Source organism: Burkholderia sp. RS01 (genome assembly GCF_039748055.1).
GTDB lineage: Bacteria > Actinomycetota > Actinomycetes > Actinomycetales > Micrococcaceae > Arthrobacter.
In genome coordinates this window covers 57,110-114,151 of sequence record NZ_JBDLAK010000013.1, presented here as the reverse complement: position 1 = coordinate 114,151, position 57,042 = coordinate 57,110, and the positions used below count along the sequence as shown (strand labels likewise).

Sequence of the window (57,042 nt, the reverse complement as noted above, 5' to 3'; positions counted from 1 at the left end):
AAAAGGCCGGATCATCCTCCGTGCCCAGCCCGTGGGCCTCGTCAGTGGTCCACGGGTTTTCGCTGACCCGGCGGACGGCCGCCACGAACTCCGGGCTGTGCACGGCCGTCAGTTCGTCGTCGCCTGCCACCTCAGGGGCTGCGAGCTTGACGTGCTCAAGGTCCAGCAGCCCCAGGCTCCTGGCCAGCCGGGCGGTGAGGTCCATCCGGTCCGGCGCCATCGGGTGGCCCGGGCCGAAGTTGTACGCCGTCATGGCAGCGTCCCACACTACCGTCGTTGGCAGTGCAGGGAGGGAGAGACCGGGCGGGAATGTCATCAAGGACAGGCTACCCGAGCCCGGTGACCGGGATTCCCCGTCATGCGCGGAATATAGTGGTTTACTACTGAAGGAAGCCGTTTCTACCGAGGAAAAGCCGCACATGACGCAAAGCCAGCCGAGGTCCAAGAGCCCGGCTAACTGGCACCCCGGCATGCCGGAGCGTGAGGGCCTCTGGATCTTCACCGGCATCCGCGACTTCATCGACAACATCGCCAACACCTCACCCGCGCGGCTGGCGCTGACCGCGTTCGGTGTTGTGATCCTCGTGTTCACCGCGGTCCTTTCACTGCCGGCGGCATCCGCCACGGGCGAGGTCACTCCCCTGTACCAGGCCCTCTTCACCGCGGTGTCCGCCGTCTGCGTCACCGGGCTGACTGTCGTGTCCACCGCGACGCACTGGTCCTTCTTTGGCCAGCTGGTCATCCTCATCGGTATTTTCGTGGGCGGCCTGGGCACGTTGACCCTGGCCTCGCTGCTGGCGCTCATGGTCAGCAAGAAGCTCGGCGTGCGCGGCAAGCTCATCGCCCAGGAAGCCATGAACAATGCCGGCCGCCTTGGCGAAGTGGGCACCCTGCTGCGGATCGTTATCACCACTTCCGTGGTGATTGAGGGTGCCCTGGCGCTTGCCCTGATCCCCCGGTTCCTGACGCTCGGCGAAAGCTTCGGCCAGTCGGTGTGGCACGGCGTCTTCTATGCGATCTCGGCGTTCAACAACGCCGGCTTCACCCCGCACTCGGACGGCATCGTCCCCTATGAGACAGACCTGTGGATCCTCGTTCCGCTCATGCTGGGCGTTTTCCTCGGCAGCCTGGGCTTCCCGGTGGTGATGGTGCTGCAGCAGAACGGCCTCAACTGGAAGAAATGGAACCTGCACACCAAGCTGACCATCCAAGTGTCGTTCATCCTCCTGGCGGCCGGCACCGTCTTGTGGGGGCTGATGGAGTGGGAAAACGTGCGGACCATTGGTTCCATGGGCGTCGGGGACAAAATCACGCACTCGCTTTTTGCCTCCGTCATGACCCGGTCCGGGGGCTTCAATCTGGTGGACCAGAACCATATGGATTCCACCACCATGCTCCTGACTGATGCCCTGATGTTCGCCGGCGGCGGTTCGGCGTCCACGGCCGGCGGCGTCAAGGTGACCACCATCGCCGTGATGTTCCTGGCAATCGTGGCCGAAGCCCGCGGCGACGCCGACGTCAAGGTCTACGGCCGCACCATCCCGCAGGGCACCATGCGGGTGGCCATCTCGGTGATCGTCGCCGGCGCGACCCTGGTGTCCGTCTCGGCGTTCCTGCTCCTGCACATCAGCGGCGCTTCCCTGGACCGGGTGCTGTTTGAGACCATTTCAGCCTTTGCCACGGTGGGGCTCAGCACCAACCTCAGTGCCGAGCTGCCGCCGTCGGGCGTGTACGTCCTGTCCGTCCTGATGTTTGCGGGCCGCGTCGGCACCGTAACCCTAGCCGCTGCCCTGGCCCTCCGCCAGCGCAGCCAGCTGTACCACTACCCGGAAGAGAGGCCCATCATTGGCTGATCCCTCAGGCGCCGTAAATCGCCCCGCCCACAATGCCCCCGTCCTGGTGATCGGGCTGGGCCGTTTTGGCTCCTCGACCGCCGAACAGCTGGTCAAGCAGGGGCGCGAAGTGCTGGCCATCGAGCGCGACCGCACCCTGGTGCAGAAGTGGGCGCCCGTCCTGACCCACGTGGTGGAAGCGGACGCCACGAACATCGATGCCCTCCGCCAGCTCGGGGCGCAGGAGTTCAGCTCCGCCGTCGTCGGAGTCGGCACGTCCATCGAATCCTCGGTGCTGATCACCGTGAACCTCGTGGACCTCGGGATCCAGCACCTCTGGGTCAAGGCCATCACCCCGTCGCACGGCAAGATCCTCACCCGGATTGGCGCCAACCACGTGATCTACCCCGAGGCCGACGCCGGCGTCCGTGCCGCGCACCTGGTGTCCGGACGGATGCTGGACTTCATCGAGTTCGACGACGACTACGCCATCGTGAAGATGTACCCGCCCCGGGAAACCGTCGGGTTTACCCTCGAAGAGTCCAAGGTCCGTTCCAAATACGGCGTGACCATTGTGGGTGTAAAGACCCCAGGCGAGGACTTCACCTACGCGCGGCCGGAAACCAAGGTGTCGGGCCGCGACATGCTGATCGTCTCGGGGCACGTGGACCTGCTGGAGCGCTTCGCCGCCCGGCCGTAATCAGCTGCCGCTCCGGCACCGAGAAACCTAAACATACAAAACCCGGGCACCGCGGTGCCCGGGTTTCGTGGTTCTGCAGCTCTGGCGCCTAGCCTAGCTGCTTTGTGATCTCGGCGGCGCGGTCGGCCGCCGCGCGTGCGCCCGCCGCGATGATTGCCGGCATGCCGCGCTCATCGAACGTCGCAATGGCGCGTTCGGTGGTGCCGTTCGGGCTGGTCACGGCCTTGCGCAGGGCGGACGGCTCGGCGCCCGGTTCCGCCAGCATGAGGCCCGCGCCGGCTACCGTTTCGCGTGCCAGCAGGAGCGAGAGTTCCTCGTCCAGGCCGAGTTCAACGCCGGCAGCCGCCATGGCCTCCGCAAGGTAGAACGCGTATGCGGGGCCGGAGCCGCTGATGGCGGACAAGGCGTCCACCTGCTCCTCCGGAATTTCGACGACGGTTCCCACGGCGGAGAGAATGTCTTTAGCCTGCTGGAGGTGCGCGGGCGTGCAGTTGGTGCCGGCCGACACTGACACGACGCCGCGGCCCAGCTTCGCCGGCGTGTTGGGCATGGTCCGGATCACGGGCTGGCCCGGCGGAAGGGCGGCCTCAAGCTGGGCAAGGGAAACCGCGGCGGCGACGCTGATGACGATCGCGTCCTTGGACAGCGAGGAACTGATTTCGCGCGCGAGGTCGGCGATGCCCACCGGCTTCACGCCGAGAATCACGACGCCCGATCCCTTCGCCGCCTGCTTGTTGTTGTCAGGTTCTTCCTCTCCGGCGATGGCGGTGATGCCATGGTGGCGCTGTGCCAGCTCGGCGGCCCGCTCGGCGCGGCGGACTGTTGCCACGACGTCCATGGGGTTTGTGCCCGCCTCCAGGAGGCCGCCCATGATGGCCTCGTTCATTGATCCACAGCCAAGGAATGCGATTCGGTTGCTCATGGCTCCATCATTGCAGTTCACCGTCCGCGATGCAGGCCGGGGCCATTCACAGGTAGCTCACATGGTGGCTGAAGCTTTCACACAAATTTGGGCCTTAGGTTTGTTATTACCTCATTGAGGGTGCGAGTGATGAGGCAAGCATGGGGATGTTTGCCTGGCACCGACGGACTGCAGCAGTTTTACCCATTTTCCTGCAGCAGGCCGTCGGTGCCTTCGCTTTTTAAGGGCGCAGGGAAGAACAGCCGGATTCCCAGCGGGCATTCAGGGAAAACCCGCCGAACACTCAAACTCGCCCGTTAGTGTCGTTAATGCCTCACAAGGTGCGAGTGATGGAGCCGGTCCCCCGGGACTGGCGCGGCGCCGGTCGGTTGCAGGAGTGTTCCCCCAGCTCCTTCTGCAAAACCGTCCGGCGCTTCCTCGTTTAAGGCGTCGGTCCCCTATGACGTCAATCGTCGCGCCGGCGGGCAAGGCTTGGCAGGCGCCGTTTGGACGGCGGCAGTGCTAGATGGCGGGCAGCGTCGCGGACTGCTGGGGCCCGACGTGCGGGGCCGGCTCCAGCGGGCCGTCAAAGACCAGCTGATCCAGCCGGCGCAGGATGAGGCCTTCGCGGAGAGCCCACGGGCAGATCCTGATCTTCTTGAATTCGAAAAGCTCGAGGGCTGCCTCAGCCACAAGCGCGCCCGCGAGGAGCTGATTGGCGCGGGCTTCAGAAACACCCGGGAGGTGCAGCCTGTCCTCCGTCTTCATGGCCGAAATCCGCTGCGCCCAGATCCCGAGGTCCGTGGCATTCAGTTCGCGCTTGACGTACGGGCCGGCCCCGCTGGGCGCCGCTCCTGCAATCCGCGCCAGCGAACGGAACGTCTTGGAGGTCCCGGCCACCAGGTTGGCGCGGCCGATCGGGTCGAAGGTTCGGACCGCAGGCTTGAGGGTTGCACGGATGTAGCGCCGAAGTTCCTTGACGCTCTTCGCCGAGGGAGGGTCCTCGTGCAGCCAGTCCCGTGTGAGGCGGCTGGCGCCCAACGGCACTGAGGTGGCCAGCTCCGGCAGCTCGTCCTGGCCGGAGGCCATTTCGAAGGATCCGCCGCCGATGTCCAGGTTCAGGATGGGCCCCGCGCCCCAGCCGTACCAGCGGCGGACAGCGAAGAACGTCATGGACGCTTCCTCGCTGCCGGTCAGTTCCTGCAGCGTGACTGTGGTTTCGTGTTTGACGCGTGCCAGCACTGCCGGGCCGTTGGTGGCCTCGCGGATGGCGGACGTACAAAAGGCCAGCAGGTCATCCGCCTTGTGCCTGGCGGCGAATTCCCAGGCTTCCAGGACGAATTCCGTCAGCTCATGCTGCCCTGCATCGGTGATGTTGCCGTCGCCGTCGAGATACTGCACCAGCGAAAGAGGCCGCTTATGTGATGCAAAAGGGACCGGGCGCGCGCCGGGATGGGCGTCCACGAGGAGGAGGTGGACAGTATTGGACCCGATATCGAGGACGCCTAGCCGCATCCTGCCATTATTCCCCCCGGAGGAGCAGCAGGTGCAACCGCGCCATCACATTTCGGGAGCCACACATATCAGGGGTTGCCGTTCCCCGAGCCGGGCTATTCGCCTTCGAGTCCGGCGGGGTTGGCCTCAGCTTCGTCGGCGCGCTTGAAGTCACGCTTGATGTTGGCGATGCCCTCCGGGTTGATCTCAAAGCCGTACGCGGCGCCCGGGTTGATGACCATGCCGAGTTCGTCCCCGATGTTCGCGATGATCGCCGCGCCCTGCGTGCCCAGGACGTTCGGGGCGGCTTCGAGGTACTGCGCGTCAACGCGGCTGGGGTGCGAGAACACGGCCAGGACGGGCTGGCCCTCCGCGTTACCGAGCACGAGCGGCTCGACCTGGGAGTCTTCGCCCTCGAGGGCGTCCGAGCTGACGATATAGACCTCGTTGTTGAGGAAGGAGAGGATGACGTCCACCGGGTTGGCATCCGGCTGGTCCCCCTGGGCCAGCTTCTCCTCGAGGTCGTTCAGCGGCGTGTTGTCTGCAGGTCCGGGCGTTTCAGTCATGTATCTACTCGACCACGTTGAGCACACGGGCGCAATTCCGGGCCGGATTCGCCCCCGCCGGTCGGCCGCCCCTGGGCGCGAACTACGCTGGTCGGGCTTGCCCAGACCCTTGGTTCCGGCAAGCTCAACCAGCAGGCACGCCCTACTTCTTCGCCGCGGCCTTCTTGGCGGGGGCCTTGCGCGTGGTGGTCGTGGTGCGCTTGGCCGGGCCCTTGGCCCGCTTTTCCGCCAGCAGCTCGACAGCCTGTTCCCGGGTCAGTTCCTCTAGTGAGGTGCTCCGGGGCACGGTGATGTTGGTGACGCCGTCGGTGATGTAGGGCCCGAAGCGGCCTTCCTTCACCACGATGTTCTTCTCCGAGACCGGGTCCGGGCCGAACTCCGCCAGCGGCGGCACGGCGGCGCGGGCACCGCGCTGCTTTGGCTGGGAGTAGATCTCGAGTGCCTGCTCCAGCGTGATGGTGAAGATTTCCTCTTCCGAGCCGATGGACCGCGAGTCCGTGCCCTTCTTCAGGTACGGTCCGAAGCGGCCGTTCTGGACCGTGATCACGTTGCCGTCGGCGTCGGCGCCCAATGCCCGCGGAAGGCTCATGAGCTGCAGGGCCTCATCCAGGGTGATCGAATCAACGGTCATCGACTTGAACAGCGAACCCGTGCGCGGCTTGGCCTTCACCGGTTTCTTCGGCGGCTTCGGCTTGCCGTTCTTGTAGTACTCAACGGGCTGGTTGGCCAGCTGCTCCTCCGTCATCTCCGGGATGACCTCGGTGACGTAGGCGCCGTAGCGGCCATTCTTGGCCACGACGGTGTGTCCGGTGTGCGGGTCGGCGCCCAGGACCCGTTCCTCGGGCGCGGCAGTTTCCATGAGCTCCACGGCCTTGGCGGCGGTGAGCTCATCCGGGGCGAGGTCCTCGGGAACGTTGGCGCGGGCAGACTCCACCACCTCGCCGGTCTTGGGATCGACCGTGGGGATGGAGCTTTCCAGGTACGGCCCGAACTTGCCGACGCGCAGGGTGATGCCCTCCGCGATGGGCACCGAGTTGATTTCCCGGGCATCGATCTCGCCCAGGTTGTTCACGATGCTCAGCAGGCCGGGATCGGCGTCTTCACCGTAGTAGAAGTGCTGGAGCCAGGCGGCGCCAACGGCCTGGCCGTTGGCGATCTTGTCGAGGTCGCCTTCCATGTCCGCCGTGAACTCGTAGTCCACGTAGTCCGTGAAGTGCTGTTCCAGCAGCCGGATCACGGAGAACGCGATCCAGCTGGGAACCAGGGCCGACCCCTGCTTCCGGACGTAGCCGCGGTCCTGGATGGTGGAGATCGTGGAGGCGTAGGTGGACGGGCGTCCGATGCCCTTCTTTTCCAGCTCCGCGGTCAGCGAGGCTTCGGTGAAGCGCGGCGGCGGCGAGGTCTCGTGGCCCACGGCCACGATGTCCGCTGCGGTGAGGGAGTCGCCCTTGGCCACGTTGGGCAGGCGGCGTGCTTCCTCGGACTCGTCGTCTCCGCGGCTTTCGTCCTTGCCTTCCTCATAGGCGGCGAGGAAGCCGGGGAACGTGATGACGGTGCCGGAGGCCGAGAACTCTGCGTCGCGGCCGTCGGAGGCCACTGCACCCACGCGGATGGTGGCCGTGGAGCCCTTGGCATCGCCCATCTGGGAGGCGACGGTGCGCTTCCAGATGAGTTCGTACAGGCGGAACTCGTCGCCGCTGAGCTGCTTGGCAACCTGCGCGGGGGTGCGGAAGGAGTCACCGGCGGGCCGGATGGCCTCGTGGGCTTCCTGCGCGTTCGCGGCTTTGCTGGTGTACACGCGGGGGGACTGCGGAATGTACTCGGGACCGTACAGTTCGGAGGCCTGGCGCCGTGCGGCCGTGACGGCCTCGTCGCTCAGCGCAGACGAATCGGTACGCATATAAGTGATGTAGCCGTTTTCATACAGCCGCTGGGCCACCTGCATGGTGCTCTTGGACGAGAAGCGCAGCTTGCGGCCCGCCTCCTGCTGCAGGGTGGAGGTGGTGAACGGCGCGGCCGGACGGCGCGTGTACGGCTTGGTATCGACTGAGCGGACGCGGAAGTCGGCGTCCTGCAGCGCGGCCGCCAGGGACGTGGCGAGTTCCTCGTTGAGGTGGGCCACATTGCGTGAGGTGAGTTCGCCGTCGTCGTTAAAGTCGCGGCCGGTGGCGACCTTGGCGCCGTCAACCGCTGCGAGCTTCGCTTTGAACGAGCCGGAGTCGGCTCCGAACTGTCCGGTCAGGTCCCAGTAGGACGCCGCCTTGAAGGCCATGCGCTCCCGCTCGCGGTCAACCACCATGCGGGTCACCACGGACTGCACGCGGCCGGCGGACAGGCCGCGCGCCACCTTGCGCCACAGCACCGGGGAAATCTCGTAACCGTAGAGGCGGTCGAGGATGCGCCGGGTCTCCTGGGCGTCAACGAGCGCCGCGTCGACATCGCGCAAGTTGTCCATGGCGCGGTGGATGGCTTCCTTGGTGATTTCACCGAAGGTCATCCTGTACACCGGGACCTTGGGCTTGAGGACCTCCAGCAGGTGCCACGCGATGGCCTCGCCCTCGCGGTCCCCATCGGTTGCGAGATAGAGGGCGTCGGCGTCCTTGAGCTGGGCCTTGAGCTCGGCGACCTTTTTCTTCTTGTCCGGGGACACCACGTAGTACGGCTTGAAGCCGTTTTCGACGTCGACGGCGAACTTGCCCACGGAGGTTTTCTTCAGTTCCGCGGGGAGTTCCGACGGCTGCGGCAGGTCGCGGATGTGACCAATGGAGGCCTCAACGATGAAGCCCTCGCCCAGGTACTTGGCGATGGTCTTGCTCTTGGCCGGAGACTCCACGATCACGAGTTTCTTGCCGGTTTTGGCCTTGCTTGGCACAGTGCTCCTACAGAAAAAGGTTGCTCGGGCAGATGAGCCCATATTGGCCTAGTTCACCATATTTTGGAGAATCATGCGCTGTCATGTGGAAAACAGGTGGCCACCGTCACTGCCAAACGGGCTGACTTAACTCCCGTCGGAAGCACCGTTCCGGGCCGCCTCTGCCACCGCGCGGTCGTCCGGAATCATGGACCACATCGTGGCGGTCCGCTCGGCTCCTTGGGGGATGACACTCGGGTCCTCAAGCTCATATTCGCGCAGCAATTCGAAGACCCGCCTGGTGAGTTCGCTGCGCTGCCCCGGCGTCAGGTAAAGGAGGTTGCTGGCCAGGACCACCACGGACGACGACTCGGAAGACTCGCCGCGCTGGCGCTGCTCGTTCCGGACCGCTGCGTAGGCGTGGGCGCGGCGGCGGAAGGCATCCAGCTCGAGGTCGATCACCGCGAACTCGGGGCTGGCCACACGCCCGCCCGAGTTGATGGCGAAGTCCGTGCCAGCCGCCTTCCATCGGCGTTCGCGGGCGTCGCCGGCGGTTTCCGCCGGGACCACGATCCCCCATTTCTGGAGGGCCCGCAGGTGGTAACTCATGGCACTCGGCGTCAGCCCGGTCTGCTGGGCAAGTTCGGTGGCCGTGTGGCTGGACTGGGTGGAGTACAGCTCGGAAATGACCTCGAGCCGCGCGGCATGGGCCAGCGCCCGGATTGCCTTGGGATCGGTGATCTCCACTTTCTTTTCCTCGCGTGGCCTGCGCTTCGGTCCCGGACCCGATCCGGGCGTCATCGTGTTTGCCGGCTCCGCGGAGGGCGTCTGAGTACTCACCTTTCCAGTCTAGCCAGCGGCAGCGAGTTATGAAATAAATGCTTGACATTCTCGCGGCGCCGGGAACCTCCGGGCCGGGTGAACGCTGGGCCGGCGGAGCCAGCCGGGCTAGGCACCGCCGGACGGGAGCAGGAAGCCGTCGCGGACCAGGTTAGCGACTTCGGTCAGCAGCCCGGCACGGAAAGCCTCGCCGTCGAACCCGTCCGCCCCGCCCAGCAGGGCCTCGAGGGCGCCGATGATCTGCCCCACGGAGAGGTCGCCGTCGCACGCTGACACGAAGCCGGCCAGCTCGGTGCTCAGGAGGTTGGTCCGGCGGAGTCCGGCTCCCTGCCGCAGCAGGATCACACCGGGATGCTCGGCGCCGGGGCGCTGGTGGCGTTCCTCGGTGACGTCGTCGGCGACCAGCAGGTGGGTTTCGGACAGGTCGTGGGCGGCCAGCCAGTCCGCGCGGTCGACGCCGGCGCCCAGGTGCGGCCCTACGGGCTGCTCGATCGGATAGGTGATCTCCTCGAACCGATAAACCCTCCGCTCTCCCCCGGCGGGCCGCCGCAGCCAGATCATGCCGAATCCGATCCCGCCCACATCCCGCGCGGCAAAGTCGTCCAGATAGGCGGCGTAGGCGTCCTGGTAGTGGCGCCGGTCCCGGTTTTCCGAGGCGTCCTGCAGCCAGGTCTCGGCATACTGCTCAGGCCCGAGCTGCTCGCGCTGGATGAACCAGACGTCCGTGTCCGGACTGGCCCAGCTTTGCGGCCGTTCCTCCCAGGAAGTGCCCGCCGTGATCTCCCAGTTGCCCAAAAGCTGGGCTGTTCCGCCAGGGGCAAGCACACCGGGCAGCGTCCGGACCAGCGACGCCACGATGTCGTCCCCGGGCAGGCCACCGTCGCGGTACGTGAATTGGTCAGCCGCTGCTTCGCCGGTGCTGCGGGGCGTGATGACGAACGGCGGGTTGGACACCACGAGGTCGAATTCCTCGCCGGCCACGGGTTCCAGGAGGGATCCGAGGCGCAGGCTTACCCGGCCGTCCGGCTGTGACCGGTCTATGTGGAGGGCCTCGGCGTTGAGCAGGAGGTTGAACCGCGTGAACGCAAGGGCGCGCGCCGAAATATCAGTCGCCGTGACGTGCTCGCTGTGATGCAGGAGGTGGAAGGTCTGGATGCCGCACCCGGTGCCGAGGTCCAAAGCACGGGCAGCGTGCCGCCTGATGGTGGTCTGCACCAACGTGGTGGAGGCCTGCCCGATGCCGAGGACGTGGTCGTGCCGCAGCACACCCGGGCGCTGGTGCGCGGCGAGGTCGCTCGCCACCCACAGCTCAGCGCCGCCGCTGCCGTCCTCGTTGGAGTCCCAGCCATAGGGCCGCAGGTCGGCCGCGGCCGCGATCTGGCCTTCCAGCGCTTCGGCCAGACCGAGCGCCACCAGCCCTTCTGTTCGGACGCGCGGCAGGGCGGTGTCCAGAACCCCGGCGTCCTGTGGAACGGCCAGGAGCCAGAAACGCACGACGGCGGCGAGCGCGGCCGTGCGCGGCTCACCGTGGGTGGCTTGCTCGGTGACGATCAGCGCAGGAATCAGCTGGTCCCGGCCCAGTGCCGCGTACGCCGACGTACCGAGCAGGTCAGCGACACCGTCCAGCGTGTAGCCGATGTCCCGCAGGTCGGCGGCCAGGGCGTCCAGGAGTTCGGGGAGGTCGCTGCGGGGGGCGTCAGGCGTGTTTCCGGCCGTAAAGCGCGTTGATTCAGTCACCGGGCAAGTCTATTTCCCATGCCCGGGGCTCGGTCCCCCGGGTCCTGCCTGTTGACCGGGCCGGGTGGGCCTGGGCGAGTTAGCCGGGTCTATTTTGTCGGGGCGGGAGGCTAAAGTGGGGCCATGCTCGGAACCCAGGGAGCGGCCGCTGATCCCGGATGGCTGGAGTACGTGGCCGCATTCGCACCGCTCAGCACTCTTGTGGCGGCCATCATCGCCGGCTGGATTGCGTGGCGGACCCTCGCCCAGCGGCGTGAAGCGGACCGCCGGGACCAGTGGTGGCAACGGACGCAGTGGGCCATCGACCTCGCCATGGACCCTGATTTTAGCCGGGCGGTCGTGGGTCTGATCACGCTCAAGCACCTGGCCGCCAGCGATCTCTGCACCGAAGAGGACTACCAGATGCTGGACAAGATCGGCGGCGCCAAGATCGATGCCCTGACACTTTCGGAGGCAAGCGCCGATCGCGAACCGGGCGCGGCGCCCGGTCATACCCCCTGGCCGTCAACGCACCCACCGCAGCCCGGGCCCGAAGCCCGCGCCGACGTCATCCCGGTTCAGCTCGAGTCCCGCGGCGAGCGGGTCTTCGCCATGTCCGCGGGAATGGCGAAGGTCCTCACGGAGGCAGACAGACTTGTCTCTTTCGTGGGATCGCGGCATGCGGGACGCTGACCCGACCCTCCCGCGCCTGCTGGCCAGCGAGAGGCAGGAGCGATCCCGTCCGCAGCAGAAGGTAAGTTGGATGCATGGCTGAATGTTCTCCTGCGATGCCCCGTGTCCTGTCCGGGTCCGCGGCAGCTGCCCTCCTTTTGCTGGCGGCGACCGCATGCTCCTCCGTGGTCTCGATCGAAAACGCCGACGTGCCCGCCTGGAAGGCCACTGCACTGCCGCCCGTCAGCGGCGCGGTGCTCGAGGATTCCGGCAAGATTCTCAACCGGGACCGGATCATCCGTGAGGCAGCCAACGTGCCGGCCGGCCGCTACACGCTGACCGTGACGTGCGACGGCGGCGGCAAGGCGTTCTTCGCCGTGACCCTCGCAGGAAAAGATGTCGCGGACGCCGGCGCAGCGTGCAACGGCAGCCGGGAAACCGCGAAGATCACGGTGACGGACCCCGGGACGGTGGAGATCAGCACGTCGAGCGTGGACGCCCCGCTTATTTACGCGTACCACCTGGCCCCCAGTCGGTAGCTTGCAGTCGAGTGCCGACGGGGCTGATTCCGCCTCTGGCCCCGCGCGGCGGGCAGGCTTAAAGTCGGAGTATGCCCACGGTGCGGATGTTCTCCGTGCATTGTCTCGTCGGGCGGGATTCGCCGGCCTCGCGACAGCGGACCCCGGCAGCCGCCGTCGTGGTTTCCACTGTGCTGGCCGCCGCAGCGGCCTTGGCTGGCTGCGAATACAGCTACGACGACGGCCGCGGTGAGCTTTCCCCGGCCCCTGTGGTTACCGATGCGGCGATACCGCGGGATCCCTTCGAGAACCTGCCCGTTTCGGGCGCCGCGCTCGACGCGTGGGCCAAGGAAGTACTGCCCGATGCCGAGGGCCAGGTTTTCCACGTCAACTACGGGACAGTGGCCGCGGGCCACGTGAAGAGCGGGTCTACGGGACAGCTGCCCAGCGGAACATACTCCCTGACACTCGCCTGCCGCAGCGAAAGAAGGGTCTCATTTACAGTGCGCGACGCCGAATTCGCACTGGTGGACCTTAGCCTGCGATGCGGCACGTCGCGGGTGAACGTTGTGCACCTTTCGAGGGACTCCGTGCTCCGGATGACGGTGGAGGCGAGGTCGGACGCAAACTTCGCCTACCGCATCAGCAGGATCTGATGGGGCTGAGGGTTTTTCGTCGACGTGACTGGCTGTGAAGCCGGGGTCAGGCGGCGCAACCGGCCGGGCAGCGCAGGGTTTCCGGGCTGGAGGCGCACCCGGCGCAGTACAGCGTGAGCGTGCGGCAACTGGGGTTGGAACAGTTCTCGAATTTGCTCGTGGGCGCTGCGCAGCGGACGCACTCGCCAATGGTCTTGGCGTCCTCGCTGAATTCGAGGTGCATGCGCTTGTCGAAGACGTAGAGGGAGCCCTCCCAGAGGCCCTGGTCCTTGAACGTCTCGCCGTAACGGACAATCCCGCCGTCGAGCTGGTAGACCTCTTTGAAACCGCGGTTCACCATGAGGCTCGAGAGCACCTCGCAGCGGATGCCGCCGGTGCAGTAGGTGACCACCGGCTTGTCTTTCAGGGAGTCGTACTTGCCGGAATCGAGTTCCTTGATGAAGTCATGGGTGGTGGCGACGTCCGGGACAATCGCGTCTTTGAACTTGCCGATCTGCGCCTCGAAGGCGTTGCGTCCATCGAAGAAGACAACCTCTGCGCCGCTCTGCTTCTTTGCGTCCACCAGCTCGTGGAGCTCTTCCGGTTTAAGGTGCGTCCCGCCGCCCACGACGCCGTCCTGGCTCACTTTCAGCTCCCCGGGGGCGCCAAAGGAAACGATCTCGTCGCGGACCTTGACGCTCAGGCGGGGGAAGTCCTGCGCCCCGCCGTCGGACCACTTCACGTCGATGCCGTGGAAACCCTTGTATTCACGGGTGGTCTTCACGTACTGCTTGACGGCGTTGAGCTCGCCGCCCACGGTCGCGTTGATGCCGTCCTTGGAGATGAGGATTCGCCCGGTGAGGCCCAGCTTCTCGCAGAGGGCTCGCTGCCAGAGCCGGACGGCGTCCGGGTCAGCAATAGGGGTAAAGCCGTAAAAGAGCACGATTCGGTTCAAAGCCACGTATTTAAGGGTACTTGGTGTCGGGAAACCCCAGGAATGACGGGCGCGTGCAGGGCGGAGGCACGCGGACCGTGCGCCATTGTTCGGCGTCCACACGCCGCCCCGCACTGTGCCGCGACGTGGCCGGCGCGCGCCCATCACAATTGCATAAGCAAGTGCCAAAGCCCTGTTGCTTGTGTCAGCGCTGGAATAGTCTCATCACATGACGCCAGAAGCCATGGTAGGAGACATCACTCATCTGCTTGAAGTCTGGGTAGCCGGCTGGGCAGGCTGCCGCGGCTACGAGACCGGCACGGAAGGTCGCTTCCCCGCCGCCCTGCGTGCCGACACCACCGGCGACTGGGAGTATTTTGCCTCAGACCCGTCGGACGCTGAGTTTGCCGCGTTGGCCGCCAAGACGGCCGAGGCTCCTGCCCGGGTGCTGACCATCCTGACGAATGACGTTCTTCGCTACAAAACCCTGGCAGAGCAGCACGGGCTCAATGTCACGTCGGCGTCCCAGAGCATGATGGTGGTGGACATGGAAACCCAGGACGCCGAGGACCCATGGCTATCCGACGATGAACTGTCGCTGGAAACGTCCGAATCCAACGGGGTGCACCATGCCGTGGTGCGCGCCGGCGACACACTTGCGGCGAGCGGGCAGGTCTTCGTGGTCAAGGGAACCGCGGTGTTCGACAAGATCGTGACCGAGCCGGCGTTCCAACGCCGCGGGCTGGGCAGCTTCATCATGAAGGCGCTCGCGGCCCAGGCCTATGCGCACGATGTGGAGGACGGCCTGCTGCTGGCGTCCCTCGACGGGCAGAAGCTGTACTCGCACCTTGGCTGGACCTCGGTGTGCCACGTCCTGATGCTGTCCGCCTCCGATGAGGGCGCCGACCTTTCCGTCAGCTGACATCGTTCCTGCCGGGCTTTTCGGCGGGCTCCGGCTGTTCCGGTTTTGACTCCGGCACAGGCTCAGACGCGGACTCGGGCTTGGGCACGGGCGGCGATTTTTGCCCGGATGAAAGAATGTTGGGGTGAACCCCCATGACTCGCTGATTCCCTTGCTGGGCCGCGGCCCGGACCCGGAGCAGCTCCGGCATGTGCGGACCATCCCGGCCCGCGAGGCGGTGCACGAACCGTGGCCTGAGTGGGCCCATCCCGATCTTGTGAGTGCCTACGGCAACCTGGGCATCCAGCAGCCCTACCGGCATCAGGTCCGGGCGGCCAACATCGCTCATGCCGGCGAGCACGTCGTGATCGCCACCGGCACGGCGTCCGGGAAGTCACTGGCGTACCAACTGCCGGCGCTGGACGCGATCCACCGTTCCGAGCTCCGTGTCCTGTCGGAGCCCGGAAAAATCCACGACGACGGCGCCGTGACCCTCTATCTCTCCCCCACCAAGGCGCTTGCCGCAGACCAGCTCGCGGCGATCCGGTCGTTGAAGCTCCCGACTGTCCGGGCAGAAACCTACGACGGCGACACGGACCCGGCGTCGCGGCGCTGGATACGGGACCACGCGAACTTCATCCTGGCCAACCCTGACATGCTGCACTTCGGTATCCTCCCCAACCATGCGTGGTGGGCCGGGTTTTTCCGGCGGCTTCGCTACGTGATCGTTGACGAGGCGCACAGCTACCGGGGGGTGTTCGGATCCCACGTGGCCAACCTGATGCGTCGGCTGCGGCGCATCTGCGCTTATTACGGGGCAGGCACGTCCTTCCCTGGCCCGGTCTTTATCGCGGCATCCGCTACGGCGTCGGAACCCGAGACGTCCTTTGGCCGGCTGATCGGCGCGCCTGTCCGCGGCGTCGCCGAGGATTCCTCACCGCACGGCTCCACCACGGTGGCTTTTTGGGAGCCCGCCCTGACCGAAATCCGGGGCGAGAACGGCGCCAAGGAACGCCGGACCGCGGTTGCCGAGACGGCCGACTTGCTTGCGAACCTCGTCTCGGCCAGGATCCGGACCATTGCCTTCATCAAGTCCCGGCGGGGCGCAGAAACCATCTCGTCGATCACCAAACGGCTACTCGACGAAGTTGATCCGAGCCTGCCGCAACGGGTGGCGGCGTACCGGTCCGGCTATCTCCCGGAGGAACGCCGCGCCTTGGAAAAGGCTCTGCGGGCTGGGCAGCTGCTGGGTATTTCGAGCACATCGGCCCTCGAATTGGGCATCGACATCTCGGGGCTTGACGCAGTGCTCGTCGCCGGCTGGCCCGGGACCAGGGCGTCCCTCTTCCAGCAGATCGGCAGGGCGGGACGCGCCGGGCAGGACGCGATCGCCGCCTTCGTGGCCAGCGACGACCCGCTGGACACCTACCTGGTGAACCATCCCGAGGCCATCTTTGACGTGTCGGTCGAGGCGACCGTGTTTGACCCGTCGAATCCCTATGTGCTCGGACCCCACCTGTGCGCAGCCGCCGCCGAGCTTCCGCTGGGCGTGGCGGAGCTGCCTCTTTTCGGTGCCACGGCGGAGAAACTCCTCGGACAGCTGGTGACGCAGGGCTACCTGCGGCGGCGCCCGGCCGGATGGTTCTGGACACATCCCCAGAGCGCGGCCGGCATGGTGAACCTGAGGGCCGACGGCGGAGGGCCGGTGAGCATCGTGGATGCGGACACGGGTTCACTGCTGGGAACCATGGATTCGCCGCAAACCCACTACCAGGCGCATACCGGCGCAATCTATGTCCATCAGGGCGACAGCTATGTGGTGGAGGACCTGAATGAGGCCGATCACTGCGTAGTGGTGCGCCGCGCCAACCCCGACTACTACACCACCGCCCGGGACATCACCCAGATTGAGGTGCTCGAAACCCAGCGGTCGGTCCAGTGGGGGGATGTAGCCGTGCATTTCGGCGATGTGAAGGTAACGACGCAGGTGGTCTCCTTTCAACGGAAGGCCCTGATTTCGAACGAGGTCCTGGGCGAGGAGCCCCTGGAGCTCGGGGCACGGGAGCTGTTTACGAAAGCCGTGTGGTTCGTCATGGACAACCGGTCGCTCACCGGTGCCGGCCTGATCGAGGCACAGTTCCCCGGCGCCCTCCACGCCGCGGAGCACGCCGCCATCGGGCTGCTGCCGCTGGTTGCGTCCAGCGACCGCTGGGACATCGGCGGCGTCTCAACCGCGATCCACGCGGACACCGGGGTGCCCACCATTTTCGTGTACGACGGACACCCCGGCGGCGCGGGCTTTGCGGAACGGGGCTTCGAGAAAGCCAAGGTGTGGCTGACCGCGACGAGGGACGCCATCGAGGCCTGTGAGTGCGAGTCCGGATGTCCCTCTTGTGTGCAGTCTCCGAAATGCGGGAACAAGAACAACCCGTTGGATAAGGACGCCGCCGTAACGTTGATCGACGTCCTGCTGCGGGATGCCACAGAGACCGCGGCCCCGTCCCCGTCTCCGACGCAGGAACATGCGGCGCAGGAGCATGCGGCGCACCACCGCGCGTCAACCGGCCTATAGCGTTGCCACCTGCACTTACGGTGGCGGACCGGCCCGGCGTGCCCGCAGCCGAGCCTACGGTGGCGGCCCCGCCCGGGCGTGCCCCGCAGCCGAGCCGAGAATTGCGCCGGCCGTCAGTTCGGTACGAACTTCGACAGACTGATCACCTCCCTCGACACAACTGGCCAGCCTCGCGTCGTGACGGGCTGCTACGGCGGCCGCTACAGGGCACGGTTCCCCGGCCGAAACACCACGGAGTGCGTCCGCCGCTGCCAGGGCGGCGAGGTCGGCCGCTGCTGCCGCCCGGGAGGCCATCACGGCTGCCTGCGCCAGCATGAGAAGCAGGACCATGGCCACGAGGACCACCAGGCCGAGCCCGGCAGCCAGCACAGTGCCCGAGCCCCGCTCTGAATCCTGCGCCCCGCCCGGCTGTTTATTCCGGTTCATATGTGCCCCTTGGCGGCGAGCTCCGCCCCAGAGCGGGATAGGGCCGGAATCATGGTGGGCGGGAACGAGAGGGATTCCGCCGTTTCGCCCCGCGCCTCAGCCCTGGCTGTCAGTGTCCACGGAACCACGCTGCCAAACGGTCCGGTCACGCGGTCCGACACCGTAACGCTCAGCCATTCGCCGTCCGCCACCACAGCCGCCGATGCCGTGGCCCCTGCCAGCTTCCTGACCATTCCCTCGACGGCCGGCGGCTCCTCTCCCCGGGCCAGCGCCCGCGCGCCGGCCCGTGCCGCCTCCTCTAACCGGAGCTGGGTAATTCCTGCCGCAGACCCCGCCAACAGCATGGCCAGGAGCAGCATTACGGCAGGAAGCGCAACGGCGAATTCTGCGGTCACGGCACCTCCGGTGTTTCTTTCGCGGACGCTCCCGCGGCCGCGGGGATTCCCCGCCCCGCGGCCGCGGGGATTCCCCGCCCCACAGCCCGGTCGCCGCCGCGGCTTCCTGCTCCGAATGCCTCCGGTCCGCGCCGGCGGTGCCGCCGCCACCGCGGCCGCCACCAGCGGGGCCTGCGGATGCGGGCTCACGGCAAGGCCAGCGCCGTACGGATCAGGTTGAGCAGGAAACCCCGGACTTCGTCGCTGCGCAATATGAACACCAGCAGGCCGGCGAATCCGACTGCGGCCAACGTGGCGATGGCATATTCCGCCGTCGCCATCCCGGCTTCCGAGGCCATGAGACGCCTCCGGGTGCGCGCTTTGATGCGAGGCGCCGAACTGGCTCCCGGATAGATCTCCCGGACAGCTCCGTCTCCGCTGTCCTGGTACAGGGGCCGGGCCTCGCTGATGCTGTTTTGGTTCAGGGACATGGTTTTTCCTTTCTGGATACCGGCGGGATTGCCGGTTTATCCGACTGTTCCGTCTGCCGCGCAGGCGGGTAAGTGATGAATTCGCCCAAGTGGAAAAGCACTCGGCGTGCCGCTTTGTGGAGGAGCAGTGCCCGGTGGGCAGCGGCACGGCGGTCAGGCTCCGGAGGGCACCAGCGCCAGGAGCACGGGGACGACACCCAGGCAGATGAACGCCGGGAGGGAGCAGAGGCCCAAGGGAATCACGAGCTTGACGCTGAGCGATGCGGCGCGCTTTTCGGCGGCACGGAACCGTTCACGCCTCATTCTGGCGGCCTGGGCATAGAGAATGGCCGAGGACGGCGCACCCGTCAGCGCGGCGAATCCCAAGGCGTCGCGAAGGGCAAGTATCTCGGGCGAGCGTGACTCAGAACTCCGCCATGCGGTATCCCAGTCAGCTCCGATGGCCATGGCCCCCACGACGGGCCTTAGGGAGCGGCTGTACTCGGGCGAAGCCGCGGCTGCCACCAATTCCAGAGACCGTCCGATCCCTGATCCGGCGTCGAGCATGGCCGCGACCAGCTCCAGCATCATCGCGGTGTCACGCAGGCCGGTCCCTTGCCCGGTGGGAGCGGGCCTTCCGGACGCCCCGCCATGTGTCCCAGTATTCAGAATCAGTCCGTTTCCGCTGAGAAGGCGCCTACGCGTGCGTGAATGACCCGTAAAGGCGAGCGCCGCAGCAGCAGCCAACACCATGGCGGTGATCGCAGCTGAAAGAATCGCCCCGGTCATGTGACGGGACCCGTCGTGCCAGGATGTCGTGACGCTATTGCCGCGTCAAATGGGGGCGGCGCCGGGGCCGGAATATGTCTCCGGCCGGGTCTTCGCGCCAGCCACGGGACTGTAGCCGGGCACCGTCCTGCCGTTTGCTCGTCGCGTCGTAGCCCGCTCATGGCACTCCTGCTCCTGCCGCGGCCCGCACGAGCCTGGCCGACCACAGCCTGCCGGCAACGGTGAGGACGATGCCTGCAACAAGTGCCGCAACGCCGATCGGCGTTCCGAGCAGCATCGCCAGCGGATCCACGCCAAGGCAGAACCCCAGCCCGAGTCCGAGCAAGGGAAGCCACGTCAGCAGCGTAACTGTCGCTTTGGGGCTGGCGAGGGCAGTCTGGCGGGCTGCCTCGGCGTCGTCCTCCACCTCGAGCTGTGCCGCGAAGCGGGTCAGCACGTCCGCCAGCGGACAGCCGCTGGCCTCAGCGATATCGAAGCAGGCGGCCAGCTCCTGCCAGATCCGCGGCTCGCGGCTGCCGGCAGCGTGGCCGGATGTCGCCGCGGCAAAACGAACGGCCTCGGCCACGGGCGAGCCGCGCATTGCCGCCCCACGGGCAGCAGCCAGGACCGCCGCGGAGCCGGGACTGAGCCGCGGCCTGGCGGGAGCTCCGTCGGCGGGACCGGAGCCTCCGTACACCAGGCACAGTTCGTCCCACAGACGGGCCGGAGTCCGCCCGCCCTTCAGCAGGGCAGCAAGCTGCTGGACAACTACTGTGAGGGACACCGCGGCGACCTTGCGCCGGCGGCTGAGGCCCAGGCTTCGGCCACTGCGGCCAGTCATTGAAAAGTCCTGACCATCCCAGGCGCCGCGGCCGTTCCATCGGCGATGGTACTGGGACGGCGCGCCGTCGGGAGGAAATCCTTGGGTGGTCGGGGACCCGGTGTTTGCCCAGCCTCTCGCTCCTCCCCTGCTCCGGGCGGCCCGGCTCCCGGCGGCGCTCCCGGCGAAGGCTCTGCGGACCCTGCGCCGCAACCCGTGCGGTGGCCGCAGGATCAACCAGAGGGCAATGGCCATCACACCAATGAGAACGGCGGTCACGCCGCAGCCCCCTTTGTTCCGAGCTCCTCTTCCGTTTCCCGCTCTGGGTCACGCGGCAGAACCCACGCCGCCTGCGGCTGCGCCTGCTGTGCCTGCGTTTGTTCGTGAGCCTGGGGTGCCAGCCGGGGATCCATGCCAAGGCGGCGGGCCAGGCCCTCCCACGCCGGGCCCGCCACGAGCTGTCCGCCCGAGTTCTCCAAGGCCACGGCCACGCCAAGTTCGCCGGACGCCTCCGTGATGACACCCACGCAGGCCACGTACCGTCCGTGCCGGGATCTGGCCACATGCACTACGGCGTCCACCGCGCTGGCGACCTGCAACCGGACAGCGTCCTGTCCCAGCCCCGCCAGCGCCCCGAGCGCAGTAAGCCGCGCAGGCACGGCGCCGGCTGCGTTGGCATGGATGGTCCCGCCGCCGCCGGTATGTCCGGTGTTCATCGCGGTCAGGAGTTCCCGCACCTCAGCACCGCGGCATTCCCCCACCACTAGCCGATCCGGACGCATCCTCAGCGCCTGGCGCACCAGCTCACCCAGATCCACCGCGCCGCCGCCTTCCAGGTTGCCGTGGCGCGATTCAAGCTGGACAACATGCGGGTGGACCGGGTTCAGCTCGGCAGCGTCCTCGATGAGGACCAGCCGTTCACCGGGATGACAGAGTCCCAGCAGCGTGGAGAGCAACGTGGTTTTACCTGACCCTGTGGCACCGCTGACAAGAAAGCTCAGCCGCTGCGCCACCATGTTCGCCAGCACAGACTGCACCAGGGGGCCGAACATCCCGCCCTCCCGGAGCTCGTCCATGGAAAAAACCTGTTCGCGCCGGATCCTGACGCTCAGGAGCGTCCCGGATGCGGAGATGGGAGGCAGGACTGCATGCACGCGGTAGCCGCCCTCGAGCCGGACGTCCACGCAGGGCGATCCGTCGTCCAGGCGCCGTCCGCCGGCCGCGACCAGCCTGGCCGCCAAGGCCCGGACCTGCGCTTCGCCAGCGAAGACCACCGGTGCCCGCTCGATCCCCCTGCCGCGGTCGAGCCACACGGAGCCGGGCGAGTTGACGAATATGTCCGTCACCGACGGATCCCTGACCAGCTGCTGCAGGGGCCCGAGGCCGTTTAGTTCGGCGCTGATCCGTTCGACGGCTGCGAGGGATCCGGCCGTGCCGAGCAATTTGCCGGTGGCCTGGACCGCGGCCGCCACGCGCGAAGGGGTGACCGGCCCGGCGTCGGCCATGACGGATTCGCGAACGGTTTCCAACAGCCCCGCGTCCAGAACCCTCGCCGCCCTCCGCCGGCCGGCGCTCTCCGTCAGGCCGGCGCCTGCGTCAGCGCCGGCTCGCTTTCCGAAGCTTGGTTCCGGGACTCCCGAGTGTGCACTCACCGGATGTCCCCGGCCAGCAGCTCATCGTCGAGCAGGTCCAGCACCGTCGCCGCGAAACGCCGCACGCTCTTACGCTTGCCGTGTTCCAGAAGACGACCGAGTTCGGCGGCCGCAGCGGTGCCACGCACTTCCGGCATCCGGCCGTGCAGCGGAAGCCCCACGGACTCCGCAATCAGGGCGCCGTCCAGCGCGACGCCGGTTTTGCCCCGGACAAGCAGCGCCGACTCCACCGGCGGAAGCTCCTGCAACAGCCGGGCAGCAGCGACAGCCGCCTTCAACTGGGCCGGGACCACAATCAGCAGCCGGTCGCAGTCCCAGGCAAATGTCCGCAAGGGTTCGGCATTCCGACCGATATCGACGATGACCAGCTCGTAGCCCCGCCGTGCGGCGTCGAGCACGCCGCCGACGCTGGCCGAATCGACGGCCGGCGGCCTTTCCCTGGTGCCGGGCCACGACAGGAACGAAAACCCGCCGGCCAAGGGCAGCGCGTCAGCTAGCTGCTCGGGATCGATGCTGCCACTGGCATCTGAAAGGTCCGGCCAGCGGAGGCCCGGCGACTCTTCGGCCGCCAGGGCAAGTTCGAGCCCGCCGCCCCAAGGATCGGCGTCCACGAGCAGGACCCGTGCGCTGAGGCCAGCCGCTGCCTGGGCGAGCCAGATCGCCGCCGTGGTGGCGCCTGCGCCTCCGCAACCTCCGGTGACTCCCAGGACAACCCCTCCGGCCTCGGGTGCCCGTGAGCGGCTGAGGTATTCGGCGAGCCAGGCCGCGGCGTCCGGGAGGACGGCCACGCGCTGTGCGCCCAGGGCTGCTCCGAGGTGCCACAAAGCGTCCCCTTCTCCGCTCAGACCAACGAGAACGGCAGGTGCGCGGCGGCGCGGGGGCAGTTCGCGGATATCGCTGCCCACCAGCACCGCCGCGGCAGAGTCCCAATACGGGGAAGCCTCCGCGACGCCGGCCGCCACGCGCAGGCGGCCTCCGGCAGCCGCCACGATCCGCTCCACCTCGGCCCGGAGAAAATCGAAGGCGGTGACCAGCAGTACCTCGTTCGCCTCGGCGGGAAGCCAGGGGTCCGGGCCACGGCCGCTCTGCCGGATCCTCGCCGCTCGTTCGGCAGCTGAGGCTGGCCGGACGACCGGAGAGCGCCCGGCCGTCCGGTCCGGCGCCCCGCCCGCCGTGCGCTGTGCGGGGATGCCGGGACCGTCCGTCCGGGCCGCGGGAACGATATCCGGCTCGGACGCGCTTTCCTGATTCCGTGCGTGATGCCTGCTCATGCACACACTCTGCCCAAGAGATCACCGGCCGGTCAGTGTCGGAGCGTTCTATGTGGACAACCGGTCGGCGCGGGGGGTCGGCGCGGGGGGGCAGGGGCAAGACATGTCCTCCACAGGGCGGCCGATCCCGTCCGGATCGGGTCCACGGCGTACCGCCGGAAGGCCGGAAAGCGAGGCTGCTCAGAACAGCAAGCGTGGCAAGGCAGAATTGATGCATGTATCTGTTGCTCGCCGCCCACGCTGACGGCGCAGTCATACAGGAGCTCACCGCCGCCGGCCTGCCGAATCCCGGCAATCCGGAACCGCGGATCATCAGCCGAAACCCCGCTGCAGAAGCCTCCGAAACCACCCACGCCAGCGGAACCGGGCTCGCCGCCGTCGTGCGTGAACTCGAAAAGCGGCGGCCGCGCTGGATCTGGCACCGGACGCAGGACTGGTACCCGGCACTGCTGCAGGCCGGCGTCGAACTGGAGCGCTGCTACGATCTCGCGCTGTGCGGCGCCATCCTGGCGCATTCGGAGTTCACGGCGCACACGTCCTATGCGAAAAACGCCGAGAAACTGACGCAGGATGACGACCTCCAGCCGCCGCGCGCGCTTCAGCCGCCGCCTCCCCCTGCCGACCAGGGCGCGCTCTTCGACAACCCGGCCCGGGGACCCGGACCGCGACATACCCTCGGGGAGCTCCGCGCCGAATACGCCGCCCAGCAGGAGGCGCTGGGCGGCGCGAGCGCCGACGGCAACCGGAGGCAGCGGCTCCAGCTCCTGCTCGCCGCCGAATCGGCCGGGGCCATGATCGCCGCCGAAATGCAGCATGCAGGCGTGCCCTGGCGGGAGGAACTGCACCAGCAGATTCTCGCCGACTACCTGGGCCCCCGCCCGCCGCTCGGACACCGGCCCGCCAAGCTTGAGGCGCTCAACACCGAACTCCGGCGGCTCCTGAACTCGCCAAGCCTGAATCCGGATTCCCCGCAGGAACTCATGCGCGCCCTTCACCGGAACGGGATCGAGGTGAAGTCCACCAGGCAGTGGGAGCTGAAGGGGTCCAGCCATCCGGCCATCGAGCCCCTTCTGGCGTACAAGAAACTCTCGCGGCTGCACACCGCGAACGGGTGGGCGTGGCTGGATGCCTGGGTGAAAAACGGCCGGTTCCAGCCCGAATACGTGGTGGGCGGCGTCGTATCGGGGCGCTGGGCGTCACGCGGTGGCGGCGCGCTGCAGATCCCCCGCCAGATCCGCGGCGCCGTGCACGCCGACCCCGGCCACAAACTGATCGTCGCGGACGCCTCCCAACTCGAGCCGCGTGTTCTGGTTGCCCTCGCCCAGGATTCCACTATGGCCGAGGCGGCCCGTGACCAGGACCTCTACGCGGGCATCGCCGCCAAGGGATTCGGCGGCGACCGCGGCAAGGCCAAGATGGCCCTGCTCGGCGCCATGTATGGCGCCACCTCCGGCGAAGCAGGCCGGCTCATGCCGCAGCTTGTGCGGACGTACCCGCGCGCCGTCGGCTTCGTGGAGCGGGCCGCCCGCGACGGCGAGGCCGGGAAGACGGTCACCTCCCGTCTGGGCCGCAGCAGCCCGCCCCCGTCCGAGCGGTGGCTCCTCAGCCAGCGGTCCACCTCGGCGGAAGAGCAGCGGCGCGCGGATTCCATCGCACGTTCGCGGGGGCGGTTCACGCGCAACTTCGTGGTGCAGGGCTCCGCGGCGGACTGGGCCGCCTGCTGGCTGGCGGAATTACGACGGCGGCTGCGTACCTTGCGCGCCGACGGCTCCGCTTCCGGGGAGCTCGTCTTCTTCCTGCACGATGAGGTGATGGTGCATGCCCCAGAGGCCGCCGTCGATGCATGCATCAGGGCGATCGAGGAAGCCGCCAACGCCGCGAAGGAACTCCTCTTCGGCCCGATTCCGGTGGAATTCCCGGTCAGCGTGGCCGTGGTGGATTCCTACGACAACGCGAAGTAGCGGCGCAGGGCGTGAGGGTAGCCGCTCAACGGCGGGAATTAAAGTCACATCCGCCGCTACGGACACGGACCGTTGAACGGAGTAACGTACCCGCTAGTAGCTCGCCCCCTGTGGCACATGACACTAGGCTCGGAGGTGGCCGGGCAGTGGCAGAATCGTTGGCCCGGCAGGTGCGATGAAGCATTACCAGGGGGTTCCACGCCAATGGCGGGCAGGTTTGAAATACACCAGGACGACGAGCAGTCCTACAAATTCCGGCTCGTAGACGGGGACGGCAACGTGGTGGCCGTGTCACCGCGGTTTAAGACCGTTTCCGGGGTTGTCGACGGGATCAACGCGATGCGGGAAAACGCCGCAACGGGACTCGTGGTAGACCTGCGGAGACCGCAGCCCCAAGGCTAGCGAGGGCTAAAGTTCCAGCTGGTGCAGCCGGGTCCGGTCCCACGGTACGGCCCACCCGAGCTGGTCGAACAGTTCGTTCAGGATCATGCCGGTAAAGCCCCAGACCACCACTTCCTTCACGGTGAAGGCCGGACTCTGGAAGGTCTGGTTCATCCGGGTGACGGTGGCCATCGCCCGGTTTTCCGGGTCCAGCAGGTCCCGGACCGGAACCCGGAAAACCTGGGCGGACTCGCCGTAGTCCACCACCCGGACGGGCGACGGCGAAGCCCACCAGCCGAGGACAGGCGTCACGAGGTAGTTGCCGCGGGGCAGCGCCAGTTCGGGCAGGACCCCGAGCACCTCCACTCCGCCCGGATCCACGCCGGTCTCCTCCTCCGCCTCGCGCAGCGCCGCCGCAACGGGTGACTCGTCCGGATCGATGCCGCCGCCGGGAAACGCCACCTGACCGGGATGGTCGTCCAGCGTGTGCGCGCGCTCAAGGAGCAGGACGTCCAGGTCCGCGGCAACCAGCGGTTTTCCCGAGGCCGCCGGGACGTCGTCCAGCGCTCCGAACAGGATGAGCACGGCGGCCTTCCGTGCCACTGACGCGTCCACGGTGAGGGTCCGCCAGTAGGGGTTCCGGGCCGGGCCGGTTCCTGCGTTGATGGAGTCGACGAGGTCCACCAGGTCCTGGCGGGCAGTCACGGGGACCTCCGCTGGGATTCCATCCGGATTTCGGCGGCGCGGTGCGTCTCGGCCAGGAGTTTGCCGAGGAGCTCCTCGTTTCCCGGCGCAAGCTCATACTTCAGAAGCTTCGCGGCTTTGGCCGGGTCCGTTTCGCCCAGGCCAAAGCTGGGACACCAGTTGGCCACGGCGCAGGCGCCGCAGGCAGGCTTCCGGGAATGGCAGACCCGCCGACCGTGGAACACCACGCGGTGGGACAGCATGGTCCAGTCCCTAGGCTCGAAGAGCTCGGCCACGTCGGATTCGATGCGAACGGGATCGTCGGACCCGGTCCAGCCGAAGCGCCGCGCCAGGCGTCCGAAGTGCGTGTCAACGGTGATGCCGGGAATGCCGAAGGCATTTCCCAGCACCACGTTCGCGGTTTTCCGTCCGACGCCGGGAAGCGTCACCAGATCTTCCAGCCGGCCGGGGACCACGCCGTCGAACTCGTCCACGAGCCGGTTCGCGAGGGCCAAAAGGTTTTTCGTCTTGGCCCTGAAGAAGCCGGTCGGCTTGATGATCGCCTCCAGCTCCGCGGCGTCGGCCTCGGCCATGGCCCGCGCATCGGGGTAGCGGGCGAAAAGCAACGGCGTGATGAGGTTGACGGTCACGTCGGTGGTTTGCGCGGACAGCACCGTGGCCACCAGGAGCTCAAACGGGTTCCGGAAGTCGAGCTCGGCGTGGGCATAGGGGTACTGCTCGGCAAGGGCCCGGTTGATTCGCCGGGCACGCCGCTTGATCGCCAGCGCTGACTCGCCGGACCGGGGCCCGGCACCTTCGGAGGCGGCCACGGGAGGCCGGCTAGCCGCGCTCGATGTTGCTGAGATCGCGCAGGACGCCCACGCGGCCGTCCGTGTGCTGGACCAGGAACTCGTCGCCCCGGTCCTCGAGCGCCAGCACCCAGCCGCCGGGCTCGATCCCGAACAGGGGTGCGCCCGTGCGCTCATCCACGGCCGTCCGGTGCTGCGCCACCGCGAACCAGAATGCCTCGTGGACCGGCTGCTCTTCGGCCTCCTCGGGCCGGCTTGCGGGATCGACCGTGGCGCCGATCGGCTCCTGCGACTTCACCTGCTCCTGCGGCTTCACCTGCTGATGGACGGCGGTGGCAGGAGTGGCCGACGCCGCCGAATGCGGCATGGCGCCGGTGGCGGCATCAGTGGCCGCGGGCCGGTTCCCTGTCGCCGTCCCGGCTCCGGCGGCTGCAGCAGCGGTGACCGGGGTGCCGTCCAGCTGCGTCACTTCGGCGGCCGGCGCTGCCGGTTCGGCTGCCGCAGGCCGGGCGGCGGCCGGCGCCTCTGCGGAAGGCACGACGGCGGCAGGTCGGGCGGCGGCCGGCGCTTCTGCGGAAGGCACGACGGCGGCAGGTCCCGTTTCGGGGGACGCTGCGGCGCTGCTGGCTGCATTCGCGGCGGGCCAGGCACCAGCGGACGGGGTAAGTCCGGCACCTGCAATGCCGGCACCGGCGGCCGCGCCCCCGGCCGTTGCAGCGCCGGCTGTTGGAGCGCCCGCGGATGCGGCGCCGGCGGTCGGTGTACCGGCCGTCGGGGCGGCGGTTCCCGGTGCATGGGCAGCGGCCTGGCCGCCGAACTTGTGGCCGCCAAAAATCCGGCCGGCTGCCTTATGGCCGCCCGCCGTCGGGCTCTGTTCAGCTGACTTGCCCTGCTCGGCTGGTTTGCCCTGCTCAGTTGGCTTGGCCGGTTTGGGTGCCTTCGGTGTCCGGACGGGTACGGCGGACTCGCGGGCGGTGATGTGGGCCGGCACTTCGGCCCGGTCCAGGAAGTCCCCGGCGAAAAAGGGGATGAACCTGGCCAGTACCGTGGCGGCAAACAGCACCAGCGCGCCGATGAGGGCCACGAGCAGGCTGGGCGTGAACGCCCCTGCAACGGAAAGGAAGAAGAAAGCCACGGCAAAGGATGCCACCACCGAGCCGAACTGATCGACAGACAGCGAGCCGATCCGGACCTTCGTCTCCGGAGCCAGCCGGCGGGCCACAAACAGCGCCGCAAGGATGAGGGGCAGCACGATCCCCAGCCCCAGGAAGAACAAGCTCCCCAGGTTCCACAGGTTGTAGCGGACGGCGAACATCGGAATCAGCGATGCGATGAAGAGAATCAGCGTGGCCCCGAAAACGGTCAGGTCACGGACGGTAAACGGACCAAGGACCGCAACGTTCCGCACCCCGGGCCCCCTGCCGCCAGCGGAAGCATTGGACGGAGAAGCAGCGGAGTTCGCGAACGCCCCGCCCTGCGGTTTCATGAAGCGGACGTCGCTACCGGCGGCCGGCGCAACATCCCGCGGCGTGTCCCGGTGTCCGGTTGAATCCTTCTCGGCTCCGGCCTGCGCGGCGGAACCCTGCCCGGCTGGTACCTGCTGACCCAGGTCACGCGGGGCCGGACCCTGCTGACCGGAATCCCCCTGGCCCGGACCCGTTTGACCTAGACCCGGCTGGCCGTGGCTTTGCTGATTCATACTGTTCTCCTTAGCGTGGCGGCATCCGGGCGGCTGTCCAATGCCCGGCGACGCCTAACGGCCGGCGGGCCAGACCTCAAACGGTCAGGCTGCCTCCGGCCTCTGTCACGAGTCCATCTCAGCCTAGCCAAGTGCATGGATGATCACTAGCTGACGGGCCGCGGCGGGGCGCCCCCGGCACGCCGTTCCGGCCACACCCCCGCACGGACGCCGCGTACGCAGGGCAACCATTCGTCGCTAATAACGCACCGTTCACTGTTCACTATGTGACGCGGCACACGTGGCTGAACCCGAAGGGGCTAGTCTGTTTTCGGAACAGCTCTTTGCGGTATGTCCGCGATCGGCCGCTGCCCGGCGCCGCGCACAGCGGCAGGGTGACAGCCGGGGCCGGCGCATCCCGCGCTGCAAAGATCGATGAATGATGAGGTTCACCATGTCCCAGGACACTCCCGGCTCGACGGCCACCGCCGCCGCCACCAGCCAGCAGGGCGATGCACTTGAAAACCTGCTGCACGAGAACCGCAAGTTTGCCCCGACCGCGGACTTCGCCGCCAACGCCGTCGTTGGCGCGGAAGCCTACGCCGAGGCCGATGCCGACCGCCCCGCCTTCTGGGCAAAGCAGGCGCGCGAACTGCTGACGTGGAACAAGGACTTCACGCAGGCGCTCGACTGGTCCAACCCGCCGTTCGCGAAGTGGTTCGTCGGCGGCGAGGTCAACGCCGCCTACAACGCCCTGGACCGGCACGTGGAGAACGGGCTCGGCGACCGCGTGGCCATCTATTTCGAAGGCGAACCCGGCGATTCCCGCTCCTACACCTACGCCGAGCTGACCGATGAAGTAAAAAGGGCCGCCAACGCGTTCGAGTCCCTCGGTGTTGCCAAGGGTGACCGCGTGGCCGTTTACCTGCCCATGATTCCGGAGGCCGTGATCACGCTGCTGGCCTGCGCCCGGATCGGGGCAGTGCATTCGGTGGTGTTCGGCGGCTTCTCCTCTGACGCCCTGCGGTCCCGGATCGAGGACGCCGAAGCCAAGCTGGTGGTCACCGCCGACGGCACCTACCGGCGCGGCAAGCCCAGCGCCCTGAAGTCCGCCGTGGACCAGGCCCTGGCCGCGGACGGGCACAGCGTGCAGAACGTGGTGGTGGTCAAGCGCAACGGCCAGGATGTGGACTGGCACGAGGGCCGGGACCACTGGTGGGCCGACACCGTCGGGGCGGCCTCCACCGAACACACCGCCGTGGGCCACGATTCCGAACACCCGCTGTTCATCCTCTACACCTCCGGCACCACCGGAAAGCCCAAGGGCATCCTGCACACCACCGGCGGGTTCCTCACCCAGACCGCGTACACCCACAAGGCCGTGTTCGACCTGCACCCGGAAACGGACGTCTACTGGTGCACGGCCGACGTCGGCTGGGTCACCGGCCACTCCTATGTCGCGTACGCGCCGCTCATCAACGGCGCCACGCAGGTCATGTACGAGGGCACGCCCGATTCCCCGCACCAGGGCCGCTGGTGGGAGATCGTCCAGAAGTACAAGGTCTCCATCCTCTACACCGCCCCCACGGCCATCCGGACGTTCATGAAGTGGGGCCGGGACATCCCCGACAAGTACGATCTCTCCTCCATCCGGGTCCTGGGCTCGGTGGGCGAACCCATCAACCCCGAGGCCTGGATGTGGTACCGCGAGGTCATCGGCGGGAACAACGCACCCATCGTGGACACCTGGTGGCAGACCGAAACCGGGGCCCAGATGATCGCCCCGCTGCCCGGCGTCACGGCCACAAAGCCCGGCTCGGCGCAGGTCCCGCTGCCCGGCATCGCCGTGGACGTCGTGGACGAGAACGGCGCGTCGGTGCCGAACGGCCACGGCGGCTTCCTGGTGATCCGCGAACCCTGGCCGGCCATGCTGCGCGGCATCTGGGGCGACCCCGAGCGCTTCAAGGAAACCTACTGGTCCCGGTTCGAGACCATGTACTTCGCCGGTGACGGCGCCAAGAAGGACGAGGACGGCGACATCTGGCTCCTGGGCCGCGTGGACGACGTCATGAACATCTCCGGCCACCGCCTCTCCACCACGGAGATCGAGTCCGCCCTGGTGAGCCACCCGGCCGTGGCGGAGGCCGCCGTCGTCGGAGCCGCGGACGAAACCACCGGCCAGGCCGTGGTGGCGTTCGTCATCCTGCGCGGCGACGCCGTGGACTCCGGCGACGAAATCGTCCAGGACCTCCGCAACCACGTGGGCAAGGAGATCGGCCCCATCGCCAAACCCAAGACCATCCTGGTGGTGCCCGAACTGCCCAAGACCCGCTCCGGCAAGATCATGCGCCGCCTGCTCAAGGACGTCGCCGAAGGACGCGACACCGGAGACGCCACCACCCTGGCCGACAACACCGTCATGGCCCAGATCGCGGCTTCACTGAAGAAATAAGCACAAAACCGCACTTTGCAGGGCCCGGCCGCACGCAGCAGCCGGGCCCTGCCCGCGCCTGCCCGTCGGGCTGCCCACCGACTTTTCATCGGCACGGATAAATGTTGCTTTTCGATCTTTCCTGTTCTCTTTTGCGAGGTTATAGTCATTCCTATGTGAGGTGCCTCACAACCAGCTGAATTTCAAGGGAGAGATCATGGCAGCACACACAGCACCGTCCCTCACCGCCGGCCCGGGCCGACGCACAATCCTGAAGACCATGGGCGTGGGTGTTGCCGGGCTGGCCGGCGTGCCGCTGCTGGCAGCCTGCACCGGGGGCACCGGCCCCTCCGGCGGAGGCACTGATTCCTCGGGACTCACTTTCGGCTCAGGGTCCTCCGACGAGGTTCCCAAGAAGGCCTACCAGGCAGTGACCGACGCCTTCACGAAAAAGACGGGCAAGACCGTTAACACCAACGTGGTGCCGCACAACGACTTCCAGAACAAGATCAACTCCTACCTGCAGGGCTCGCCGGACGACACGTTCACCTGGTTCGCGGGCTACCGGATGCAGTTCTACGCCGGCAAGGGCCTCCTCGCTCCCGTCGATGATGTCTGGGAGAAGATCGGCGGAAATTTCTCGGATGCCCTGAAGAAAGCCTCCACCGGCCCTGACGGCAAGATGTACTTCGTGCCGAACTACAACTACCCGTGGGGTTTCTTCTACCGCAAGAGCCTCTGGGCGGAGAAGGGCTACGAGGTTCCGGAAAATTTCGATGCCCTCAAGACGCTGGCGGCCAAGATGAAGGCCGACGGTATCATCCCGATCGGCTTTGCCGACAAGGACGGCTGGCCGGCCATGGGCACGTTCGACTACATCAACATGCGGCTCAACGGCTACCAGTTCCACGTGGACCTCTGTTCACACAAGGAATCCTGGGACCAGCCGAAGGTGACCGAGGTGTTCACCACGTGGTCCGCGCTGCTTCCCTTCCAGGACCCGGCAGCGCTGGGCCAGACCTGGCAGGACGCGGCCAAGTCACTGGCGGCCAAGAAGACCGGCATGTACCTGCTCGGCTCCTTCGTCACCCAGCAGTTCACGGATCCCGCCGTGCTCAAGGACATCGACTTCTTCCCGTTCCCGGAGATCGCCACTGAAGGCCGCGACGCTGTCGAAGCCCCCATCGACGGCCTGCTCCTGTCCAAAAAAGGCGGCGAGAACTCGGCGGCGCGCCAGTTCATGGAATTCATCGGCACGCCCGAGGCCCAGGACGCCTACGCCGCCGTGGACCCCTCCAACATCGCCACCGCCAAGGGCGCGGACACTTCCAAATTCAGCGAGCTGAACAAGAAATGTGCCGAGACCATCGCCAACGCCAAGTCCATCAGCCAGTTCTTCGACCGTGACGCCCTTCCCGCCATGGCCAACAACGTCATGATTCCCGCCCTGCAGACCTTCCTCAAGGACGGCAAGATGGACGTCAAAAACCTCGAGGCCCAGGCCAAGACCCTCTACGCGGCCCAGTAGCAGGGGACCGTCATGAGCACTACAGCAAGAGACCTGGTCCCACCGGAATCCAGGGCACCGTCCGGAGCGCAGGCCAAGGGCGTCAAAAGCGGGAAGGTCCGGCGGCTTTCCAAACGGGACAAGATCGTCCTGACCCTGATGGTCGGCATTCCGACGCTCATCCAGCTCGTTTTTGTCTGGCTGCCCACCCTGATGTCCATCGCCCTGAGCTTCACGCGCTGGAACGGACTGGCCTTGACCGACATCAGGCCGGCAGGCCTCGGTAACTACCAGTACATCTCGCAGGACTACCCGCCGTTCTGGCCGGCCATGCAGCACAACCTGCTCTGGCTTGCGTTCCTGGCCCTCGTGGCCACGCCGCTGGGACTCCTGCTGGCTGTGCTGTTGGACCAGCAGATCCGCGGCAGCAAAATCTACCAGAGCATTTTCTTCGCTCCCGTAATGCTGTCCCTGGCCTTGATCGGCATCATCTGGCAGCTCTTCTACCAGCGGGACAACGGCCTGCTGAACTTCCTGCTGGGCACGTCCGGCACCCCGCAGGCCGTTGACTGGTTCGGTGACTCCTCCGTCAACATCTGGGCAGCCCTGATCGCCGCCACCTGGCGCCATGCCGGCTACGTCATGCTGCTGTACCTGGCCGGCCTCAAGGGCGTCGACCCGAGCCTCAAGGAGGCCGCGGCGATCGATGGCGCGAACGCGGTGCAGACGTTCTTCCGGGTGGTTTTCCCGGCCATGCGCCCCATCAACGTGGTGATCGTCGTGATCACCATCATCGAGTCGCTGCGTGCGTTCGACGTCGTCTATGTCATCAACCGCGGCACCAACGGCCTGGAGCTGATCAGTGCCCTGGTGATCCAGAACCTGGTGGGAGAGGGGCAGGTGATCGGCGTCGGCTCAGCCCTTGCGGTGGTCCTGCTGGTGATCTCCCTGGTCCCCATCGTCTTCTACCTCAGCCGCACCTTCGGCAAGGAGAACAGAGCATGAGCACCACGGCCCGCGCAGGCGTTCCGTCCGTGGCGGAGCGCCGTTCCGGCAGCAAGCCAAAACGGCATTACGGAACCCACATCTTCCTCACGGTCATGGCCGTCATGTGGCTCATTCCGCTCGGATGGGCTCTCTTCACGGCCCTGCGGCCCATCGCCTCCACCAATGAATACGGCTACTTCAGCATCGCCGGAGACTTCAACTTCGACAACTTCGTCCAGGCCTGGACGCAGGGCGGCATCGCGAAGTACTTCTGGAACTCGGTGATCATCTCCGTTCCGGCGGTCCTGCTGGTGCTGTTCCTGGCATCCATGATGGCGTTCGCCGTCAGCCGGGTGAGCTGGAAGTTCAACGTCACGCTGCTCATCATGTTCACTGCCGGCAACCTGCTGCCGCCCCAGGTCCTGGCGGCGCCGCTGTTCGAGATGGCCAAGCATTTCGAAGTGCCGTACGCCTTCAGCGATTCCGGCAACATGCTGAACACGTACATCGCGGTCATCGCCGTGAACACGGCCTTCCAGATGGGCTTCTGCACGTTCGTCCTGTCCAACTACATGAAGGCGCTCTCCCCCGACCTGACCGAGGCCGCACTGGTGGACGGGGCGGGCATCTGGCGCCAGTACCGGGAGATCATCATGCCGCTGTGCCGGCCGGCCTTTGCCGCGCTCGGCACCTTGGAAGTCATCTTCATCTACAACGACTATTTCTGGCCCCTCATCTTCATCCAGAGCGGCGACAGGCTTCCCGTCACCACGGCCATCAACAACCTCCAGGGCGAATTCCTGAACGACTACAACCTGCTGGCGGCCGGAGCCGTGATCACCGTTATTCCGACGCTGATCGTCTACCTGCTCCTGCAGCGGCAGTTTGTTGCCGGGCTGACTCTTGGTTCCAGCAAGGGGTAAGCGAAGATGGCAGGAGCAGCCACGCCGCCGCCGTCACCGCTTGAGAGGATTCCGATGCTTCCCGCCGCCCGCCACCAGTCCATAGTGGATGCCGTCCAGCGCGAGCGCGTGGTCCGTGTCTCGGACCTCGCCCAGCTGCTGGGCGTGTCCCTCATGACCGTGCGCCGGGACATCGAAACGCTGGAGGAAAGCGGGCAGGTGGAGCGGATCCACGGTGGCGCCAAGCTGCCCGGCGACGCCAGCACCCACGAGCCCGGATTCGAACTCAAGTCCACCCAGCTGACGGCGCAGAAGCGCGCCATTGCCGTGGAGGCCGCCAGCATGGTGCATGAGGGCATGGCCGTGGCCCTCAGCGCGGGCACCACCACCTGGGCGCTGGCCAAGGAGCTCGTGAACGGCCCGCGGATCACCGTGGTGACCAACTCGATCCGTATCGCCGACCTCTTCCACCACGGTGCGGCGTCGGGCGGCCCGCGGCACAGCTCAACTGTGATCCTAATCGGCGGCGAGCGCACGCCGTCGGACGCGCTCGTGGGACCCATTGCCACCGCGGCGCTCAGGCAGTTGCACCTGGACCTGCTGTTCCTCGGCGTGCACGGCATGGACGCCGAGGCCGGCTACACAACCCCCAACCTTCTGGAAGCCGAAACCGACCGCGCCTTCGTGGCCGCCTCCCGCAAAGTAGTGGTCCTGGCCGACCACACCAAGTGGGGCACCCAGGGCATCAGCACCATCGCGGAACTCGAGGAAGCCGACGAGGTGATCAGTGATGCCGGCCTGTCCGGCGAAGCCCAGCGCATCCTCCGCGACCGGGTAAGCCGGCTGCGGCTCGTCTAGGCCGCGATCCCCTGAAACTTCGTCAGCCGCAGCCGCAGGACTGCCGGACCAGCAGCCGGGTCGGAAAGACCTGGTGCCGCGGCGGTTCGGCACGGTCGGTGCCGACAAGCGCGCGCACTGCGGCCTCCGCCATGGCGCGCACGGGCTGTTCAACAGTGGTCAGCGGCGGCCACGAATACTCAGCCTCCACCGAGCCGTCGAAGGATGCCAGCGCCACGTCGCCGGGCACGGCCAGTCCCGCTTCATGGAGGACCCGGAGTATGCCGATCGCCTGCATATCCGAGCTCGCAAAGATCGCCGTTGGCCGGTTCGCCGAGGCAAGGAGCCGCTTGCCGGCCGCGTACCCGCCGACCCGGGTGAACGCGCTGCGTGCGATCGGCCCTTCGGGCAGGCCGGCGTCCTTGAGGGCCCGCAGCCACCCGTCCTCACGGGCGTCCCCTTCGTTTCCCGTGGTGGTACCCATCGCCAGGCCGATGTTGGTGTGGCCGTGCCCGATCAGGTGCTCCACGGCGGTGCGGGCCCCTTCGGCCAGGTCCACGCCCACCGTGGTGAAGCCTGCGGACCTCTCGCTGTGGCTCAGAAGCACGGACGGTATCTCCGCAGCCTGCAGGTCAGCCAGGTCCGGGTCCAACAGCACACTCGCCAAAACCACCCCGTCCACCTGCCGGGCGGCGAGGTTCCGGATGTTCCGGCGCTCCTTGGCAAGGTTCCCGTCCGAATTCGTCAGGAAGAGCGCGAAGCCCAGCTCTGCCGCCGCGTCCTCCACGGCATGGGCCAGCAAGGAGAAGAAGGGGTTGCTGTTGTCCGGGATGATGAGGCCGATGGTCTCCGTTGAGCCCAGCTTTAGCGCCCTCGCCGCCGCGTTGGGCCGGTAGCCCAGGAGCCTGATGGCCTCCTGGACCCTGGCTTCCGTGGCTGGCGCTACCTTCTTGGGGCCTCCGTTCACAACGTAACTGACGACGGCGGTGCTCACCCCGGCGTACCGGGCAACATCCTTGCGGGTCACCTGGGTTCGCGGGGCGGGCACTGCCGGAGTCGTCATGGTGTCCATGCTAGCTACTGCGCCGCCGGGGCATCGCCGAAGTCGCGGATGGCCAGGCGTTCGCCGTTCTGCTGGGCCGAGGCATGGGCCACGATTCCGGGAAGCGTGAACCGAGCGGCCACCCAGGCGTTGACGGGCGGCAGCGTGCCGGTGTTGACCGCCGTCACGAAGTCGTCCACCAGGAACTGGTGGCTGCCTTCGTGGCCGGTCGGGGCTCCGAGGTATTCGTCCGGCAGCCGTCCGCGGTCGTGCACCGGGGCAAGCCCGGAGATGAAGGCGTCGCGCAGTTCGGGGGCAACGCCGGCCAGCGAGGGATCATCCAGCGGGATGCTGGGCCGGGTTTCCACCTGGTCCGAGATGTCGTGGACGTTTTCCTTGTCCTGCCACACCGTCACCGTCGCGATCTGCTCGAAGCTGGCCTCGGTGCCGAAAAAGCGGAATCGGGACTCACGGATGTGGGACGGGTAGCCAACCCGGCGCATTTCGTTGGTGCGCATCGCACCGCCGTCGTTCAGTTCGAACAGCGCCGTGGCGTTGGAGAAGTCGTTGCCGAACATGCTCACGTCCTTGTCGAACACGCCGTCCCCGCGGTCGTCCTTGACGCCGATGCAGCTGACGCTGACCGCGTGCGACGGCAGCACCCCCAGGACGCCGCCGATGGCATGGGTGGGGTAGAGCATGGGCGGGTAGCTGGCGGTCTCCTTCCAGCGGTCGCCGCCGCTGTACTGGTAGGCATCATAGAAGCCGAGGTCCATGTCGTGGACGTAGTCGCCTTCGCTGTAGAAGATCCGGCCGAATTTGCCGGCGGCATGCTCGTTGCGGGCATAGACGGTGGCCGGGTTGTAGTAGCTGGTCTCCCCCATGGCGTAGACGAGCCCGGTTTCCTTCACGGCCTCGATGATGCGTTCGATCTCCTCTTCGGAAACCGCCATGGGCACTGCCGAGTAGACGTGCTTGCCGGCGCGCAGCGCCTGCTCCACGAGCGGCCCGTGGGTCCAGCGCTGCGTGAAGATGGCGACGGCGTCGACGTCGGACGCCAGCAGTTCCTCGAAGCTGTCCATGGTTCCGTCGAGCCCCCACGTTGCTTGGGCGGCCGCGGCCCGTTCCGGCCGTTCGTCGACGACGTAGACCTCCGTGACTCCCGGGTGGAGCTTAAAAAGATGGGCGAAATGGCCGCCGAACTGTCCGACGCCGACGACTCCGATTGAAAACGCCATTGTTTACCTTTCCCTGGCTGGCCCGCAGGTCCGGGCGCGAATGGCCCTAAGTGGGCTTGTTGAGAGTCTTGCACTGCAATCTACTCGAGTCAACGAATTAGCCAAGTGGAAACGTAACTTTCAATGCTTGCGGGAAGAAAAGCTTGCCACTCGGAATCTACTCGTGTAGATTCTCATTCAGTTGTTACCCACATCACAGTCAGGAAAGGGTCGAAGATGACCACCCTTACCAAGCAGCAACAGGACCCGGCAGCCCGGGTCGGACTCCCCAAGGCAGGGAAGCCCGCCCGCAGGAGCCTTACCAACCGCCTCGGCGACCTGAAGGTCGCCCTGTTCTTCATCTTCCCGGCGATGATCGGCTTTGTTCTCTTCTATTTGGTCCCCACCATCCGGGGCGTCTACCTCAGCTTCACCGAGTACAGCATCCTGGGTGACCCCACCTGGATCGGCATCAAGAACTACACCGCCATGCTCGGCGATGAACTGTTCTGGAACGCCATGGCAGTCACCGTCCAGTACGTCGGCCTGAACATCGGCTTCCAGACCGTCATCGCCCTTGGACTGGCCCTCCTCATGCACCGCGTCGCAAAGTCCACATTCATCCGCGGCGCTTTGCTGCTGCCCTTCCTGGTGGCGAATGTGATCGTCGCGCTGCTGTGGTTCTGGATGCTCGACTACCAGATGGGCATCGTCAACGAAATCATCAGCTGGATGGGCCTGCCCCGCATCGCCTTCTTCGGCAGCGAGCAATGGGCCATTCCCACCATCGCCGCCGTCAACGTATGGCGCCACATGGGCTACACCGCCCTCCTGATCTTTGCCGGCCTGCAGTCCATCCCCAACCACGTCTACGAGGTTGCATCACTAGACGGCGCCTCCCCCACCCGGACGTTCTGGAGCATCACCATGCCGCTCCTGCGCCCCGTCATGGTGCTGGTGCTGGTGGTCACCGTGATCGGGTCCTTCCAGGTGTTCGACACCGTGGCAGTGACTACGGGCGGTGGCCCGGTCAACGCCTCCCGCGTCATCCAGATGTACATCTACCAAAAGGCCTTCGGCGAATCGGACTTCGGCTACGCATCGGCACTGTCCGTCATTCTCTTCCTCATTCTTGCCCTGGTGGCCTTCGTGCAAATGAAGTTCCTCAAGGGCAACGAATCGGATCTGGACTAAGGAACCCCAGCCATGAGCACCTCTACACTCACCCGCAAGAAGTCCCTAAATACCGTTCCCGCCAAGAAGCCGGTCAACTGGCGGCGCGTCGGAGCCTGGGCCCTGGTGGCCATCGCCGTAGCCGTCACCGTTGCACCCTTCCTGTGGATGCTGCGCACCGCGTTGTCCAGCAACGCCTCGCTGGCATCCAACGCCGGCAACCTGCTGCCCGCGGACTTCAGCCTCGGCGCCTTCAAGAGGGTCCTCGGGATGCAGAGCCCGGAAGAGGCCATCGCCGAGGGAGGCTCGGGAGCCGCCATCAACTTCTGGCTGTACCTCCGGAACTCGGTGATCTTCGCCAGCGTCACCACCGCCGGGCAGGTCTTCTTCAGCGCGATGGCAGCCTACGCGTTCTCCCGGCTCCGCTGGCCCGGACGGAACGCCGTGTTCGCCCTGTTCCTGGCCACCATGATGGTCCCGCCGATCTTCACCGCGCTGCCCAACTTCCTCATGATCAAGAACATGGGCCTGCTCAACACGTTCGCCGGAATGACGCTGCCCTTCCTGTTCATGACCCCGTTCGCCATCTTCTTCCTGCGCCAGTTCTTCCTCAGCATGTCCCGGGAAGTGGAGGAAGCCGCAATGCTCGACGGTGCCAAGCACCTGAGGATCTTCTTCCAGATCGTCCTGCCGAATGCCGCCGCCCCCCTCGCCACCCTGGCGCTGCTGACCTTCATCGGCCAGTGGAACGAATACTTCTGGCCGCTGCTGGTGGGCCAGGACGAAAACGTCCGCGTGCTCACCGTGGGCCTGGGCGTCTTCAAGTCCCAGTCCCCGCAGGGCGCCCCGGACTGGACCGGACTGATGGCCGCCACGCTGGTGGCCGCCGTCCCCGTGCTCCTGCTGTTCATCGCCTTCGGCAAGAAGGTGGTCAACTCCATCGGCTTCTCCGGCATCAAATAAGCCTCTCCCTCCAGACAACCCCGTCAAACCGCCGCTTCCGGCACGCCCTTGCACCACCCAAGAAAGGTCCATCATGAAGAAAACTATCGGCGCCGTCGCTGCCGCCGCAGCCATCGCCCTTTCCCTGTCCGCCTGTGGCGGCGGATCCGCCGCCCCGTCCGCCGAGGCCAAGGGAGAAATCAACTACTGGCTCTGGGACGCCAACCAGCTCCCCGCGTACCAGCAGTGCGCCACCGACTTCACCAAGGCCAACCCGGACATCAAGGTCAAGATCACCCAGCGCGGCTGGGACGACTACTGGACCACCCTAACCAACGGCTTCGTCGCCGGAACGGCACCGGACGTCTTCACCGACCACCTTTCCAAGTTCCCCGAATACGCCTCGAAGAAGCAGCTGCTCGCCCTGGACGACGCCGTCCAGAAGGACGGGGTCAAGCTGGACGTCTACAACAAGGGCCTCGCCGATCTGTGGGTGGGCCAGGACGGCAAGCGCTACGGACTGCCCAAGGACTGGGACACCGTCGCCATGTTCTACAACAAGAAGCTCGTCAAGGATGCCGGCTACACCGAGGAGCAGCTGAAGAACCTCGACTGGAACCCGCAGGACGGCGGCAGCTACGAGAAGGCCATCGCCCACCTCACCGTGGACAAGAGCGGCAAGCGCGGCGACGAGGCCGGCTTCGACAAGACCAAGGTGGCCACCTACGGCCTCGGCCTCGAGTCCTCCGGTTCCGGCCAGGGCCAGACCCAATGGAGCTTCCTGTCCGCCACCACCGGCTGGACCCACACGGACAAGAACCCGTGGGGCACCAAGTTCAACTACGACGATCCCAAGCTCCAGGAGACCATCAAGTGGTGGGCCGGTCTCGCGGACAAGGGCTACATGCCCAAGCTTGAGACCACCGTCGGCGCGAGCGTCTCAGACGCCTTCGGTGCCGGCAAGGCAGCCATCAACACCAACGGATCCTGGATGATCGGCCAGTACACCAGTTACAAGGGTGTCGAAACCGGAATCGCCCCGACCCCCAAGGGACCTGACGGCAAGCGCGCCAGCATGTTCAACGGCCTGGCCGACTCCATCTGGGCCGGCACCAAGAACCCGGCTGCTTCCGTGAAGTGGGTCGAGTACCTGGCCTCCAGCGCCTGCCAGGATGTCGTGGCCTCCAAGGCCGTCGTCTTCCCCGCCATCAAGAGCTCCTCCGACAAGGCCGCCGCTGCCTTCAAGGCCAAGGGCATTGACGTCAGCGCCTTCACCACGCACGTCACGGATGGCACCACCTTCCTGTTCCCCATCGCTGACAAGGCCGCCAAGGTGGACGGTGTCATGAAGCCCGCCATGGACGCGGTTGTGTCCGGCAAGAAGGACGCCAGCTCCCTGACCGACGCCAACGGCCAGGTCAACTCCCTCTTCAAGTAGGGAACAAACTGGGCGACAATCGAAGCCCAGGCATCCACCGCAGCACCACGTTTACGGGCCGGCACAGCACACCCTGTGCCGGCCCCGCAACGGCTTTCCCTACCTACCGCTTTTGCTCCTCACCGAAAGAGAACTTCCTATGGATCCCCTGCACCTCCGTTCCGCCGGCACCAGCCTGGTGATCAGCTTCAGTAGCGGGGAGGCCGAGGTCATCCATTGGGGTGCCGACCTCGGCACCGAGCTCCCGGACCTCGCCATCCTCGCCGAACCCATCCCCAACTCCGCCATCGATGCCACCGTTCCTGCCGGGCTTCTCCCGCAGGCATCCTCGAGCTGGCGCGGACGGCCGGGGCTGCGCGGCCACCGCATTGCCGACGGCGTTTCCGGGCTCGACTTCTCCGCCCGCCTTCGCGCCGTGCATGCCGCCGTCACGGGCAACTCGGCGGTCGTGGTGCAGCAGGATGCCGACGCCGGCATCACCGTGGAATCCACGCTCGCACTGCACGACGGCGGCCTGCTGGAACTGCGCCACACCGTCACCAACGACGGGACCTCGCCTTTCCAGCTCGACGAACTGGCCACGGTCCTCCCGGTGGCGCCGGACGCCGTCGAACTCCTGGACCTGACCGGGCGCTGGTGCCGGGAACGGCACCCGCAGCGCCGGCCCATCCAGCAGGGCACCTGGGTGCGCACCGGACGCCATGGCCGCACCGGCCATGACTCCTCGCTCCTTTTCGCCGCGGGCACCGCCGGCTTCGGCAACCGCCACGGCAGGGTCTGGGCCACGCACCTGGCCTGGAGCGGCAATCACGAACAGTTCGCGGACACGCTGGCTGACGGGCGGACCATGATCGGCGGCTCCGAACTGCTGGGCCCGGCCGAGGTGGTCCTCGGACCCGGCGGCAGCTACACCACCCCCGCGCTCTTCGCGGCCTACTCCGACCGCGGCCTCGACGGAATCAGCGAGGCCTTCTACAGCTGGTTCCGTTCCCGTCCGCACCATGTGCTGCCGGCAGCGGGCGGCGGAAAGCAGCGCCCCGTGGTGCTCAACACCTGGGAAGCCGTCTACTTCGACCACGACCTCGGCACGCTGATCGAACTCGCCGACTCCGCCGCCGACCTCGGCGTCGAGCGCTTCGTCCTGGACGACGGCTGGTTCCGGGGCCGCCGCGACGACAAAGCCGGGCTGGGCGACTGGTTCGTGGACGAGACCCTGTGGCCGGACGGGCTGACTCCCCTCATCGAGGCCGTCACCACCCGGGGCATGGAGTTCGGCCTGTGGGTGGAACCCGAGATGATCAACCTCAATTCAGACGTCGCCCGCGCCCACCCGGACTGGATCGTCGGCCCGGCCGCGGCCTCCCACAAGGACGGCGGCCGACTGCCGCTGCAATGGCGGAACCAGCACATCATCGACCTCGTGAACCCGGAAGCCTGGCAGTACATCTTCGACCGGATCAATGCCCTGCTGCGTGAGAACAACATCAGCTACCTCAAGTGGGACCAGAACCGGGACCTCACCGAACACGGCCACGCCGGCCGGTCTTCCGTCCACGAGCAGACCCTCGCCGCCTACCGCCTGTTCGATGAACTCCGCAAGGTCCATCCCGGCGTCGAAATCGAAAGCTGCTCCTCCGGCGGCGCGCGCGTGGACCTCGGGATCCTGGAGCGCACGGACCGCATCTGGGCCTCGGACTGCAACGACGCCCTGGAACGGCAGACCATCCAGCGCTGGACCGGCATGGTGGTTCCGCCGGAGCTCGTGGGCGGGCACATCGGGCCCACCACGTCCCACACCACGGCCCGCACCCACGATCTGTCCTTCCGCGCCATCACGGCACTGTTCGGCCACTTCGGCATGGAATGGGACGTCCGCGAGGTCCAGGGCGCAGAACGCGACGAGCTCAAGCGGTTCATCGGGCTCTACAAGGAGCACCGCGGGCTCATTCACAGCGGCCGGATGGTCCGTTCGGACGTTCCCGACGACTCCTTCATGCTTCATGGCGTGGCGGCCGGCGGAGAAGTTTCCGCCGGCGAGACTGCGGCCCTGTTCGCACTGGTGAGCACCCGGACGTCGTTTGCCGAGCAGCCCGGACGGATCACGGTTCCGGGCCTGGAAGCTGACCGCAGCTACCGCCTCGAAGCCGTATTCCCGGCACCGGGCGATGCCGACTACGCCCACACCTTCACGCAGATCCAGGCACCGGCGTGGCTGGCGTCCGGGGCGGAAGCCAATGGCAAATTCCTGGCCCAGGTGGGGCTGCCCATGCCGAACCTGAACCCGGAGCACGCTCTGCTCCTGAAGGTTACGGCGCTCTGAGGGAAAACGTTGGCCGGATGAACCGGGCAGAATGAACCGGTGGCCGGAGGCGGGTATTCCCGCCACCGGCCACCGGCGTGTTCGGGGAGGCCTGGCGTAACGAAAGTTCGGCCGAGAAGGGGACCGGCGGCGCGACGCGATAGATTTGCACCCATGACTGAAGCCCCCTCCGCCACCGAAGCCGGCCGCGGCACCATCCTTGTCCTCAATGGCCCCAACCTGAACCTCCTGGGCACCCGCGAGCCCGAGAAGTACGGCACGGCAACGCTGGCCGACGTCGAACAGCTGGCAAAGGACGCCGGGGCGGCGCACGGGCTGGACGTTGAGTGCTTCCAGTCCAACCACGAGGGCGCGCTGGTGGACGCCATCCACGCGGCCCGCGGCAGGGCGATCGGCATCGTGCTCAATGCCGGCGCCTACACCCACACCTCGGTGGCGATCCGGGACGCCATCTCCGCGGTGCAGCTGCCTGCGGTGGAGGTCCACATCACCAACGTGCATGCCCGCGAAGAGTTCAGGCACCACTCCTACCTTTCGGACATCAGCAAGGCCGTAATCGCGGGCGCCGGGATCATGGGCTACCGCTTCGCGGTGGAATACCTCGCCGACCTGAATGCCGGCAAGGCCTGACAATGCCTGCCGCGGCCCTGGGCACCGCAGACTGGTACCGGCATTTCGGCACGGTTGATGCCCCGGGTTCGTCAGCCTGCTATGCCGACTGGTCGCTGCACATCGCCGACGACCCCGCGCTGATCGCCCGGATCGACCAGTGGCCGCACAACAAGCGCCAGCCGCTGCTGCTCCTGGCCGCTGCCCGCTACCTGGGCGCCAAGGTGTCCCCCTACGGCCAGTTCCGGACGTTCCTGGATGCGCATTGGGCGGACATCTCGCGGACTGTCCTGTCCCGCGCCACGCAAACGAACGAGGTGGGCCGCTGCGCCACCCTGCTGCCGTCCCTGGCAGCCATCTCCGCCGCCGAACTAAAGCCCCTCGCCCTGATCGAGGTGGGCGCCTCCGCCGGGCTTGCCCTGTTCCCGGACCGGTACGGCTACGAGTACGACGACGGCGCAACAGTCACGCGGCTGCTTCCGGAACCCCGCCCCGAGGGACAGCCGCCGGCACCCGTGCCGCCCGTCCTGCGGTGCGCTGTCTCCGGCGCGGTTCCCCTGCCGGACAAGCTCCCCGAGGTGGTGTGGCGGGCCGGGATCGACCTGAACCCCCTCGACGTCGGAAACGACGACGACGTCGCCTGGCTGGAAGCGCTGATCTGGCCCGAACAGGACTTCCGCCGCGAACGGCTGCGGAAGGCGATCGGCGTCGCGCGCGAAAACCCGCCGCTGCTGGTGGCCGGCGACCTGAACCAGCAACTGGTGTCCCTGGCCGGCCTGGCTCCGGCCGACGCGGCACTGGTGGTGTTCCACAGCGCCGTCATGGGCTACCTCAGTGCGGACGGCCGCTCACGGTTCCGCGCTACGGTGCAGGACCTGGCGGCCGGCCGCGGGTGCCACTGGCTGTCCAACGAGGGCGAAACGGTGATTGCCCAGGAGGACGGGTCCAGCGTGGTTCCGGAGATGGCGCCAGGCAGGCTCCGGGGAAACTTCCTGCTGCTCCACAACGGCCGGCCGGTGGCCATTACGGGTCCTCACGGGCAGAGCCTGGAGTGGCTCTAGCCGTGGGTTGGGGCTGCAGGGCTGCAGCCTGTGGCCGGAATCACCTGTTTTAGGACCGCCCACTTACTTCTGGATGCACTGGCCTGACGACACGGCGTTGCTGAGGCTCGGCGCCCTCTCCGCGACGGGCCGGAGGTCGATCATGGGGATGGCAAAGCCCAGCGCCGTGTTTGACGTGGCCTTCGCGAAGATCACTCCCGCCACCTGACCTCCGGTGGTCAGCAGCGGCCCGCCCGAGTTCCCGGGCTGGACGTCGCCGGCCAGCTTGTAGACCTCGTCCGGGACGGGGTTGTTCCCGTAGATGTCCGGCACCAGCACGGTGGAGATGCCCTGCACCGTGGCGGGCTTGGACTGGTAGGGACCGCCATGGGGATAGCCGGCAAACGCGGCGCTGGTGCCGGCCGGCAGGTCCGGGCTCAGGGCCAGCGCTGCGGCGGGCAGGCCGTCGACGGCGAGGACGGCGAGATCGCGCTTGCTGTCGAAGTAGACCACCCGGCCGGGCATCGCCCCGCCGCCTGGAATCTCGACGACGGGCTGCGACACGCCCGCCACGACATGCGCATTTGTGACAACCCTGCCGGGCGACACGACGAAGCCTGTTCCGGTCTGGTTCTGCCCGCACTGGAACGCCGTGCCCGCGATCTTCAGGACCGAACCGGCGGCCCTGTTCAGGGCGGGGGTGTCGGTGTTGGCATCGGGAACAGGGACCTGCTGTTCCTGCCCGATGCCCTCGATCAGCCTGGGGATCCCGTCACCGATCACCGCCGACCGAAGCTGGGCCATGGCGGTCTTCACCGGGTAGGGCGTCAGCCCGTCGATGAAGCGGATGACCTTTGATTCGGCAAGCTGCTGGGAGACAAAGGGCACGCCGAGGGAGCTGATACTGAAAGCCAGCATGGACATGACCAGCGCTGCCACGACCAGATTCACGGCGCCGCCAACCGTCCTGTCCACGGCGCGGAGCGGTTTCAGCCGCACGGCGCTGCGGATGCTGCGGCCGATCATGGTGCCCAGCGCGTTGCCGAGGACCACCAGCACGACGGCGGTGCCGATGATGGCGGTCAGCCTCCAGCTGCTGTCTTCCACGAAGTTGCTCACGATCGGCACCGACAGGAATGCCGCGATGGCGCCGGCGGCAAATCCCGCAAGGCCACCGACGGTGACCAGGAACCCGTTGCGCAGGCCGTAAATCAGGTAGGACAGGAGCGTCAGGATCAACGCAAGGTCCAGAACGGTCAGGCCAAACACGCGGTCTCCTCACAGGCAGCTTCGCCCCGATTCTACTGGCGGAGTCTGACAATTTGCCGTGGACCGCAAGGGGCCCGCCGCGGCTGCCTAGCGCCTTTTAGGGCGTTTCAGCTGCCAAGTACGTCACAGATCGTTCAAAATTCTGAAACAATGGCACAAGCGCCCCCAGACGACACTTTTAATCAGGAGAATTCATGGACATCGAGGTATTGCGCCGCGCACCCCTTTTCGCCACGCTGGACGACGAAGCTTTCCGTCTGCTGACGGACGAGCTGACCGAAGTTGACCTGTCGCGTGGGGCATCCGTTTTCCGCGAGGGTGACCAGGGTGACCAGCTGTACTTCATTGTCTCCGGCAAGGTGAAGCTCGGCCGCACGTCCCCCGACGGCCGCGAATCCCTGCTGGCCATCCTTGGCCCGGGCGAGCTCTTCGGCGAGATGGCACTGTTCGATCCCAGCCCGCGCACCGCCACGGCCACGGCCGTCTCGGAAACGCGTCTGGCCGGGCTCAAGAACGAGAGCCTGAACTCCCTGCTCCGCACCCGCCCGGAGGTCTCTGCGCAGCTGCTGCAGGCGCTGGCACGCCGCCTGCGCCGCACCAACGACTCCCTCTCCGACCTCGTCTTCTCCGACGTCCCCGGCCGCGTGGCCAAGGCCCTCCTGGACCTGGCCGACCGCTTCGGCCGCCCCGCGACCGACGGCGTCCTGGTGGCCCACGAGCTCACCCAGGAAGAGCTCGCCCAGCTGGTGGGAGCCTCCCGCGAAACGGTCAACAAGGCCCTGGCCGAGTTCGTCCAGCGCGGCTGGCTGCGCCTTGAGGCCCGCGCCGTGGTCATCCTGGACATGCAGCGCCTCCGCCAGCGCTCCCGCTAAGCGTGAAATGACGCGCAAAGGTCCCTAGGACACAGAAAATGCCTGGCGACACCGGAATTCCGGTGTCGCCAGGCATTTCTCGTGTCGCCAGGTGATTTCGGCAGCCCTAGCGCTCCCGCTGGGGCTCTCCGGCTACGGTCTTTGCGGCCTCGACCTCGAGCATGAGGGTGCCGTTTTCTTCGACCAGCTTGGGCTGGTAGACGTGCGGGGTGCGCTTGTAGCTGAGGTAGGCGATGCATCCGTTGGCCGCCGCCATTTTCTCGAGCATGATCTCGGAACCGGGCACCAGCAGCTGGCCGAGTTTGAGGCCCACGGTGTTTTCCTGGCCCACCTCATCGCCCAGGGCGGTGGTGTCGCGTTCGCTGACCACCTTGGTGACGCACACCCACCGGCCCCAGACGCCTTTGCTCGCGAGCAGGCTGGGCTGCTGGTTCATGGGGACAGTCGCTGCGAAGTACCGCGTGTTGAAGCGGCGGTGCGCGAAGTCCGGGCTGAGCCAGTTCACGAGGGACTTGAGCAGGTCGGTCCGGACGGACAGCCCGCGTTTGGCCAGCACGTCGGTGAACGACTTCTCCTGGGAAGCGACGGCCTCGCGCGCCTTCATCCACTCGGACGTGGACGTGGCCTCCACGGTGGAGGACAGGTCCGGTCCGGCCAGGAGCACGCCGGTCTCCTCGAACAGTTCGCGGATGGCGCCCACCACGTGGCGGCGCGCCAGCCCGACGTCGTCCGTCCCCATCTGCTCGGCCCAATGCTGCGGTGAGGGGCCCAGCCAGCCGACGGGGTCGTCGTCGGACGCATCCAGGGAGCCGCCCGGAAAGGCGAGGACGCCCAGTGGCGAAGACCCCGGCCGGTACCCCAGCCAGGTCTCCAGGCCGGTGGGCGAATCTCGGAGGAGTACCACCGAGGAGGCCAGCCGGGCGGCGCGCGGCGTGCGTTCGCCGTGTTCTACCCAGCTTTGTGCTGCCCCTTCGAGTTCGGGAGGTAGTACAAACAGGCGACGTGCTAGCTGGGGCAAAGGAAGCGACCGGTCCTTAGCTGAATTCGGCGATCAGTTCGACTTCTACGGGAGAGTCGAGCGGCAGGACTGAAACACCGACGGCGGAGCGGGCGTGCTGGCCCGCGTCACCCAAGACCCGGCCAAGGAGCTCCGACGCGCCATTGATGACGCCCGGCTGGCCGGTGAAGGACGGGTCCGAGGACACGAAACCCACGACCTTAACGATCCGGGTGATGCGGTCGAGGTCGCCGATGACGCTCTTGACGGCGGCCAGGGCGTTGACGGCACAGACGGCGGCATAGGCCTTGGCGTCCTCGGGCGACACGGTGGGCTCGTCGGAGGTTCCTTCCGTTCCGGCGGACACCTTGCCCGTGGCTTCGAGCTTGCCGTCAATGAACGGCAGCTGTCCGGACGTGTAGACGTGGTTGCCGCTGATGACGGCCGGCACGTAGGCAGCCACGGGGGCTGCCACTTCCGGGAGGGTCAGCCCGAGCTCGGCAAGGCGCTGTTCGACGGCGGACGACGGCGCCGCCGCAGCGCCGGAAGCGGTTTCCTGGGGCGTGGTCATGCTACTGCTTCTCCCTCTTGAGGTAGGCAACCAGACCGTTGCCGTCGGGGCCGGGGACTACCTGGACGAGCTCCCAGCCGTCCTCTCCCCACTGGTCCAGAATCTGCTTCGTGGCGTGGATGATGAGCGGAATCGTTGCGTACTCCCATTTGGTCATGAACTAAAGCCTAGTACTTGCCGGTAAACTGGAGAACATGGCGACTCGTAGGAACCCTTTATTCGACACGGCCACCACCCTCGGAAAGATTTTAGGTTTCCTTGGCGTGAGCGCTATTTGCGGTGTGTTGGTGGCCGGCCTTTTGGTTCCGGCCGCCGCTGTTTCAGGCAGCACAGCCAGTGGCTCGATCGAATTCTTCGACACTCTCCCGGCGGAGCTGCAGGTGGACCCGCCCAGCCAGTCGACCAAGATTTTGGCAGCGGACGGGAGCGTCATCGCCAACCTCTATGCGGAGAACCGCACCCGCGTGCCGCTGGACCAGATCTCCCCGTACATGAAGGACGCGGTGATCGCCATTGAGGACAACCGCTTCTACGAGCACGGCGGCGTCGACACCACAGGCATCCTCCGGGCACTCGTGGCCACGGCCCGGGGCAACAAGCAGGGTGCGTCCACCATCACCCAGCAGTACGTCAACAACGTCCTCAACGCCTCGCTGGAATCCGAAGGCCGCACCGCGGACGTCAAGCTCAACGGCGTCAACAAGGGCGTGGGCGACAAACTGCGCGAAATGAAGCTCGCCATCGCCCTGGAGAAGAAGTTCACCAAGGAACAGATCCTCGAGGGCTACCTCAACATCGTGTTCTTCAACCGGGACGCCTACGGCATTGAGGCCGCTTCGAAGTTCTTCTTCAGCACCTCCGCCAAGGACCTCACACTCCCCCAGGCCGCTCTTCTTGCCGGCCTGGTCAACAGCCCTTCGGCCTTCGATCCCATCACGCACCCGGAGAACGCCAAGGTCCGCAGGGACCTGGTGCTGAACGCAATGCTGGCCCAGGGCAAGATCACCAAGGCCCAGCACACAGCTGCTGTTGCCACCCCGGTCAAGCCCAAGGTCACGCCGGCACGCCAGGGCTGCGCTTATTCACCAACTGCGCCGTACTTCTGCGACTACGTGCTGCACCTCCTGCTCAACAACCCGGCCTACGGCGCGGACGCCACCGAGCGTGAAAAGAAGATCTTCCGCGGCGGCCTGACCATCAAGACCACCCTGAATCCCAAGGCACAGAAGGCCGCCCAGGACCAGGTGAACGCGTCCGCGGGGGCCAACCCGGACAAGTGGGGCGCGGCGCTCGTTTCGGTCGAACCCAAGACCGGCAAGATCACGAATATGGCCCAGAACACCTCGTGGTTCCCGGGGAAGGGAAAGTTCGACTCCCAGATCAACTTCAGCGTGGATCAATATGACGATCAGGGCAATGACCTGAACGGCCTCGGAGGCGCCCAGCCGGGATCCACCATGAAGCCGTTCACCTTTGCCGAATGGCTCGACGAGGGCAAGTCGATGAACACCATCGTCAATGCGAGCCAGCGCCGGTACCCGCAGGACTTCCCGTGGAGGAACACATGTTCCACGCCCACCGTCGGCTGGTATGACAGCAGCAACGGAACCGATGACCTCCAGAACGCCGAAGAGGGCTACTACCGGAACATGACCGTGCTGGACGGCCTGAAGAACTCCATCAACACGGCGACCTTTGCTTCAGCTTCCCAGGTTGACCTGTGCGGCATCCAGAAGGTCGTGGACGCGGTTGGACTGCACGGCGGGCTGCCGGTCCGCGACAAGGAAACGAACGCCATCGTTGATGCGAATCCGAAGGTCACCATGACCACGCTGGGTAACCTGCTTGGTTCGACGCAGACGGCTCCGCTGACCATGGCCAGCGCCTTCGCCACGTTCGCGAATGACGGCAAATACTGCGCCCCGATCGCCATCACGTCCGTGACCGACCAGACGGGGGCACAGCTCCCCGCCCAGTCGAGCGCCTGCCGGGATGCCGTCAAGCCCGAGGTGGCCCGCGGCGTGAACTACGCGCTCCAGCAGGTCCTCAACGAGGGCTCCGGTTCGCTCATCGAGCCCCGGATTTCCACCCGGACCACGTTCCCGATCGCTGCCAAGACCGGTACGTCCAACAACAACGGCTCCACGTGGGTCGTCGGCCACACCTCCGGGCTTGCCACCGCCGCCTGGTTCGGTGATGCGCTGGGCGCCCAGGACCGGGCCGGCCAGAACGTCACCGTGAACGGCAAGTTCTACACCGGCATTGACGGCTACATGATCGCCGGTCCCATGTTCTCCCAGTTCATGTCCCAAATCGCTCCCACCTACGGCACCGATCCGTTCCCGGAACCGCCGTCCAACCTGCTCTATGGGACCCCGGAGTTCCAGCCTTCGGTCCCCGTACCGAACAACCCCCAGCCCCCGCAGACCGGCAACACGGGCGGCAGCACCGGTAACGGAAACGGCAACGGAAACGGCAACGGCAACGGCAACAAGGGGAATGGCTGACGGTGATCGACACATCGCAGCTGGCGAGCCGCGTCCGTAGCATCGGGCGCGGCATTGCCGTAACCGCCGGAGCGGGAGCGGTGGCAGCCCTCGCGGCCACGAGTTACGGGTTGTGGGAGAAGAACCAGTTTGTGCTGCGGGAAGAAACCCTTCCCATCCTGCCTGCGGGCCGGGACCCGTTCCGGATCCTGCACCTGAGCGACATCCACTTTGTTCCGGGCCAGAAGGCGAAAGCGGAATGGCTGCGTTCGCTGGCCGGGCTGAGGCCCGACCTCGTGGTGAACACCGGCGACAACCTCAGCCACCCCAAGGCGGTGGATCCGCTGCTGACGGCGCTGGCACCGCTCCTGGACTTCCCGGGCGTCTTCGTTCCGGGCTCCAACGACTACTACGCTCCCCGGCTCAAGAACCCGGCGTCGTACCTGCTCGGCCCCTCCAAGGCCAAGCAGGACGAGGAGGAACTTGATTGGCCGCGCCTGCGGTCCGGCTTCGGCATGGGCGGCTGGGTGGATCTGACCAACCGGCACCAGTCGATTGTGCTCAGGGGCATGCGGTTCGATTTCTCCGGTGTGGACGATCCCCACCTCAAGCGTGAACGGTATGCGGGCTGGCCGCGGGGCACCAGGGGCCAGGACGCAACCGAGCACCTGCGTGTGGCCGTCATCCATGCCCCGTACCAGCGGGTGCTGGACCACTTCACCGAGGACGGCGCGGATCTGCTGCTGGCAGGCCACACGCACGGCGGCCAGCTCTGCATCCCCGGATACGGCGCCATCATTGCCAACTGCGACATTCCCACTTGGCGCGCCAAGGGACTCCACGACTGGCAGAGCAACGGACATACGACGCCGGTCAACGTCTCGGGCGGCATCGGCACCTCGCGCTTCGCCCCCATCCGTATCGCCTGCAAGCCTGAGGCCGTACTGCTCACCCTCACCGCCCGTCCCTGAGTTCTGACCCGTGTGAACCGGGTCACCGATGGCATAGGGTAGTTGCTACGGGAAACTACATTCGCGAGTTGAGAAGCGGGCATGGCCAAGCAAAGTTCATTTTTCAGATCCGTCAGCCGACTGTACCCCCACGTTAAGCCAATCCTCCCCCGGCTGGTGATGGGGCTGCTGTGCGCGCTCCTGGCCAGCGTGGTGGCGCTCACCATCCCCCAGGTGCTGCGGGTCCTCATCAACGATTCCCTGAGGCACGGCGCCACCGCGGCGGCCGTGTGGTCCTCCGCGGGCGTCATCCTGGCCCTGGGCATCGCCGAGGCCGCGCTGGTGGCCCTCCGCCGCACATTCGTCATCAACCCTGCCACGACAGTGGAAACCAGGATGCGGGTCTCGCTGTACGCCCACCTGCAGGACCTGACAGTCTCCTTCCATGACCGGTGGGGATCGGGGCAGCTGCTCTCCCGCGCCATGACGGACCTGAACTTCCTCCGGCGCTGGATGGCGTTCGGCGCCATCATGCTGGTGGTGACCACGCTGACGGTGGTGATCGGCGTCGTCGTGATGTTCACCATGAGCTGGCAGCTGGCCCTCATCTTCCTCGCCGCGGCTGTACCCATCATGGCCTACGGCTTCCGTTTCCGGACGCGCTTCAGCAAGGTGGCACGGCGCAGCCAGGACCAGGCCGGGGACCTCGCCACGACAGTGGAGGAATCCGTCCACGGCATCCGCGTGTTGAAGGCCTTCGGCCGAAGCCGGGAAGCGCTGGAGACCTTCAACGGCCAGGCCGAGGAACTCCGCCAGACCGAGATCGCCAAGGCCAAACACCAGGCCACCTTCAGCATGGTGGTCACGCTTTTGCCGGAACTCGGGCTGGGCGCAGGCCTGGTGGCGGGCATCATGCTGGTGGCGGACGGGCAGCTCACCATCGGCGCGCTCGTGGCATTCTTCGCCACCGCGGCCGTCATCGCTGCCCCCGTGGAGTTCTCCGGCATGCTGCTGGCGATGGCCCTGACCGCTAAGAGCGCCCTGGACCGCCACTTCGAGGTCATGGATTCGCAGAACACCATCACCAGCCCGGCGGCACCCCGGCGGCCGGCCGAGCTGAAGGGCGCCCTGAGCTTCAACAACGTCACGTTCGCCTTCGACGACGCCCCGGACAAGCCGATCCTCAGGGACATCCGGCTGGACATCCGGCCCGGCGAAACCATGGCCCTCGTGGGCATCACCGGAAGCGGCAAGAGCGCCCTCCTCCAGCTCGTGCCCCGGCTCTATGACGTCACGGAAGGCTCCATCACCATCGACGGCGTGGACCTGCGCGCCTTCAGCGTGGAGGAACTGCGCACCGTGGTGGGCGTGGCGTTCGAGGACACGACGCTCTTCTCGAGCTCCGTCCGGGACAACGTGCTCCTGGGGGCACGGACTGCGGCGGTCCAAACAACGACTGCCGTCCCCGGCGCCGGTGAAGACCCCGGGGACGGCCTCGAACAAATCCTGGAGGAAGCGCTGGACACCGCCCAGGCCCACTTCGCCTACTCCCTGCCCGACGGCCTGGACACCCTCATCGGCGAGGAGGGGCTGAGCCTGTCCGGCGGCCAGCGGCAGCGCATTGCCCTGGCCCGCGCCATCGCTGCCAAGCCCACGGTGCTGGTCCTCGACGATCCGCTGTCCGCCCTGGACGTCAATACCGAAGAGCTCGTGGAACGCCGGCTGCGCGAGGTGCTGTCAGGGACCACCACGCTGATCGTCGCGCACCGGCCGTCCACCGTGGCCCTGGCGGACCGGGTGGCGCTGCTCGAGGAAGGCCGCATCGCCGCTGTCGGAACCCACGCCGAGCTGCTCGCCGACAACGCCCACTACCGGTACGTCATCGCCAGCCTGGAGACTGAGCCCCGCGACCTGGACTCCGAGCTGTCGGCCCTCGAAGACGAAGCAGGGGAACACATCCGATGAGCGCCGCAGCATTCGGCACCGCCAACGAGGACAACGCCCACCTCAGCAAGAGCGACAGTAAAGCGGTTCGACGGCGGTCGCTCGCCTTGCTGGGATCGCTGATCCGGCCCGTCCGGCTGCGGTTCTGGCTGACCCTGGCCACTGTGGTCCTGTCGCAGGCGGCCCGCGTGGCAGGGCCTGCCCTGATTGCCTTCGGCATCGACCACGCGCTGCCGGCCCTGCGCGCCGGCGACAACGTCCCGCTGGTGATCACCGGCGTCGCCTACCTGGTTGCGGCGGTGGCCGCCTCCGTGCTGACGGCGCTGTATGTCACCTCGACGGCCAAGCTCAGCCAGGCGATGCTGCTGGACCTGCGGCTGCGGGTGTTCCGTCACACCCAGCGGCTTAGCCTCGAATTCCACGAGAAGTACACCTCGGGCCGCATCATCGCGCGGCAGACTTCGGATCTCGAGGCGCTCCGGGAACTCCTGGATTCCGGCGTGAGCTCCCTGGCCTCCGGCATGCTCTTCATGGTGTTCACGGCCGTCACGGTCTTTGCCCTCGACTGGCGCAGCGGGCTGATCGTCCTGGCCGCCGGTGTGCCCATGTTTTTCCTGGCCCGCTGGTACCAGAAGCACTCGCAGATCGCGTTCCGGGAATCCCGGGTGGTGTCTGCCCGGCTGATCGTGCACTTCGTGGAAACGATGACCGGCATCCGCGCCGTCAAGGCCTTCCGCAAGGAGCGCGAGAACGACGCGCGCTACGGGGAACTGGCCGACGAATACCGCAGGGTGACCGTCCGGTCTATCAACCTGAACGGAGTGTTCCAGCCGGGCCTGGTCCTGATTGGCAACGTCTGCGTGGCCGCGGTGCTGCTGTTCGGCGGGTTCCGGGTGCTCACCGGCGACTTGGCCGTCGGCGTGCTGCTGGCGCTGATGCTCTCCACGAAGCGCTTCTTCCAGCCCGTGGACCAGATGGCCATGTTCTACAACTCCTTCCAAAGCGCCCAGGCCGCCCTGGAAAAGGTGTCCGGCCTGCTCGAGGAGGTTCCCACCGTCCGCCCGCCGCGGAACGCCGTGGAACTCCGCGAAGCCCGCGGCAGGGTCGAATTCAAGGGCGTCGAGTTCCGCTACGGCCACGGGCCGCTCATCATCCCGGAACTGAACCTCACCGTCCCGGCCGGCCAGACGGTGGCGCTGGTGGGCCAGACGGGCGCCGGCAAATCCACGCTCGCCAAGCTGATTGCCCGCTTCTACGACGTCACGTCCGGCTCGGTCATGCTTGACGGTGTGGACCTGCGCCAGCTCGCCACGGCGGACCTGCGCCGGAACATTGTGATGGTCACGCAGGAGGCGTTCCTGTTCAGCGGCTCGGTGGCGGACAACATCGCCCTGGGCCGGCCGGAGGCGTCACGCGACGAGATCGAGGCAGCCGCCCGGGCCGTGGGGGCGCATGAGTTCATCAGCGAACTCCCCGAGGGCTACGACACGGACGTCAACAAACGCGGCGGCCGCGTATCCTCCGGGCAGCGCCAGCTGATCAGCTTCGCCCGGGCCGTCCTCGCGCGGCCGGCGGTCCTGATCCTGGATGAGGCCACGTCCTCGCTGGACATCCCCTCGGAGCGCCTCGTCCAGACCGGCCTGGCCCGGCTGCTGCAGGGAACGGACGACGGCGGCCCGGCCGGCCCCCGCGCGGGTTCCGGGCGGCGCACAGCCCTGATCATCGCGCACAGGCTGTCCACGGTGGAGACGGCCGACCGGGTGCTGGTGATCCACGACGGCCAGGTGGTGGAGGACGGCACCCCGGCGGAGCTCATTGGCGGCGGCGGACGCTTTGCCCGGCTCCACGGGGCCTGGAAGGATTCGCTGGTCTGAGCCGTGGCTTGGCCGACGCCTCGGCTGGGGTTCCTGCCGAGCTCCCCCACCTTTGGAGGAGTCCTGCAGGGGGTCCTGGCCTCGATTTCGCATGTGGGCCCTGCATCGGCTATCCTTGTAAAGTTGCTTTTGCAGCGGATCGGGATGTAGCGCAGCTTGGTAGCGCGCTTCGTTCGGGACGAAGAGGTCGCAGGTTCAAATCCTGTCATCCCGACCAAACAAAAGAGGGTCTCCCCACGGGGAGGCCCTCTTTTTTGCACTGCCCGGCGCTTGCCGCGGCTTCCGGATTAGGGGCTCAGAGGCCCTCGTGCGTGATGTTCGGCCGCGCCTGCCCGTCTCCGAGCAGTGGAATCTGGACACGGTTAGAACCGTCGTCGGCCAGGTAGTCGCCGCGGCTCTCGTACCCCTGGACCTGGTGCAGGTACCGGTGCCGCAACCGCAGGCCGACAGCGAAAAGCACCAGGGCTTCCAGCAGCGCCGCAATGCCGATGACCCCCCAGACCAGGCTCCCGGCGTCGGCCGTTCGGGTGAGCACTTCGATGACCGATGCCCCGGCGACCGCCGCCACAATCAGCGACGTACCCGCAATGGTCCACAGAAGGTAAGCCCGTTGCAGCCCGTTAGCTCCGTGTTGCTTCATGTTGTGCCCTTTCTGTGGTCCCGGCGTCTATGGTCCTGGCGGAAAACTGGGTGAAAGGAAAGGGCCCCGGAACATGGTTCGCGCATGTCCCGGGGCCCTTTTCCTGAGGAAAGCCTGCTACATAGGATCCGGCCAGTTGCCGATGTTCATGTAGTTCACGCTCATTGGATCCGGCCAGTTGCCAATGGCAACAGTGGTGCCCGAGTTGTCCGCGGCAGAACCGGCGGACAGAACGGCTGGGGCCGTGGCGGAGAATGCGAGGGCCCCTGCCAGTACGGCAGCGGCTGCAATCTTCTTCAACATTTGAGGTCCTCAATACGAGTCGGATTCGTTACAAAGTCAGCACTTTCCTTGTTGACATACATTGTAAAATGTTTTCCACAGGGCGTGTCAAGCATTGTGTACAAGACGTGTCCGGAATAAGGAGGATTCCCGTGGGTAACGGATTCGGGGAGAAGCTCCGAGCAGAGCGGCTCGAGCGCGGCCTCACCCAAGCGGAGCTTGGCAAGGACCTCTATTCCCCCAGCTACATTTCCTTGCTGGAGACCGGCCGCAGGGAACCCACGGC

Annotated in this window: 52 protein-coding genes and 1 tRNA gene (2 of these 53 only partly in view); 27 read left to right on the top strand and 26 right to left on the bottom strand. The window is 66.7% G+C overall.

The window, feature by feature from the left end; all coding sequences use genetic code 11:
* On the bottom strand, positions 1-316 hold the 5' portion of the coding sequence (locus tag ABFP37_RS13700) for an acetoin utilization protein AcuC (protein ID WP_347033904.1). The gene continues 896 nt to the left of window position 1, outside the view; the window shows 316 of its 1,212 coding nt (coding positions 1-316); it begins with the start codon at positions 314-316; its stop codon lies off the left edge, out of view.
* A gap of 103 nt (positions 317-419) precedes the next feature.
* On the opposite strand from ABFP37_RS13700, the gene ABFP37_RS13695 reads away from it, so the two are divergent.
* On the top strand, positions 420-1,853 hold the full coding sequence (locus ABFP37_RS13695; protein ID WP_347033903.1) for a potassium transporter TrkG: 1,434 nt from the start codon (positions 420-422) through the stop codon (positions 1,851-1,853).
* Entirely contained in the window at positions 1,846-2,532 is a 687-nt protein-coding gene (locus ABFP37_RS13690; protein ID WP_056634599.1) for a TrkA family potassium uptake protein, read from the top strand. Before ABFP37_RS13695 ends, ABFP37_RS13690 begins: the two co-directional genes overlap by 8 nt.
* Before the next feature lie 88 nt (positions 2,533-2,620).
* On the opposite strand, the gene proC is transcribed toward ABFP37_RS13690, so the two are convergent.
* The 6 genes from proC to ABFP37_RS13660 form a co-directional block, all read right to left on the bottom strand.
* Complete coding sequence (gene proC / locus ABFP37_RS13685) at positions 2,621-3,454, bottom strand: pyrroline-5-carboxylate reductase (RefSeq protein WP_347033902.1); 834 nt, start codon at positions 3,452-3,454, stop codon at positions 2,621-2,623.
* Between the two features lie 501 nt (positions 3,455-3,955).
* Entirely contained in the window at positions 3,956-4,948 is a 993-nt protein-coding gene (locus ABFP37_RS13680; protein WP_078026522.1) for a Ppx/GppA phosphatase family protein, read from the bottom strand.
* Between the two features lie 95 nt (positions 4,949-5,043).
* Positions 5,044-5,493, bottom strand: a complete 450-nt coding sequence (locus ABFP37_RS13675; RefSeq protein WP_078026523.1) for an SseB family protein — start codon at positions 5,491-5,493, stop codon at positions 5,044-5,046.
* Between the two features lie 142 nt (positions 5,494-5,635).
* Positions 5,636-8,365, bottom strand: a complete 2,730-nt coding sequence (topA, locus tag ABFP37_RS13670; RefSeq protein WP_347033901.1) for a type I DNA topoisomerase — start codon at positions 8,363-8,365, stop codon at positions 5,636-5,638.
* Between the two features lie 126 nt (positions 8,366-8,491).
* Entirely contained in the window at positions 8,492-9,184 is a 693-nt protein-coding gene (locus tag ABFP37_RS13665) for a winged helix-turn-helix domain-containing protein (protein ID WP_347033900.1), read from the bottom strand.
* A gap of 108 nt (positions 9,185-9,292) precedes the next feature.
* Positions 9,293-10,921, bottom strand: a complete 1,629-nt coding sequence (locus ABFP37_RS13660; RefSeq protein ID WP_078026526.1) for a methyltransferase — start codon at positions 10,919-10,921, stop codon at positions 9,293-9,295.
* Positions 10,922-11,044: 123 nt separating this feature from the next.
* On the opposite strand from ABFP37_RS13660, the gene ABFP37_RS13655 reads away from it, so the two are divergent.
* The 3 genes from ABFP37_RS13655 (at position 11,045) to ABFP37_RS13645 (ending at position 12,746) form a co-directional block, all read left to right on the top strand.
* On the top strand, positions 11,045-11,593 hold the full coding sequence (locus ABFP37_RS13655) for a hypothetical protein (protein WP_347033899.1): 549 nt from the start codon (positions 11,045-11,047) through the stop codon (positions 11,591-11,593).
* Positions 11,594-11,667: 74 nt separating this feature from the next.
* Positions 11,668-12,111, top strand: coding sequence for a hypothetical protein (locus tag ABFP37_RS13650; protein ID WP_347033898.1), 444 nt, complete (start codon positions 11,668-11,670; stop codon positions 12,109-12,111).
* A gap of 71 nt (positions 12,112-12,182) precedes the next feature.
* Positions 12,183-12,746 carry a hypothetical protein gene (locus ABFP37_RS13645; protein ID WP_078026529.1) on the top strand — a complete coding sequence of 188 codons (564 nt, stop codon included), beginning with the start codon at positions 12,183-12,185 and terminating at the stop codon, positions 12,744-12,746.
* A gap of 46 nt (positions 12,747-12,792) precedes the next feature.
* Here the strand turns inward: ABFP37_RS13645 and ABFP37_RS13640 are convergent, their stop codons facing one another.
* Complete coding sequence (locus tag ABFP37_RS13640; protein WP_347033897.1) at positions 12,793-13,686, bottom strand: rhodanese-related sulfurtransferase; 894 nt, start codon at positions 13,684-13,686, stop codon at positions 12,793-12,795.
* 202 nt (positions 13,687-13,888) lie between these two features.
* On the opposite strand from ABFP37_RS13640, the gene ABFP37_RS13635 reads away from it, so the two are divergent.
* A complete protein-coding gene (locus ABFP37_RS13635; RefSeq protein ID WP_078026531.1) occupies positions 13,889-14,581 on the top strand; it encodes a GNAT family N-acetyltransferase in 693 nt (230 codons plus the stop codon).
* A 124-nt stretch (positions 14,582-14,705) separates the two neighbouring features.
* Positions 14,706-17,132, top strand: coding sequence for a DEAD/DEAH box helicase (locus tag ABFP37_RS13630; protein WP_347033896.1), 2,427 nt, complete (start codon positions 14,706-14,708; stop codon positions 17,130-17,132).
* A gap of 54 nt (positions 17,133-17,186) precedes the next feature.
* On the opposite strand, the gene ABFP37_RS13625 is transcribed toward ABFP37_RS13630, so the two are convergent.
* From ABFP37_RS13625 to ssd, 7 genes are all read right to left on the bottom strand, one after another.
* Entirely contained in the window at positions 17,187-17,558 is a 372-nt protein-coding gene (locus tag ABFP37_RS13625) for an Rv3654c family TadE-like protein (protein WP_347033895.1), read from the bottom strand.
* Positions 17,555-17,953, bottom strand: a complete 399-nt coding sequence (locus tag ABFP37_RS13620) for a TadE family type IV pilus minor pilin (RefSeq protein WP_347033894.1) — start codon at positions 17,951-17,953, stop codon at positions 17,555-17,557. The genes ABFP37_RS13625 and ABFP37_RS13620 overlap by 4 nt, the downstream gene beginning before the upstream one ends.
* Before the next feature lie 185 nt (positions 17,954-18,138).
* Positions 18,139-18,423 carry a DUF4244 domain-containing protein gene (locus ABFP37_RS13615; protein WP_078026534.1) on the bottom strand — a complete coding sequence of 95 codons (285 nt, stop codon included), beginning with the start codon at positions 18,421-18,423 and terminating at the stop codon, positions 18,139-18,141.
* Positions 18,424-18,576: 153 nt separating this feature from the next.
* The gene (locus ABFP37_RS13610; RefSeq protein ID WP_347033893.1) at positions 18,577-18,993 is read right to left on the bottom strand and encodes a type II secretion system F family protein; all 417 of its coding nucleotides are present in this window, start codon (positions 18,991-18,993) and stop codon (positions 18,577-18,579) included.
* A 355-nt stretch (positions 18,994-19,348) separates the two neighbouring features.
* Positions 19,349-20,011 (bottom strand): hypothetical protein, encoded by a 663-nt coding sequence (locus ABFP37_RS13605; RefSeq protein ID WP_347033892.1) that lies wholly within the window; start codon positions 20,009-20,011, stop codon positions 19,349-19,351.
* Between the two features lie 254 nt (positions 20,012-20,265).
* Positions 20,266-21,642: a TadA family conjugal transfer-associated ATPase gene (locus ABFP37_RS13600; RefSeq protein ID WP_185982178.1), complete on the bottom strand. Its 1,377-nt coding sequence runs from the start codon at positions 21,640-21,642 to the stop codon at positions 20,266-20,268.
* Complete coding sequence (ssd, locus tag ABFP37_RS13595) at positions 21,639-22,913, bottom strand: septum site-determining protein Ssd (protein WP_347033891.1); 1,275 nt, start codon at positions 22,911-22,913, stop codon at positions 21,639-21,641. The genes ABFP37_RS13600 and ssd overlap by 4 nt, the downstream gene beginning before the upstream one ends.
* A 215-nt stretch (positions 22,914-23,128) precedes the next feature.
* On the opposite strand from ssd, the gene ABFP37_RS13590 reads away from it, so the two are divergent.
* Together ABFP37_RS13590 and ABFP37_RS13585 are read left to right on the top strand one after the other, a co-directional pair.
* Complete coding sequence (locus tag ABFP37_RS13590; protein WP_347033890.1) at positions 23,129-24,874, top strand: bifunctional 3'-5' exonuclease/DNA polymerase; 1,746 nt, start codon at positions 23,129-23,131, stop codon at positions 24,872-24,874.
* Between the two features lie 204 nt (positions 24,875-25,078).
* Positions 25,079-25,276, top strand: a complete 198-nt coding sequence (locus ABFP37_RS13585) for a YegP family protein (protein WP_078026538.1) — start codon at positions 25,079-25,081, stop codon at positions 25,274-25,276.
* Positions 25,277-25,282: 6 nt separating this feature from the next.
* Here ABFP37_RS13585 and ABFP37_RS13580 read toward each other — a convergent pair whose 3' ends face one another.
* Genes ABFP37_RS13580 through ABFP37_RS13570 form a run of 3 tightly spaced genes read right to left on the bottom strand, consistent with a single transcriptional unit; the run spans position 25,283 to position 28,447 of the window.
* Positions 25,283-25,960: a CoA pyrophosphatase gene (locus tag ABFP37_RS13580; RefSeq protein ID WP_078026539.1), complete on the bottom strand. Its 678-nt coding sequence runs from the start codon at positions 25,958-25,960 to the stop codon at positions 25,283-25,285.
* Positions 25,957-26,769, bottom strand: a complete 813-nt coding sequence (nth, locus tag ABFP37_RS13575; protein ID WP_078026540.1) for an endonuclease III — start codon at positions 26,767-26,769, stop codon at positions 25,957-25,959. The genes ABFP37_RS13580 and nth overlap by 4 nt, the downstream gene beginning before the upstream one ends.
* 10 nt (positions 26,770-26,779) lie before the next feature.
* Complete coding sequence (locus ABFP37_RS13570) at positions 26,780-28,447, bottom strand: hypothetical protein (protein WP_347033889.1); 1,668 nt, start codon at positions 28,445-28,447, stop codon at positions 26,780-26,782.
* 433 nt (positions 28,448-28,880) lie between these two features.
* On the opposite strand from ABFP37_RS13570, the gene acs reads away from it, so the two are divergent.
* From acs to ABFP37_RS13545, 5 genes are all read left to right on the top strand, one after another.
* Positions 28,881-30,878, top strand: a complete 1,998-nt coding sequence (gene acs, locus ABFP37_RS13565; RefSeq protein ID WP_078026731.1) for an acetate--CoA ligase — start codon at positions 28,881-28,883, stop codon at positions 30,876-30,878.
* Positions 30,879-31,074: 196 nt separating this feature from the next.
* On the top strand, positions 31,075-32,385 hold the full coding sequence (locus tag ABFP37_RS13560; protein ID WP_078026732.1) for an extracellular solute-binding protein: 1,311 nt from the start codon (positions 31,075-31,077) through the stop codon (positions 32,383-32,385).
* A 12-nt stretch (positions 32,386-32,397) separates the two neighbouring features.
* Entirely contained in the window at positions 32,398-33,369 is a 972-nt protein-coding gene (locus tag ABFP37_RS13555; protein ID WP_347033888.1) for a sugar ABC transporter permease, read from the top strand.
* A complete protein-coding gene (locus ABFP37_RS13550) occupies positions 33,366-34,274 on the top strand; it encodes a carbohydrate ABC transporter permease (RefSeq protein WP_078026542.1) in 909 nt (302 codons plus the stop codon). The genes ABFP37_RS13555 and ABFP37_RS13550 overlap by 4 nt, the downstream gene beginning before the upstream one ends.
* Positions 34,275-34,280: 6 nt before the next feature.
* Positions 34,281-35,111, top strand: a complete 831-nt coding sequence (locus ABFP37_RS13545) for a DeoR/GlpR family DNA-binding transcription regulator (protein ID WP_347033887.1) — start codon at positions 34,281-34,283, stop codon at positions 35,109-35,111.
* A 22-nt stretch (positions 35,112-35,133) separates the two neighbouring features.
* Here the strand turns inward: ABFP37_RS13545 and ABFP37_RS13540 are convergent, their stop codons facing one another.
* On the bottom strand, positions 35,134-36,153 hold the full coding sequence (locus ABFP37_RS13540) for a LacI family DNA-binding transcriptional regulator (protein WP_347033886.1): 1,020 nt from the start codon (positions 36,151-36,153) through the stop codon (positions 35,134-35,136).
* A gap of 14 nt (positions 36,154-36,167) precedes the next feature.
* Positions 36,168-37,370, bottom strand: coding sequence for a Gfo/Idh/MocA family oxidoreductase (locus ABFP37_RS13535; protein WP_347033885.1), 1,203 nt, complete (start codon positions 37,368-37,370; stop codon positions 36,168-36,170).
* A gap of 216 nt (positions 37,371-37,586) precedes the next feature.
* On the opposite strand from ABFP37_RS13535, the gene ABFP37_RS13530 reads away from it, so the two are divergent.
* From ABFP37_RS13530 to ABFP37_RS13505, 6 genes are all read left to right on the top strand, one after another.
* Complete coding sequence (locus ABFP37_RS13530) at positions 37,587-38,543, top strand: sugar ABC transporter permease (protein WP_078026545.1); 957 nt, start codon at positions 37,587-37,589, stop codon at positions 38,541-38,543.
* 12 nt (positions 38,544-38,555) lie between these two features.
* Positions 38,556-39,485 (top strand): carbohydrate ABC transporter permease, encoded by a 930-nt coding sequence (locus ABFP37_RS13525; RefSeq protein ID WP_078026546.1) that lies wholly within the window; start codon positions 38,556-38,558, stop codon positions 39,483-39,485.
* A 73-nt stretch (positions 39,486-39,558) separates the two neighbouring features.
* Positions 39,559-40,902, top strand: coding sequence for a sugar ABC transporter substrate-binding protein (locus tag ABFP37_RS13520; protein ID WP_078026547.1), 1,344 nt, complete (start codon positions 39,559-39,561; stop codon positions 40,900-40,902).
* Positions 40,903-41,041: 139 nt separating this feature from the next.
* Positions 41,042-43,222 (top strand): alpha-galactosidase, encoded by a 2,181-nt coding sequence (locus ABFP37_RS13515; RefSeq protein ID WP_078026548.1) that lies wholly within the window; start codon positions 41,042-41,044, stop codon positions 43,220-43,222.
* Positions 43,223-43,375: 153 nt separating this feature from the next.
* Complete coding sequence (aroQ, locus tag ABFP37_RS13510) at positions 43,376-43,852, top strand: type II 3-dehydroquinate dehydratase (protein WP_078026549.1); 477 nt, start codon at positions 43,376-43,378, stop codon at positions 43,850-43,852.
* Positions 43,853-43,854: 2 nt separating this feature from the next.
* Positions 43,855-44,892 (top strand): DUF2332 domain-containing protein, encoded by a 1,038-nt coding sequence (locus tag ABFP37_RS13505; protein WP_078026550.1) that lies wholly within the window; start codon positions 43,855-43,857, stop codon positions 44,890-44,892.
* Between the two features lie 63 nt (positions 44,893-44,955).
* On the opposite strand, the gene ABFP37_RS13500 is transcribed toward ABFP37_RS13505, so the two are convergent.
* On the bottom strand, positions 44,956-46,140 hold the full coding sequence (locus ABFP37_RS13500; RefSeq protein WP_078026551.1) for a MarP family serine protease: 1,185 nt from the start codon (positions 46,138-46,140) through the stop codon (positions 44,956-44,958).
* Positions 46,141-46,334: 194 nt separating this feature from the next.
* Here ABFP37_RS13500 and ABFP37_RS13495 point away from each other — a divergent pair, with 194 nt between their 5' ends.
* Complete coding sequence (locus tag ABFP37_RS13495; RefSeq protein WP_056634704.1) at positions 46,335-47,012, top strand: Crp/Fnr family transcriptional regulator; 678 nt, start codon at positions 46,335-46,337, stop codon at positions 47,010-47,012.
* Between the two features lie 106 nt (positions 47,013-47,118).
* Here ABFP37_RS13495 and ABFP37_RS13490 read toward each other — a convergent pair whose 3' ends face one another.
* The 3 genes from ABFP37_RS13490 to ABFP37_RS13480 are packed head-to-tail and all read right to left on the bottom strand — an operon-like array spanning position 47,119 to position 48,737.
* Positions 47,119-48,030: an NUDIX hydrolase gene (locus tag ABFP37_RS13490; RefSeq protein WP_078026552.1), complete on the bottom strand. Its 912-nt coding sequence runs from the start codon at positions 48,028-48,030 to the stop codon at positions 47,119-47,121.
* Positions 48,031-48,046: 16 nt separating this feature from the next.
* Positions 48,047-48,580, bottom strand: a complete 534-nt coding sequence (locus tag ABFP37_RS13485) for a RidA family protein (RefSeq protein ID WP_078026553.1) — start codon at positions 48,578-48,580, stop codon at positions 48,047-48,049.
* Position 48,581: 1 nt separating this feature from the next.
* The gene (locus ABFP37_RS13480) at positions 48,582-48,737 is read right to left on the bottom strand and encodes a DUF4177 domain-containing protein (protein ID WP_009359196.1); all 156 of its coding nucleotides are present in this window, start codon (positions 48,735-48,737) and stop codon (positions 48,582-48,584) included.
* A gap of 37 nt (positions 48,738-48,774) precedes the next feature.
* On the opposite strand from ABFP37_RS13480, the gene ABFP37_RS13475 reads away from it, so the two are divergent.
* From ABFP37_RS13475 to ABFP37_RS13455, 5 genes are all read left to right on the top strand, one after another.
* Positions 48,775-51,087 carry a transglycosylase domain-containing protein gene (locus tag ABFP37_RS13475; RefSeq protein WP_078026554.1) on the top strand — a complete coding sequence of 771 codons (2,313 nt, stop codon included), beginning with the start codon at positions 48,775-48,777 and terminating at the stop codon, positions 51,085-51,087.
* Between the two features lie 2 nt (positions 51,088-51,089).
* The gene (locus tag ABFP37_RS13470) at positions 51,090-52,037 is read left to right on the top strand and encodes a metallophosphoesterase (protein ID WP_347033884.1); all 948 of its coding nucleotides are present in this window, start codon (positions 51,090-51,092) and stop codon (positions 52,035-52,037) included.
* A gap of 159 nt (positions 52,038-52,196) precedes the next feature.
* Positions 52,197-53,981 (top strand): ABC transporter ATP-binding protein, encoded by a 1,785-nt coding sequence (locus tag ABFP37_RS13465; protein ID WP_347033916.1) that lies wholly within the window; start codon positions 52,197-52,199, stop codon positions 53,979-53,981.
* Positions 53,978-55,834, top strand: a complete 1,857-nt coding sequence (locus tag ABFP37_RS13460) for an ABC transporter ATP-binding protein (protein ID WP_078026557.1) — start codon at positions 53,978-53,980, stop codon at positions 55,832-55,834. The genes ABFP37_RS13465 and ABFP37_RS13460 overlap by 4 nt, the downstream gene beginning before the upstream one ends.
* 140 nt (positions 55,835-55,974) lie before the next feature.
* A tRNA-Pro gene (locus tag ABFP37_RS13455) sits at positions 55,975-56,051 on the top strand.
* A 78-nt stretch (positions 56,052-56,129) separates the two neighbouring features.
* On the opposite strand, the gene ABFP37_RS13450 is transcribed toward ABFP37_RS13455, so the two are convergent.
* A complete protein-coding gene (locus ABFP37_RS13450) occupies positions 56,130-56,474 on the bottom strand; it encodes a hypothetical protein (protein ID WP_347033883.1) in 345 nt (114 codons plus the stop codon).
* A gap of 117 nt (positions 56,475-56,591) precedes the next feature.
* Positions 56,592-56,777 carry a hypothetical protein gene (locus ABFP37_RS13445; RefSeq protein WP_078026559.1) on the bottom strand — a complete coding sequence of 62 codons (186 nt, stop codon included), beginning with the start codon at positions 56,775-56,777 and terminating at the stop codon, positions 56,592-56,594.
* A gap of 131 nt (positions 56,778-56,908) precedes the next feature.
* Here ABFP37_RS13445 and ABFP37_RS13440 point away from each other — a divergent pair, with 131 nt between their 5' ends.
* On the top strand, positions 56,909-57,042 hold the 5' portion of the coding sequence (locus tag ABFP37_RS13440; RefSeq protein ID WP_078026560.1) for a helix-turn-helix transcriptional regulator. It continues 1,129 nt past the right edge of the window; only the first 134 of its 1,263 coding nucleotides appear in the window; the start codon lies at positions 56,909-56,911; its stop codon lies off the right edge, out of view.

What these genes read in the sequence shown, in the direction of transcription:
- ABFP37_RS13495 (WP_056634704.1), top strand. Translation starts at nt 46,335, where the DNA reads ATGGACATCGAGGTATTGCGCCGCGCACCCCTTTTCGCCACGCTGGAC.
- ABFP37_RS13450 (WP_347033883.1), bottom strand. Translation starts at nt 56,474, where the DNA reads ATGAAGCAACACGGAGCTAACGGGCTGCAACGGGCTTACCTTCTGTGG.
- ABFP37_RS13460 (WP_078026557.1), top strand. Translation starts at nt 53,978, where the DNA reads ATGAGCGCCGCAGCATTCGGCACCGCCAACGAGGACAACGCCCACCTC.
- ABFP37_RS13445 (WP_078026559.1), bottom strand. Translation starts at nt 56,777, where the DNA reads ATGTTGAAGAAGATTGCAGCCGCTGCCGTACTGGCAGGGGCCCTCGCA.
- ABFP37_RS13655 (WP_347033899.1), top strand. Translation starts at nt 11,045, where the DNA reads ATGCTCGGAACCCAGGGAGCGGCCGCTGATCCCGGATGGCTGGAGTAC.
- ABFP37_RS13535 (WP_347033885.1), bottom strand. Translation starts at nt 37,370, where the DNA reads ATGGCGTTTTCAATCGGAGTCGTCGGCGTCGGACAGTTCGGCGGCCAT.
- ABFP37_RS13610 (WP_347033893.1), bottom strand. Translation starts at nt 18,993, where the DNA reads ATGATGCTGGAGCTGGTCGCGGCCATGCTCGACGCCGGATCAGGGATC.
- ABFP37_RS13525 (WP_078026546.1), top strand. Translation starts at nt 38,556, where the DNA reads ATGAGCACCTCTACACTCACCCGCAAGAAGTCCCTAAATACCGTTCCC.
- ABFP37_RS13465 (WP_347033916.1), top strand. Translation starts at nt 52,197, where the DNA reads ATGGGGCTGCTGTGCGCGCTCCTGGCCAGCGTGGTGGCGCTCACCATC.
- ABFP37_RS13520 (WP_078026547.1), top strand. Translation starts at nt 39,559, where the DNA reads ATGAAGAAAACTATCGGCGCCGTCGCTGCCGCCGCAGCCATCGCCCTT.
- ABFP37_RS13545 (WP_347033887.1), top strand. Translation starts at nt 34,281, where the DNA reads ATGGCAGGAGCAGCCACGCCGCCGCCGTCACCGCTTGAGAGGATTCCG.
- ABFP37_RS13695 (WP_347033903.1), top strand. Translation starts at nt 420, where the DNA reads ATGACGCAAAGCCAGCCGAGGTCCAAGAGCCCGGCTAACTGGCACCCC.
- ABFP37_RS13515 (WP_078026548.1), top strand. Translation starts at nt 41,042, where the DNA reads ATGGATCCCCTGCACCTCCGTTCCGCCGGCACCAGCCTGGTGATCAGC.
- ABFP37_RS13530 (WP_078026545.1), top strand. Translation starts at nt 37,587, where the DNA reads ATGACCACCCTTACCAAGCAGCAACAGGACCCGGCAGCCCGGGTCGGA.
- ABFP37_RS13560 (WP_078026732.1), top strand. Translation starts at nt 31,075, where the DNA reads ATGGCAGCACACACAGCACCGTCCCTCACCGCCGGCCCGGGCCGACGC.
- ABFP37_RS13585 (WP_078026538.1), top strand. Translation starts at nt 25,079, where the DNA reads ATGGCGGGCAGGTTTGAAATACACCAGGACGACGAGCAGTCCTACAAA.
- ABFP37_RS13625 (WP_347033895.1), bottom strand. Translation starts at nt 17,558, where the DNA reads ATGAACCGGAATAAACAGCCGGGCGGGGCGCAGGATTCAGAGCGGGGC.
- ABFP37_RS13605 (WP_347033892.1), bottom strand. Translation starts at nt 20,011, where the DNA reads ATGACTGGCCGCAGTGGCCGAAGCCTGGGCCTCAGCCGCCGGCGCAAG.
- ABFP37_RS13590 (WP_347033890.1), top strand. Translation starts at nt 23,129, where the DNA reads ATGTATCTGTTGCTCGCCGCCCACGCTGACGGCGCAGTCATACAGGAG.
- ABFP37_RS13555 (WP_347033888.1), top strand. Translation starts at nt 32,398, where the DNA reads ATGAGCACTACAGCAAGAGACCTGGTCCCACCGGAATCCAGGGCACCG.
- ABFP37_RS13650 (WP_347033898.1), top strand. Translation starts at nt 11,668, where the DNA reads ATGGCTGAATGTTCTCCTGCGATGCCCCGTGTCCTGTCCGGGTCCGCG.
- ABFP37_RS13675 (WP_078026523.1), bottom strand. Translation starts at nt 5,493, where the DNA reads ATGACTGAAACGCCCGGACCTGCAGACAACACGCCGCTGAACGACCTC.
- ABFP37_RS13615 (WP_078026534.1), bottom strand. Translation starts at nt 18,423, where the DNA reads ATGTCCCTGAACCAAAACAGCATCAGCGAGGCCCGGCCCCTGTACCAG.
- aroQ (WP_078026549.1), top strand. Translation starts at nt 43,376, where the DNA reads ATGACTGAAGCCCCCTCCGCCACCGAAGCCGGCCGCGGCACCATCCTT.
- ABFP37_RS13480 (WP_009359196.1), bottom strand. Translation starts at nt 48,737, where the DNA reads ATGACCAAATGGGAGTACGCAACGATTCCGCTCATCATCCACGCCACG.
- ABFP37_RS13635 (WP_078026531.1), top strand. Translation starts at nt 13,889, where the DNA reads ATGACGCCAGAAGCCATGGTAGGAGACATCACTCATCTGCTTGAAGTC.
- ABFP37_RS13645 (WP_078026529.1), top strand. Translation starts at nt 12,183, where the DNA reads ATGCCCACGGTGCGGATGTTCTCCGTGCATTGTCTCGTCGGGCGGGAT.
- ABFP37_RS13680 (WP_078026522.1), bottom strand. Translation starts at nt 4,948, where the DNA reads ATGCGGCTAGGCGTCCTCGATATCGGGTCCAATACTGTCCACCTCCTC.
- ABFP37_RS13550 (WP_078026542.1), top strand. Translation starts at nt 33,366, where the DNA reads ATGAGCACCACGGCCCGCGCAGGCGTTCCGTCCGTGGCGGAGCGCCGT.
- ABFP37_RS13475 (WP_078026554.1), top strand. Translation starts at nt 48,775, where the DNA reads ATGGCGACTCGTAGGAACCCTTTATTCGACACGGCCACCACCCTCGGA.
- ABFP37_RS13540 (WP_347033886.1), bottom strand. Translation starts at nt 36,153, where the DNA reads ATGACGACTCCGGCAGTGCCCGCCCCGCGAACCCAGGTGACCCGCAAG.
- ssd (WP_347033891.1), bottom strand. Translation starts at nt 22,913, where the DNA reads ATGAGCAGGCATCACGCACGGAATCAGGAAAGCGCGTCCGAGCCGGAT.
- ABFP37_RS13570 (WP_347033889.1), bottom strand. Translation starts at nt 28,447, where the DNA reads ATGAATCAGCAAAGCCACGGCCAGCCGGGTCTAGGTCAAACGGGTCCG.
- ABFP37_RS13505 (WP_078026550.1), top strand. Translation starts at nt 43,855, where the DNA reads ATGCCTGCCGCGGCCCTGGGCACCGCAGACTGGTACCGGCATTTCGGC.
- proC (WP_347033902.1), bottom strand. Translation starts at nt 3,454, where the DNA reads ATGAGCAACCGAATCGCATTCCTTGGCTGTGGATCAATGAACGAGGCC.
- ABFP37_RS13485 (WP_078026553.1), bottom strand. Translation starts at nt 48,580, where the DNA reads ATGACCACGCCCCAGGAAACCGCTTCCGGCGCTGCGGCGGCGCCGTCG.
- acs (WP_078026731.1), top strand. Translation starts at nt 28,881, where the DNA reads ATGTCCCAGGACACTCCCGGCTCGACGGCCACCGCCGCCGCCACCAGC.